Raw genomic sequence first — 57,671 nt, forward strand, 5'->3', positions numbered from 1 at the left:
AAGCAGCCGACGATGTACCGCATCGGCTGCACCATGACCGCCGGCTCCTCCGGCGGTGGCTGGGTCGCCGACGGCGCGGACGGCAAGCCGGCGCTGGTGTCCAACACCTCGATCGGCCCGTCCAACGCGACCTGGCTGGCGGGCCCGCATCTGGGCCCCGAGGCGAAGGGCGTCTACAGCGCGGTCAGCAAGAAGTTCGCGAGCCAGTGACCCGGCTGAGCCGGTAGCCGTCAGGCAGCCGTCCATCCCAGGGCGAGGGCCCGCCCCCGGAATTCCGGGGGCGGGCCCTCGTCGTGCGGGTGTCATAGCCGACGCGGTGACGCCGGTATGACTGGCTGACTAGCGCTGTCCGGCGGCCGTGGCCGGGATGAAGCGCCGCAGCTCCGCCGCGAGCTCCTCGTGCACGCGCGCCTTGAGCAGCGTGCCCTCGGGGGTGTGCTCCTCGGAGAGCACCTCGCCCTCGGCGTGGGTGCGCGCGACGAGCTTGCCGTGGGTGTACGGCAGCAGCACCTCGATCTCGACCTGGGGCCGGGGCAGCTCCTCGTCGATCACCGCGAGCAGCTCGTCGATGCCCAGCCCGCTCCGGGCCGACACCGCCATGGCGCGCCGCTCCATGCGCAGCAGCCGCTGCACAACGAGCGGATCGGCCATGTCCGCCTTGTTGATCACAACGATCTCGGGCACGTCGACCGCGCCCACATCCCGGATCACCTCGCGGACGGCGGCCAGCTGCTCCTCCGGCGTCGGATGCGAGCCGTCCACCACATGGAGGATCAGATCGGCGTCGCCGACCTCCTCCATCGTGGAGCGGAACGCCTCCACCAGGTGGTGCGGCAGATGCCGGACGAATCCGACGGTGTCCGCCAGCGTGTAGAGCCGCCCGCTGGGGGTCTCGGCCCGGCGCACGGTCGGGTCGAGGGTGGCGAACAGCGCGTTCTCCACCAGAACGCCCGCGCCGGTGAGCCGGTTGAGCAGCGAGGACTTGCCCGCGTTGGTGTATCCGGCGATGGCGACCGAGGGGACCTTGTGGCGCCGGCGCTCCTGCCGCTTGATGTCGCGGCCGGTCTTCATCTCGGCGATCTCGCGGCGCATCTTCGCCATCTTCTCGCGAATGCGGCGCCGGTCCGTCTCGATCTTGGTCTCACCGGGCCCACGGGTGGCCATACCGCCGCCCGAGGATCCGGAGCCACCGCCACCCATCTGGCGGGACAGCGACTGACCCCAGCCTCGCAGCCGCGGCAGCATGTACTGCATCTGGGCGAGCGAGACCTGCGCCTTGCCCTCTCGGGACTTGGCGTGCTGGGCGAAGATGTCGAGGATCAGGGCGGTCCGGTCGACCACCTTGACCTTGACGACGTCCTCGAGGTGGATCAGCTGCCCGGGGCTCAGCTCACCGTCGCAGACCACGGTGTCGGCACCGGACTCGACCACGATGTCACGCAGTTCCTCGGCCTTGCCGGAGCCGATGTAGGTGGCGGGATCCGGCTTGTTGCGCCGCTGGATCACACCGTCGAGCACCAGGGCGCCGGCGGTCTCGGCGAGCGCGGCGAGCTCCGCCAGGGAGTTCTCCGCGTCCCGCACCGTGCCGGAAGTCCATACGCCGACCAGCACCACGCGCTCCAGGCGCAGCTGCCGGTACTCGACCTCGGTGACGTCCTCGAGCTCGGTGGACAGCCCCCCCACACGCCGCAGCGCGGCACGGTCGGAGCGGTCGTACTGGTCGCCGTCACGCTCCTCGTCGATCTCGTGACTCCAGGCGACGTCCTCTTCCATCAGGGCGTCGGCCCGAAGGCTCTCGGCGAGGCGCTGCCGGTCCTGCGGAAGGGAAGAGGAGTGGGTCAAAGGAATCCTTACGTCGTGGAATACCGTCACTGTCGACAACGCGTGGCGGGCCCGCGGGATTCCCCCGCCGGGGCCGACCACGGACGCCGACCCCTTGATGGTCGCACGCGGCGGGCGGGTCGTCACCCGGGTTTCACGGCCCATGGCACCGCGTAACGTACCGCGTGCCGCCCCGCCCGCGCGCCGGGCAGCGCGGCGCCCTTCGTGGTCTCCTTCTCCGTCTGCTTCCAGTCGGGGTGTCCCGGCATCGGCGGCGTCTTCCTGCCGTACAGCCACGGACGGAGGAATCCGCTGAGATCGTGCCCCGCCACGGCGGAGGCCAGCCGGACGAAGTCGGCGGTCGAGGCCACTGCGTCGCGGTGGCGCAGCACCCATTGCCGCTCCAGCCGCTCGAAGGCGGCCCGGCCGATCCGCTGCCGCAGCGCGTACAGCACCAGCGCGCTGCCGTCGTAGACCACCGGGCGGAAGATGCCGATCGGCTGACCGGGGTCGGCGGCCTCGGGGGCCGCGGGCGGCCCTCCCTCGGCCCGCCAGGCGTCGGACTGCCCGTACGCCTTGCGCATCCGCCGCTCCAGGCTCGCCTTACCGCGCTCATCGGCGTACAGCGCCTCGTACCAGGTGGCGTGGCCCTCGTTGAGCCACAGATCGGACCAGCGGCGCGGGCTGACGCTGTCGCCGAACCACTGGTGGGCCAGCTCATGCACCATGATCGACTCGATGTACCACCGGGGCAGCTGATCGCTGGTGAACAGATCGCGCTCGAAGAGGGAGAGCGTCTGGGTCTCCAGCTCGAAGCCGGTGGTGGCGTGGGCGATCAGCACGCCGTAGGTCTCGAAGGGGTAGCGCCCGGCCTTCTTCTCCATCCAGGCCAGCTGCCCGGGGGTGCGCGCGAGCCACTTCTCCAGCCGTGCGCGGTCCGCCGCGGGGACGACGTCGCGCACCGGCAGCCCATGGGGCCCGGTGCGGCGCGGCACCGCGGAGCGGCCGATGGAGATCTGCGCCAGCTCGGTGGCCATGGGGTGGGCGAGGCGGTACGTCCAGGTGGTGCGCGCTCCCTTGCGGACGCGCTGTACGGGCAGTCCGCCCGCGACGACCGTAAGGCGCTTCGGAGCGGTGATCCGGAAGGTGAAGCGGGCCTTGTCGGCGGGGTGGTCGTTGCACGGGAAGACCCGGTGGGCGGCGTTGGCCTGGTTGGCCATGGCCAGCCCGTCGCTGGTGCGGACCCAGCCGCCGTTCGTGCCGCTCCGCGGATCGCTGGTGTGGCGGACGGTGACCCGGAAGGCGGCACCCCTACGGAGGGGGGCTCGCGGGGTGATGACCAGGTCCTCACCGGCCTTCGCGAACCGGGCCCGCGCTCCATCGACCCGCACCGAGTCCACGGCGCCCTGGGCGAAGTCGAGGTTGACGGTGCGCAGCGGGGCGGTCGCGCGCGCGTCGATGGTGGTGACGGCGTCGAGCGGCCGGTCCTGACGGTGGTAGGCGAACGCGATGTCGTACGCCGTGACGTCGTACCCGGGGTTCCCGAGCTGCGGGAAGAGGGGGTCGCCGATGCCCAGGGGACTCGGATGCGCGGGGGACACCGGTCCCGCGGCGGAGGAGGGGCCGACCGCGAGGAAGACCGCGGCCATCGCGGCGGCCACCGGCGCGGTCCTGCGGCGCCGGGTGCACGGCGGCCGGGGGCGGCGCCCCGAAGAAAGCGTCATGCCCTACGGCTACCAGCGCCCCGGCGCCCGCGCAGTCGCTCCCGGCCTTGATCCACCCGAAGGAGTTCAGACGGCCCGACCGTGGTCAGGAAAGGGCCGCTCAGGATCGCGCCCGCCCGTCAGTGCGCCGCGGCCATGCTGCGGCCCTCGCGCGTCACGTCGTAAACCCCGGGGACGTTCCGCATGGCCCGCATCAGCGTGGGCAGCCTGCCCGCGTCGGGCAGCTGGAGTGTGTAGGTGTGCCGGACCCGCTGCTCACGGGGCGGTTCGACGGCGGCCGCCACCACCTCCGCGCCCTCGGCGGCGATGGCCTCGGTGAGATCCGCGAGCAGGTGCGGCCTGCTGAACGCCTCCGCGAAGAGGGTCACGCGATAGTCGCCGCCCCCGTCCCCGTCGTCCTCGTCCGCCCAGCGCACTCCGACGGCCGTGCGCCCGGCCGAGATCATCCGCGCCACTCCGGGGCACCGCTCGCGGTGCACGGTGACGGCGCCGCCGCGGACCGCGAAGCCGGTGATCGCGTCGGGCGGCACCGGGGTACAGCAGCGGGCGAGCCGTACGGTCGCACCGGGCAGGTCGACGACGATGCCCGCCTCGGGGCGGCCCGCACCGGTCGACGCGGGGGCGACGGTCTGGCCGCCGTGCGAAGCCTGCGAGCCCCGCGTGGCCTGCGCGTCCCGCGTCTCCTGGCCGTCCTGGCCGTCCTGCCTGTCCTGCCCGTCGTGGTCGGTGAGCTCGGAGGCGGACTCCGGCGCCTCGGCGGGCTCCCGGAGCTCGTGCTGCGACGCCGGATGAGCGGCCAGCCAGCGGTTGATGGCGATGCGGGCGGCCGGGGTGCGGGCGTGGTCGAGCCACTCCGGCGAGGGGCCGTGGGAGGCGGTGTCCCGGGAGTCGCTCGCCATCAACAATTGCAGGGTGTCGCCGTCGCGCAGCACCGTGCTCAGGGTCGCGATCCGGCCGTTGACCCGGGCGCCGATACAGGAGTGCGCGTCGTCGCCGTACAGGGCGTACGCGGCGTCCACACAGCTCGCGCCCGCGGGCAGGCCGAGCGTCCCGCCGTCGGAGCGGAAGACGGTGATCTCCCGGTCCTGGGCGAGGTCATCGCGGAGCGAGGTCCAGAAGATGTCGGGGTCGGGGGTGGCGCTCTGCCAGTCGAGCAGCCGGGACAGCCAGCCGGGGCGGGTGGGGTCGGCCCGCTCGCCCTCGGGGGCGTCCACACCCTCCGTCGGGGCGTACGGATTGCCGAGGGCGATCACTCCGGCCTCGGCGACCCGGTGCATCTGGTGGGTACGGATGAGGACTTCGGTGACCTCGCCGTCGCGCCCGGCCACGGCCGTGTGCAGCGACTGGTAGAGGTTGAACTTGGGGACCGCGATGAAGTCCTTGAACTCCGAGATCACCGGGGTGAAGCAGGTGTGCAGTTCGCCGAGGACCGCGTAGCAGTCCGCGTCGTCGGCGACCAGGACGAGAAGGCGGCCGAGGTCGGTGCCGGTCAGCTCGCCGCGCTTGAGCCCGACCCGGTGGACGGAGACGAAGTGCCGTGGCCGGACCAGGACTTCGGCGGTGATGCCCGCCTCGTGCAGCACGCCCCGTACGTCCTCGGCGGCCTGGGCCAGCGGATCGGGGCGGCCGGCGTGGGCCTGGAGGAGCTCGCGGGTCCGCGCGTACTCCTCGGGGTGGAGGATGGCGAAGACCAGGTCCTCGAGCTCGGTCTTGAGCGCCTGCACCCCGAGCCGCTCGGCGAGCGGGATCAGCACATCGCGGGTGACCTTGGCGATGCGCGCCTGTTTCTCGGGGCGCATCACGCCGAGGGTGCGCATGTTGTGCAGCCGGTCGGCGAGTTTGATCGACATCACCCGGACGTCGTTGCCGGTGGCGACGAGCATCTTGCGGAAGGTCTCGGGCTCGGCCGCCGCACCGTAGTCGACCTTCTCCAACTTGGTGACACCGTCGACGAGAAAGCGGACCTCCTCGCCGAACTCCTCCCCCACCTGGTCGAGGGTCACCTCGGTGTCCTCGACGGTGTCGTGGAGCAGCGAGGCGGTCAACGTCGTGGTCTCGGCGCCCAGTTCGGCGAGGATCAGTGTGACGGCCAGCGGATGGGTGATGTACGGCTCACCGCTCTTGCGCATCTGGCCGCGGTGGGAGGACTCGGCCAGGACATACGCCTTGCGGAGCACATCCAGATCGGCTCCGGGGTGGTGGATGCGATGGACCTTGGCCACATGCTCGATCGCGTCCGGCAGCCGACCGCGGGAGGCGGACCCGAGCAGGGCGGCCCGGCTGAACCTGCGGAGATTGCGCAGGTCGATGCGGGGGAGGCCGCGCCTGCGACCGAACGGGGCCTGGTCGGTGGCCTCTGCGCTCATGGGCAACCTCCGGCGGCGTCGAGCGTCAACCGGCGTGGGTACTCCCCCGGGGCCGGTGCTTGATGCTATCGAGCCCATCACGCACGGCCGACCGGCTCTCGCCCAGAGTGAAACGGATCACCCATTCGAGGGAAGTGTCAGCCGAGGTCCGTGCCCAGCCAAGAGGGATCGATCTCCCCCTCGGCCACGATCACGGCAGGGCCGGTCATCTCCACCGTACCGTCCGGCCGTTCACTGATGACAAGCCGCCCTCCGGGAACGTCCACGGTGTACGTGACGGGGTGCCCGGTGACGGCCGGATCGGCCCCGTCACGGCGGGCGGCGGCGACCATCACGGCGCAGGCGCCGGTGCCGCAGGAGCGGGTCTCGCCGGAGCCGCGCTCATGCACCCGCATCGCGACATGGCGCGGGCCGCGGTCGACGACGAATTCGACGTTGGTGCCGTGCGGGTACACGGCGGCGGGGCGCACAGCGGGGGCCGTGAACAGATCACCGGCCTGGGCGAGGTCGTCGACGAAGGCGACCGCGTGCGGATTGCCCATGTTCACGTTGCGCGCGGACCAGCTGTGGTCACCGACCGTGACCGTTACTTCCCCTTCGGGACCGGGCTCGGGCAGCGCGGCCTCGCCCATCTCCACGGTGATCGGGCCGTCGGACCCGGCCGTGGCCTCGCCCGGCCGGGCGGCGTCACCGGCGTCCTTGGCGATATGGGCCCGGCGCACCCCGGCCCGGGTGGCGATGGCGAGATCGCCCGCCTCGACCAGCCCGGCGCGCTGAAGGTACCGGGCGAAGACGCGGACTCCGTTGCCGCACATCTCGGCGATGCTGCCGTCGCTGTTGCGGTAGTCCATGAACCATTCGGCCTGGTCGGCCATGGTCCGCGCCTCGGGGTGTGCCGAGGACCGCACGACCCGGATCAGGCCGTCACCGCCGATACCGGCGCGGCGGTCGCAGATCCGGGCGACGGTGGTCGCGGACAGCTCCAGACGGCCGTCCAGGTCGGGGACGATGACGAAGTCGTTCTCGGTGCCGTGCCCCTTCAGGAAGGCCAGCCGTGGTGCGGTGCTCATTCCTCGATCCTACGGGGCTCCGCCCGCACCGGCCCCCGGCGCCCGGCCCGCCTGGGGGAACCACTGGCCGGAGGGCCTGAGCAGGTCGGAGGAAGTCCGCTACGGTTCGGGCAGCGCCCCGAAGGGGCGCGGGGCCGTGTCGATGTGCGGCTCCGCCGCGCGGGCGCGACCAGCCACGACGGCGCCGCAGTCGACCGACGACGCATCGCGACACTTCCCGCGGAGCGCTCAGCGGAGCCGGGCCACGCGCCAGAAGGTGAGGGCGGCCAGCAGCGCCACGATCGCCACATAGAGCACGACGAAGCGCCAGTCCGGGCGGCGTCCGGAGCCTCTGGGGGGCAGGCCCGGCCAGGTGTAGCCCACCCGGCGGGCGGCCATCAGGCCCCAGCCCGCCGCACAGCTGCTCAGCAGCAGGCCGAGCATGGCCACGACCGCCCCTCCGTCGCCGAACTCGAAGGCGAGCGGGAAGGCGAACATCAGCGAGCCGAGGATGGCCAGGGCGACGATCGGCGCGATCTGCCAGATCCGCAGCCGGCGCGGCGGGCGCAGCTCCCTGAAGGACTCCCCGGAGACCGCGCCCGCGCCGGCCTCGCCCTCGGAGCCGTCCTCGAGGACCGGCGCGCCGGGTTCGTGGAGCCCTCCGGCCTCATCGGGGCCGTCCGGGCTCAGCGGCCGCGCGTCTCCGTGCGGCGATTGCTGCGATGCGTCGCGAGGGCCGGCCTCCATCGCCACACGCCCTCCCAACTCCAGACACCACGGCACGATCGGAGCTTGATGATGGCATGCCCGCCGGGGCCCGAATGACGAGCTGAGCTTCCCGATGCCATGACGTGATCAGGCTGTGACCGCCCGTTCAACCAACGCGAGCGCGCTCGCCAGGAGTTCCCCTCTGCGGTCGGCCGCTCCGCTGAGCCAGTGGACCCTGGGATCGCGGCGGAACCAGGAGTCCTGACGGCGTGCGAACCGCTTGGTGGCGCGCACGGTTTCGGCCCTCGCCTCCTCCTCGCCGCACTCTCCCGCGAGCGCGGCGAGCACTTGCTGATAGCCCAGCGCGCGGGAGGCGGTACGGCCGGAGCGCAGCCCGGCGTCCTCCAGCCGGCGGACCTCCTCGACCAGCCCGGCGTCCCACATCCGGTCCACCCGCAGGGCGATCCGCTCATCCAGCTCGGGCCGCTCGACGTCGACGCCGATCTGAAGCGTGTCGTAGACCGCCTCGTGCCCGGGCAGATTGGCGGTGAACGGGCGGCCCGTGATCTCGATGACCTCCAGCGCCCGGACCACCCTGCGGCCGTTGCTGGGCAGGATCGCGCGCGCCGCCTCGGGGTCGGCGTCGGCGAGCCGGGCGTGCAGGACCCCGGAGCCCCGCTCCTCCAGCTCGGCCTCGAGCCGGGCCCGGACGGCGGGGTCGGTGCCCGGGAACTCGAGGGCGTCGATGGCCCCGCGGATGTAGAGGCCGGAGCCGCCGACCAGGACGGGGGTGCGGCCCTCGGCGAGCAGGCGGTCCATCTCGGCGCGGGCCAGCCGCTGGTACTCGGCGACGCTCGCGGTCTGGGTGACGTCCCAGATGTCCAGCAGCCGGTGCGGCACCCCCTGCCGCTCGTCCTCCGTCAGCTTGGCGGTGCCGATGTCCATGCCCCGGTACAGCTGCATGGAGTCGGCGTTGACGACCTCGCCGTCGAGGTGTCTGGCGAGTGCGACGCCCAGATCGGACTTTCCGGCCGCAGTGGGGCCGACGACGGCGATGACTCGCGGCGGATGGCCTGCAGTATTCACCGGGCCAGTCTCGCAAATGCCCCGGGGCTCCTCGAATGAGCGACGTGACGGGGCACCGCCGGGTTCGTTGCCTGTTGCGAGGTTCCGAGGGCCGGTTCGGGGAATCGGCCGCCGCGCGCCGCGCAGTCGCCGCGCACCGCACAGGGGGAACTCCGGGCGCCAGGGGGCTTCGCCCACGCGAGTTTCGCCCACACGAGTAAGGTATGGAGTAGATATGGGCGTGTTTTCCAGGTTTCGTCGTGTGTCGAAGGAGGCGAGCCGTTCGTCCGAGGAGGCACCCTCCGTGCGGGACGCCCAGGCCACGGCCGACGCCATGACGGCGGAGACCGAGTCCGGGACCACCGATGGGGCTGAGACCGCGCGGAGCGGGAAGGAGAACCCGGCGGGTGAAGGCGCCGGGATCCCCAAGCAGCAGTCCGCGGCCGAGGCGGCCGACAGCGAGACCGGCGAGAGCGCCCGCGCATAGGCAACCGACGAGGGTAGGTGGCACATGGGCCTGATGGACAATCTCAAGGCCAAGGCCGGTCAGATGAAGGGCAAGGCCGGCAGCTTCGCGCAGCAGCACGAGGCCAGGATCGAGCGGGGCCTGGAGAAGGCGGCCAAGTCGGTCGACACCAGGACCAAGGGAAAGTACAGCGCCAAGATCGAGACTGGCACGGGCAAGGCGAAGGACGCTCTCAACCGCCTCTCGCAGATGGACGAGCGCAAGCCCAAGCACAAGGGCGACGCATAAGACCGGCCAAGCAGACAAGGCGCAGAAGACGGGGGCGGGCCATGCCGGGCCCGGACCGGCCGGCCCCGTCGGTACGCGGCCGTGGAGCGTGGGCTCCACGGCCGCGAGCGGCCTATGACGACCAGCTCGCCACGAAATACCCCACGCCGTACGGCGCTTCGTCATACCGCAACTCCCCCTTCAGGCGCGCCCCCTCACCCGCCCCCGCGAGCACCTGGAGCGGCGCGCGACCAGCCGCCTTGAGCTCGTACGCCAACTCCTCGTCGAGCGCGGCCAGCGCCCCGGTGTCGGCGGCCGCCAACGACCGCGCCACCTCGGCGTCGAACGCGGCCGCCCGCTCGTCGAGATAGCCCGGCGCCTTCAGCGTGCGGCATGCGGTGCCGTCGCCCATCACCAGCAGCGCGACCCGCTCCGCCCGCCCGGCGAGCTCCCTTCCGACTTGAATACACCGCTCGGCCGCGAGAGGTTCCCCCACACCCAGCCCCTCGACGGGCACCGCCGGGTCCCACCCCGCGTGCTCCAGCAGCCAGGCGCCGACCGCCAGCGACGTCGGCAGCGAGCGCGAGGACCCGCCGTCCGCGGCGCCCTCGCGGCCGGACTCCCCCGCCACCGGCGCGGCGAGCCGCACATCCACTTCCACACCGAAGCCGCGGAACGATCCGGGTGCGCCCTGCGCATGCGGCCCGCGCCCGGCGCGATCGGCGGGCCCCAGCACGATCAGGCGCTCCGGACCCGCCGCCGCGAGGGCGTGGATGACCTCGAAGCACTCCGCGCGCAGCCCGTCCAGCTCGGGGGCGGCTCCGGCGGCGACCTCGGGCACCAGCAGCGGCGGACACGGGCAGACGGCGGCGGCGATCAGCATGATCGTGAGCCTAGCCGTGCGCTCAGTCGCAGCCGCAGCCCGCGGTGGGCGCGGCCGGCTGCGGCGGCGGGGCGCCCACCGTCGGCAGGCCCAGCATCACACCCGCGGGCTTCTTCTCCTCGGGCGCGTTCCGCCGCTCCCAGGCGTCTCCGGCGCGGGTGCGCCGCACGCCCCGGGCCGGGCCCTCGGCCAGCAGATGGTGGGGGGCGGCGTAGGTGATGTCGACGGTGACGACATCACCGGGGCGCACTGGCTCCTCGGGCCGCGCGAAGTGCACCAGACGGTTGTCGGGGGCGCGGCCGGACAACCGCCGCGTGGCGTCGTCCTTACGGCCTTCACCCTCGGCGACCAGCACCTCCAGCATGCGCCCGACCTGCTTCTTGTTCTCCTCCCAGGAGATCTCCTCCTGGAGGGCGACCAGCCGCTCGTAGCGCTCCTGGACGACCGCCTTGGGCACCTGGCCGTCCATCTCGGCCGCGGGCGTCCCGGGCCGCTTGGAGTACTGGAAGGTGAACGCCTGGGCGAACCGCGCCTCGCGCACCACGTGCAGCGTCTGCTCGAAGTCCTCCTCGGTCTCCCCGGGGAAGCCGACGATGATGTCGGTCGAGATGGCGGCGTCCGGCATCGCGGCGCGCACCTTCTCGATGATGCCCAGGTAGCGCTCCTGCCGGTACGAACGGCGCATCGCCTTGAGCACGGTGTCCGAGCCGGACTGAAGCGGCATGTGCAGCTGCGGCATCACGTTCTCCGTCTCGGCCATGGCGGCGATGACGTCGTCGGTGAAGTCGCGCGGATGCGGCGAGGTGAACCGGACCCGCTCCAGGCCCTCGACCTTTCCGCAGGCGCGCAGCAGCTTGCTGAACGCCTCGCGGTCGCCGATGTCGGAGCCGTACGCGTTCACGTTCTGGCCGAGCAGGGTGATCTCGGTGACGCCCTCGGCGACCAGGGTCTCCACCTCGGCGAGGATGTCGCCGGGGCGGCGGTCCTTCTCCTTGCCGCGCAGCGCCGGGACGATGCAGAAGGTGCAGGTGTTGTTGCAGCCCACGGAGATGGAGACCCATGCGGCGTACGCGGACTCGCGCCGCGTCGGCAGCGTGGAGGGGAAGGCCTCCAGGGACTCGGCGATCTCGACCTGGGCCTCCTCCTGGACGCGGGCGCGCTCCAGCAGCACCGGCAGGCTGCCGATGTTGTGGGTGCCGAAGACCACGTCGACCCAGGGGGCCTTGTTGACGATGGTGTCGCGGTCCTTCTGGGCCAGACAGCCGCCGACGGCGATCTGCATGCCCGGCCGCCGGGCCTTGATCGGCGCGAGCCGGCCGAGGTTGCCGTACAGCCGGTTGTCGGCATTCTCCCGCACCGCGCAGGTGTTGAAGACGACGATGTCGGCCTCGCCCTCGCCGGTGCCCTCGGGCGCGCGGACATAGCCCGCCTGTTCCAGGAGGCCCGAGAGCCGCTCCGAGTCATGGACATTCATCTGGCACCCGTAGGTGCGGATCTCGTAGCTCTTGGGTGCTTGAACGTCCACTGCCGGGCTCCGGTCGCTGCTGATGGTCACCCAACAAGGGTAGGCGCTCACAGAAGCCCCTCTGCCGGGCGGTGGACCGGGCCACCGACCCGTCCCCCGGGGGTGGGCCGACGGCCGAGCACCGGCACACTGTGTTCCATGACACGGAACAGCGCACAGGGCAATATGCTCGACAAGGCGATGGCCGTGCTCGGCTGCTTCCGTCCCGACGGCGGGGCGTTCCGTCTCACGGAACTGTCGGCGCGGACCGGGCTGGCCAAGACCACCGTGTTCCGCCTCTGCGCCGATCTGGTCCGGCTCGGCCTGCTCGAACGTGACGCCGAGACCTACCGCCTCGGAGGCGCCCTCTTCGAACTGGGCTCACTCGTCCCCCGCCGGCGCGATCTGCGGGAGGCCGCGCTGCCGTTCCTTCAGGACCTCTTCGAGGCCACGCACGAGACCGTGCACCTCGGGGTGCGCGAGGGCCACGAGGTGGTCTACGTCGAGCGCATCCATGGCCACGACGCCCTTCGACTGCCGTCCCGCATCGGCGGCCGACTGCCCCTGACCTGCACCGGCGTCGGCAAGGCGCTGCTGGCGTTCTCGGGCTCCGAGCTGGTCGAGGAGATCCTGGCCGCGCCTCTGTCCGCCCTCACGCCCTACTCGATCACCGATCCGGACCGGCTGCGCACGGCCGTCGAGCAGGCCCAGGTCGCGGGTCTGGCCTACGAGGAGGAAGAGGCGGCCCCGGGAGTCAGCTGCATCGCGGCTCCCGTCTTCGACGGGCCGACCTCGGTGGCGGCGCTGTCGGTGGCCGTACCCCGCGGCCGCTTCCGGCCGGCGCAACTGGCACCGGCGGTCCGGACGGCGGCCCTGGGCCTGTCGCGGGCCCTGCGCTCCGGCAGATGAGCGGGCGGCGCCCGCGCAACGGGATCCGCGGCTCGCCCTCGCCCTTCCGTAGCGGCTCGCCCTCGCCCTTCCGTAGCGGCTCGCCCCCGCCCTTCCGTAGCGACTCGCCCCTCCCCTCCCGGCAGCGGGCCTGGCAGGATCCTCGCCATGGCCCTCACCCTTCCGCGCCTGGATCGGCGCCGCGCCCTGCAATCAGCCGCCGCGGGCCTCGTCGCCCTCGGGCTGCTGCTGTGGTGGCTGCTGGCGTCGGGCGGTGGCCCCTCGCCCAGCGGCCGGGTGACGTTCGCGACGGGGGTCTCCACCGGGGTCTACGACACCTATGGCCGGATGCTCGAGCAGGACCTCGCCCGGGACCTCCCCGATGTCGATGTGCGGCTGGAGCGGTCCAGGGGTTCCCCGGACAACGTCGAGCGACTGGCCCGGGGCAGGGCCACCTTCGCCATCGCCGCCACCGACGCCGTCGCCGCCTACCAGGGCGAGGGAGCGGGGCGGCTGCGGGCCTGCGCCCGGCTGTACGACGACTACATGCAGCTGGTCGTGCCGAGGGGCTCGTCCGTACAGTCGGCCCACGACCTGCGACATCTGCGGGTCGGGGTGGGCGGCGACGGCTCCGGCGTGCAGCTGATCACCCGGGCGCTGATCAAGGCCGCCGGGCTCGACTTCGACCGGGACATCCGGGCCGAGCGGGTCGGCATCGACGCCATGCCGAAGCTGCTGCGGCAGGGCAAGCTCGACGCCTTCTTCTGGTCGGGCGGGCTGCCGACATCCGCGGTGCGCACGCTTGCCCACGCCTACCCGATCCGGCTCGTCCAGCTCGGCGACCTCACCGGCCCGCTGCACCGGCAGGGCGGGGTGACGCGCTACTACCGGGCGGCCACCGTGCCCGCCGACGCGTACGAGGAGATACGCAGGCCGGAGCCGGTCAAGACGATCGCCGTGCCGAACCTCCTGGTCACCACGGACCGGGTGGCCCCCGATCTGGCGGAGGGTGTCACCCGCACGGTGATAGAGAACCGGGACCGCATCGGGGCGAAGGTGCACGCCGCCCAGAAGGTGGACCTGCGGACCGCCGTCTTCACCGACCCCCTCGCCCTCCACAAGGGCGCGGCCCGCTATTACCGTTCGGTCAAGCCGTAGTCCGGCACCGCCGCCGCCCCGGTCCGGCCAACGACCGGGGCCTGGTCCGGCAGGATCCTCACATGACAGTGAAGAACGGCAGGCGGTGGAACCACAACATCCACTACCACCCCCGCATCCTCCGCGCGGTCCCCGATGGCGCCCGGCGCGCCCTCGACGTCGGCTGCGGCGAGGGCATGCTCGCCCGCGAGCTCAGGCGGACCGTGCCGCACGTCACCGGGATCGACCTCGACGCGGGCAGCATCGATCAGGGACGTGCGTACGGGGACGACGTCGACTACGTCCTCGGCGACTTCCTGAGCCATCCCTTCGAGCCCGCCTCGTTCGACGTCGTCGCGTCGGTGGCCGCCCTGCACCATATGGACGCCGCCACCGGGCTGGCCCGCATGCGCGACCTGTTGCGGCCCGGCGGGGTCCTGGCCGTCGTCGGTCTCGCCCGGAACTCCATGCCCAGGGATCTGCCGCGCATCCTCGCCGCCATCGCCGTCGGTACCGTCCACCGCGCCAGGAAGGGCCACTGGCACCACCCGTCCCCCGTCGTATGGCCGCCGCCGGTCACCTACCCGGAGATGCGGGCACTGGCCGCCGAGCTCCTGCCCGGCTCGCGGTACCGCCGTCACGTCCTGTGGCGCTACAGCATCGTCTGGCGCAAGCCGCGGGACTGACCGGCGAGCGGCCTTACGGTCCGCACGGCCCGCCCCACGTCACGTCCTTACGGCCCGCGTCACGTCCTTACGGTCCCCGTCACGTCCTTACCCGCACCAGCCGCCTCACGTCCTCACGGTCCCGCGTCACGCCCGTACGGTCGCCACGGTCTCGCCGGGCCCCGTCCGCGGCACCGTAATGGTCACGCGCAGACCACAGGGCTCGTTGGGCGCGTAGTGGATCGTGCCCCCGCCCGCCGTCAGCAGCGCGCGGGTGATGGACAGGCCCAGACCCGAGCCCGAGACGTTCTGGTGGCGGCTGCTGCGCCAGAAGCGGTCGCCGATGCGGGCGAGTTCGTCCTCGGTGAGGCCCGGGCCGCCGTCGGCGACGACGATCGCCACGGTGTCGCCCTCCGTGCGCGCCGAGACCTCCACATGCGCCCCCTCGGGCGTGAACTTCAGGGCGTTGTCGACGACGGCGTCCAGCGCGCTGGACAGGGCCACCGGGTCGACCCAGCCGGTGATGGCCGCGGGGCCGGTGTAGGCGAGCCCGACCTCCTCCCGCTCGGCCACCGGAAGCCAAGCGTCCACTCGGTCGGTCGCCAGCTCCGCGATATCGGTGAGCCGCAGATCCGCGGCGGTGTGCTCGGCCAGGGCGAGGTCGAGCAGATCGTCCAGGACGCTGGCCAGGCGCTTGCCCTCCGCCCGCACCGAGGCGATCTCCTCATGGCCGTCCGGCATCTCCAGCGCCAGCAGCTCGATGCGCAGCAAGAGCGCGGAGAGCGGATTGCGCAGCTGGTGGGAGGCGTCGGCCACGAACGCCCGCTGCTGCTCCAGGACCTGCTCGACGTTGTCGGCCATCTCGTTGAACGAGCGGGCCAGCCGCCGCAGCTCCGGGGGCCCGGAGGCGGCCGCGACGCGTGACTGCATCCGCCCGGTGGCGATGTCATGGGTCGCGGTGTCCAGGACGCGCACGGGCCGCAGCACCCATCCGGTGAGCCGGAAGGCGGCGCCGACGGCCAGCAGCATCGCGGCGCATTCGCCCCCGCCGATGACCAGCCAGCCGTGCAGGATCCGCGACCGCATCTGGCCGGTGGGCGAGTCGGTGACGACGACGGCCACCACGTCCCCGTCGCGGACGACAGGGGACGCCACGGTGAGCCTGCCCCGCTGCCAGGGCCACACCTGGGGCGGATCGTGGCTGCGGCGCCCGGCGAGGGCCTCGTCGAACGCCTGGGCGCTCTCACCCGAGTCCGGCAGCCGCCAGCCGCCGGGCGCCTCGGCCATGGGCGGTGCGTCCCGGTCCCGGTAGAAGACCCCGGCCCGGATGCCGTACAGATCGTGGTAGCGCTTGAGCTCGGCGCGCAGGGTGCCCAGCCGCTCGTTCCCCTCGGCGCCGACCGCCCCCGTGGGCCCGGCGGTGACGAACTGGGCGAGCGCGGCGAAGCGCGCGGTGTCGTCGATCCGGTCGACGACCACGCGCTGCTGCTCCCGGGCGGCCAGACTCCCGGCGAGCGGGAAGCCGAGCGCGAGCAGCACGCCCGCCATGAGGACGATGAGGAGCGGGAGGAGCCGAGTGCGCACCGAGGGAGCCCCGGTCGCTCAGCCGGCCGGGGCGACGAGGCGATAGCCCACCCCGCGCACCGTCTCGATCAGGGCGGGCATCCGCAGCTTGGAGCGCAGGGACGCGATGTGGACCTCCAGGGTGCGCCCCGTCCCCTCCCAACTGGTGCGCCAGACCTCACTGATGATCTGCTCCCGGCGGAAGACGACACCGGGGCGCTGGGCGAGCAGGGCGAGCAGATCGAACTCCTTACGGGTGAGCGAAACGGTCGTCCCGTGGACGGAGACCTGGCGGGTGGGCAGCTCGATGGTCACCGGGCCGAGCCGCAGCGGCGGATGGGAGCCGTCCGGGCTCTCCTCGGGGCCATGCCCCGGGTCGTGGGCGGCGGTGCGGCGGCTGACGGCGTGGATCCGGGCGAGCAGCTCCATGGTGTCGTACGGCTTGACCACATAGTCGTCGGCACCGAGGTTGAGCCCGTGTATGCGGGAGCGCACATCGGCGCGCGCCGTCACCATGATCACGGGGATGGCGGTGCGCTTGCGGATCTTGCCGCACACCTCGAAGCCGTCCTGGTCGGGCAGGCCCAGGTCGAGGAGGACGACGCCGAAGGGGGCGCCGGAGTCCGGCAGCAGCGCCTGTAGCGCCTCCTCGCCGCTCCGGGCGTGGGCGACCTCGAAACCGTGCTTGGAGAGCATGGCGGACAGTGCCGCGGCGACATGGTTGTCGTCCTCGACGAGCAGCAGTCTCACCGGCCCCTCCGCCACCTTTCCGCATCAGGGGAGACGCGCCCCGTACGCGTCCCCGTCACCATGTCTTCGAATGCGGCCACGAACATGGCCACAGGGCATCCACCCCGATCGACGGGCAGCCGTCAAGACGCATTCGGTCACACACTGGTTTCCGTTACGCAGCCGGTACGGTGCGCGTCGTCCCGTTCACGCAGAGTGTCGCATCGCGGCCATATCGTTATCCTCAATTTCAGCTCAGATGTAATGACGCTGGTCGCGGGCGCTCATTAGTGTCCTCCCAACCGAGGAGGACGGAGCGAGACGCCGATGAGCGAAGTATCGGTGACCAAGGACGCCGCACCGGTGGCGAACGCGTTGGTTGCGCTGTCAGGAGTCAACAAGCACTTCGGCGCGCTGCATGTGCTCCAGGACATCGACCTGACCATCAGCCGCGGCGAAGTGGTCGTCGTCATCGGGCCGTCCGGGTCCGGGAAGTCGACGCTGTGCCGCACGGTCAACCGGCTGGAGACGATCGACTCCGGCTCCATCACGATCGACGGCAAGCCGCTGCCCCAGGAGGGCAGGGAGCTCGCCCGGCTGCGTGCCGACGTCGGCATGGTCTTCCAGTCCTTCAACCTCTTCGCGCACAAGACGGTGCTCGAGAACGTGATGCTGGGCCAGATCAAGGTCCGTAAGTCGGACAAGAAGGCCGCGGAGGAGAAGGCCCGCACGCTGCTCGACCGGGTCGGCGTCGGCGCCCAGGCGGACAAGTACCCCGCCCAGCTGTCCGGTGGCCAGCAGCAGCGCGTGGCGATAGCGCGCGCCCTGGCCATGGACCCGAAGGTGATGCTCTTCGACGAGCCGACCTCGGCGCTGGACCCGGAGATGATCAACGAGGTGCTGGAGGTCATGCAGCAGCTCGCCCGGGACGGCATGACGATGGTCGTCGTCACCCACGAGATGGGCTTCGCCCGCTCCGCGGCGAACCGGGTGGTCTTCATGGCCGACGGCCGGATCGTCGAAGAGGCCGAGCCGGAGCAGTTCTTCAACAACCCCCGCAGCGACCGGGCCAAGGACTTCCTGTCGAAGATCCTGCACCACTGAGCCGGCTGAGCCCGCCGGACCCGCACTTGGCCCGGCAGACCGCTCCACGTTCGCCACTGCGTATGTGAACCACGTACTGAACACAGAGGGATGGGCACCATGAGGATTCGTAAGACGGCCGCGGCGGCCACGGTGGTTCTCGCGCTGGCCGCGACGGCGACCGCCTGTGGCGGCGAGAAGGGCACCGCAGGGGACAAGCCGAAGGGCGGCGAGGTCTTCAGCGGCGAGTACACGGTCGCGAAGGATGTGAAGATCGACTCGCCGACCCTGAAGGCGGCGCAGAAGCGCGGCAAGATCGTCATCGGCGCCAAGGCCGACCAGCCCTTCCTCGGGTTCCAGGACACCGAGGGCAAGCGCTCCGGCTTCGACATCGAGATCGCCAAGATGGTCGCCGCCGACCTCGGCTTCTCCGCGGACAAGATCAGCTTCAAGACGGTGGACTCCAACGTCCGCGAGACCTCGATCTCCAAGGGCCAGGTCGACTACTACGTCGGCACCTACACCATCAACGACGAGCGCAAGAAGCAGGTCGGCTTCGCGGGCCCGTACCTCACAGCCGGTGCCGACCTGCTGGTCCGCAAGGAGGACAAGGGCAAGATCACCGGTCCGGACAGCATCAAGGGCAAGAAGGTCTGCTCGATCGTCGGCTCCACCCCGCTCCAGGAGATCAAGAAGCCGAAGTACGGCGCCAAGACCACCGAGCTGAGCAAGTACTCGCTCTGCGTCAAGCAGCTGCTCGACGGCCAGGTCGACGCGGTCACCACCGACGACGCCATCCTCAAGGGCTACGCCGCCCAGCGCCCGAGCAAGCTGTACGTGGTCGGCAAGCCGTTCACCAAGGAGCCGTACGGCGTCGGCATGAACAAGAACGACAAGGCGCTCCGCGACGCGATCACCGACTCGCTCGAGAAGCACATCAAGAACGGCGACTACAAGAAGGCGTACGAGGGCACGCTCGGCAAGTCCGGCTCCTCCTACGTCGCGCCGAAGACGCCCCTGCCGCGCTACTGAGCAGGGTTCCCCGACGGGCACGTTCGCTCGTCCGCCTGTTCACCCGTTCGCCTCGAAGCCGGTGCGCTCCGCACGCCGCTGACCTGACCGCTACCGCGGAGAATCGATGAACGTACTTCTCGATCATTTGCCCCAGTTCCGGGAGGGGTTCCTGGGAACCCTCTCCATCACGGCGGCCAGTGCGGCGCTGGCTCTCGTTCTGGGCGTCGTCATAGCCGGCTTCCGGGTGTCGCCCATACCGCCGCTGCGGGCGTTCGGGACGGCCTGGGTCACGCTGCTGCGCAACACCCCGCTGACCCTGCTGTTCCTGATCTCGTTCTTCGTGATCCCGCAGATCTTCTTCCCGGGGACGAGCCCCTTCGTCCTCGCCATGATGGCGCTGGGCTGCTACACGTCGTCCTTCGTCTGCGAGGCCGTGCGGTCCGGTATCAACACCGTGCCGCTCGGCCAGGCGGAGGCCGCCCGCAGCCTGGGGATGACCTTCTTCCAGACCCTCCGGCTGATCGTCCTCCCCCAGGCCACCCGGTCCGTGATTCCCCCCATGAGCAGCATCTTCATCGCGCTCACCAAGAACTCGGCCATCGCCGGGGCATTCAGCAACACCGAACTGTTCAATGTCTCGAAGCTGCTGAGTGACAAGGGCTTCGCGATCGGCTGGATCTTCCTGTGGATCGCGCTGTGCTACCTGGTCATCACGTTCGCCATCAGCGGTCTCTTCCGGCTGCTGGAGAACCGCCTGGAGGTGGCCCGATGAGCTCGAGCGTCCTGTACGACGCCCCCGGCCCCAAGGCCCGCGTCCGGAACCGCATCTTCTCCGTGGTCGGCGGCCTGGCCGTCCTCGGGCTGATCGTCTTCGCGGTGGTGCGGCTGAACGCCAAGGGTCAGTTCGCGCCCGAGATGTGGGACATCTTCAACTACGCGGGTGTGCGGAACAGCATCCGCGACGGTGTGATCACCACCCTGAAGGTGTTCGCGGTCGCGGCGGTCCTCTCCCTCGCCCTCGGTGTGCTGCTGGCCACCGGCCGGCTCTCGGACCACAAGCCCGTCCGCTGGTTCGCGACCGGCTTCATCGAACTGTTCCGGGCCGTCCCGCTGCTGATCACCATCTACGTGCTGTGGGTGCTCTTCCTGACCTACCGCTCGGACCTGGGGCTCAGCGGTGACAACACCGGCTTCTGGGCCCTGGTCATCGGCCTTACCGTCTACAACGGCTCGGTCCAGGCCGAGGTCCTGCGGGCGGGCATCAACTCGGTGCCCAGGGGCCAGCGCGAGGCCGCGTACGCCCTGGGCATGCGCAAGACCCAGGTCATGATGACGGTCCTGGTGCCGCAGGCCGTAAGGGCGATGCTGCCGACCATCATCAGCCAGCTGGTGGTGACCCTGAAGGACACCTCCCTCGGCTACGTCATCACCTACCAGGAGCTGCTGTTCCAGCTTCAGCAGCTGGCCGGCAACATCGTGGTCAACGACGAGAACCCGTACGTTCCGGTGATCATCGTCGGCGGTGTCATCTACATCGCGATGTGTCTGGCCCTCTCCGCCCTCGCCACCTGGATCGAGCGGCGCGGCCGGCGTGCCAAGACCGGCATCCGGGTCGCGGACGCCGGGCAGCCGCTCGCGGCCGCCGACGCGCTCGAGGTCGTCGACCAGTCCGCGACCTCGGCACCGGACGCGTCCGCGGGCAAGACGAACTGAGGGGACGTCCCCCCGGCAGGGCCGGGCGGATGCCGTCCGGGGAGGCCGGGCGGATGAGCGAGACCCTTACCAGGGCGGTGGCGCACGCGCCACCGCCCTTCGTCGCTTGACGCGGGCAGCGGCAGTGGGTTGCATGCTTTCTGTGATCGCTCACCGGGTTTCAACTGCCAATTTCCGTACGTCACGTACGACCCGCAGGGCCACAGGAACCGCACCGTGGACCCGGTGATCGTCGCCGGGGCGGGCCCGGTCGGCCTCACCCTGGCCCTCGCCCTCGCGCGCCTCGAGGTGCCCGTCATCCTGCTGGACGAGTCCACGGAAGCCGAGGAGGGCCGTCTGGCCCGCACCGTCGTGCTGCGCCCGGACGCCGCCGCCCTGCTGGAGCGGCTGGGCTGCCGGGTCACCGCCCGCACCCGGCCGTGGACCGGATGGCGCACGATGCGGCGGCGGCAGCTGGTGCGTCAGGTGCCCCTCACTCCCGGTGCCCTCTTCGGCGGTTCGCCCTCGCCCGAGCGCGGCACCGGCGGCTGGGACGGCGGCCTTACGGAGGCCATGGAGGCTCCCGAGGGTGACGGGCCCTCCCCGGAGGACGAGACGGCACCGGTGTCGGCGCCCTCACCGCTGCATCTGCCCCAGCACGAGCTCACCCGGGCGCTGCGGGGCTCGCTGGCCGCCGTGGGCGACGAGGACCTCGTCCGGATCGTCTCCGGAACCCGGATCGACGACCTGGAGCAGGACGACCACGGGGTCGGGGTGCGCACCCGGGGCGCCCAGGCCACCTGGTGGCGGGGCAGCTATCTGGTGGGCTGCGACGGGCCGCGATCCACCGTCCGCAAGCTCCTGGGCGTGCGCTTCCCGGGCCGTACGGCGGTGGAGCGGCACGCCGTCGCGGCGCTGCGCGCCGAACTCCCCTGGCCCGGCGAGGCCCTGCTGCACCGCTCCCCGCCCTGGCGCAGCATCGACGCCGAGGTCACCGCCCGGCCGCTGCCGCACGGCCTGTGGCGGATCGACTGGCTGCTGCCGCCCGGCCGCGATCTCGTCACCCCCGACGCTCTGATGGTGCGGGTGCGCGACACCCTCGCGGGGTGGTGCGGGGAATCCGAGCCCCCCTATGAGCTGCTGGACACCGGCGTGCACACCGTGCACCACCGGCTCGCGCTGCGCTGGCGCGTCGGGCGCGCCTTCCTGGCCGGGGACGCCGCCCATCTGCTGGGCGCGCTCGGCACCCAGGGGCTCGAGGAAGGGCTGCGGGACGTCGACAACCTCGCCTGGAAACTCTCCCTCGCCTGGCACCACGGGGCCTCGGACGCCCTGCTCGACAGCTATCAGGCGGAGCGGCGCGGAGCCGTCGGGGCCCGGCTGCGCGCGGCCGACCAGGCGCTGCCGCTGGTGCGGGCGGCCGGCGGCTGGCACGCGGTGCGGCGCACCGTGCGGCCCGGCGGGGCGCGCGGGCACGACGCGCTGCTCACCGACGGTCATCTCGGGCGGGGTCCGCTGGGCGCGCCGCCGGTCTACGACCGTTCGCCACTGGCCCCGGCCGCGCCGCCGGACGGCTCGGTCGCGGTGGGCACGGCGCTCGGGGCACCGGTCGCCGATGTGCCGGTGACCGCGCCGGACGGTTCGGTCGTACGGCTGCGGGAGCGGCTCGGGCGGGAGCTGCTGGTGGTGCTGGTCGCCCCCGGCACCGGGGTGTGGGACCGCCGCCACTGGATGCGCGCCGGGCTGATGCCGCGGCTGGCGGCGGCCGTCGCCGCGCTGCCCCTGCGCACCGAGCTGCTGGTCACCGAGGCGTACCCGGGAGCTCCGGCGCACACCGTGCTGCTGGTGCGGCCGGACGGCCATCTCGCCGCGGCACTGTCCGGGGTGCGGCCGAGCGCGCTGTACGCGTGCGCGGACGCGGCCCGGGGCGGAATCGCGGCCAGGGGCGCCCCGGCGGAGGCGAGCGCACGGCGATAGCTCGGGAAGCGCGGCGGTCGCGCGGGAGACGCGGCGGGTTTCGGCGGGGGTGCGCCCGGGTTCGCGCTCGGGCGCCTGGTCGCGTCTGCGGGCGCGGGCGGTCGCTCCGGGCACGGGCGGTCGTCTGCGGGCGTGCGTGGTCCTGTACGGGCGTGCGTGGTCCGTCTAGGGGCGCGCGTGGTCCGGGCGCGCATCCAGGTCCGAGGCCGGTGAGATTGACCTCCCTTTCCGGCACATGATTCACTTCGCAGCGTGACTGACACTTGCTTGCCTCGCTTCTGGCGGAGGGTCCATCTGGACCTGGTCCGCTACGCGGGCTGTGTCTGTCGTCCGTCCTGTTGATCCGCTTCCTTCCCGCGCGGCACGGCCGCGCCCCTTTCGCGATCATTCAGGACGGTTCTCTGTGCCCGACGTACGCACTTCCCCCTCCAGTCCCACGCACCTCTCCGCGGGCCTCGTCACGGACCCCGGTACGGACCCCGCATCCGGGCCCGTCGCCCCGCCCAGCGCCGCAGAACTGCTCGACTTCGCCCGCCGGACCGCCGCCGACGCCGAGCTCGTCGCCTCGCTGCCGCTCGATCCGGAGGGCCGCACCTGGCTGCGCCTCGACGGACCGGGCGGCAGCGAGGCCTGGCTGATCGGCTGGCCTCCGGGCACCGGCACCGGCTGGCACGACCACGGCGGCTCCCATGGCGCCTTCGTCTCGGCGGCCGGTGAGCTCAACGAGCAGTCACTCGCCGCGCGTCTGCCCACCGAGGGCTGGAAGACCCTGGAGCTGGCCGACGGTGTGGACCGCGAACGGCGGCTGCCCGCCGGGCAGGGCCGGGCCTTCGGACCGCATCATGTGCATGAGGTGATCAACCCGTCCGACACCGAGCATGCGGTGTCGGTGCACGCCTACTATCCGCCGCTGCCGCTCATGCGGCGCTACAGCCGTACCGGTCAGACGCTGCGGCTGGAGCAGGTCGAGCGGCCCGAGGAGTGGGGATGAACAGGATGGGCACGAGCAACAGAACCAACACGAGCAACAGGACCAACACGACCAAGCGGAGCGTGGACGAGCTGCTGGCCGAGGCCCGCGAGGAACTCGACCGGCTGGAGCCCCTCGATGCCGCGGCGGCGCAGGTGGAGGGCGCGCTGCTGGTGGACATCCGGTACGCGGCGCTGCGGGAGCGCGACGGCACCATCCCGGGGGCGCTGATCGTGGAGCGGAACGAGCTGGAGTGGCGCCTCGACCCGCAGTGCGACCACCGGCTGCCCGAGGCCACCCACCACGATCTACGGGTCGTCGTGGTGTGCAACGAGGGCTACGCGTCCAGCTTCGCCGCGGTCTCGCTGCGTCGGCTGGGACTGGCGCGGGCGACCGATCTGATCGGCGGCTTCCAAGCGTGGCGAGCGGCGGGCCTCCCGGTGAGCTGAGGGGCCGTCACCCGCCCTCACCGTCCCGAGACGGAGCCAGGGGGCCTCTCAAGAGCCACCGGGCCTCTCAGAGGTCGGGAAGGTGATGCTCCAGCAGCTCCGGGTCCTCGCCCTCCTCCTCCAACGCACGCCGCACCACCCGCAGCGCCAGCCCCTCCGAGTAGCCCTTGCGGGCCAGCATCCCGGCGAGACGGCGTATCCGCTTCTCCCGGTCCAGGCCACGGGTGGCCCTCAGCTTGCGCTCGACCAGTTCGCGCGCGGTCCGCTCCTCCTGATCGGCGTCGAGCTGCCCCACGGCGTCGTCGATCAGGGCGGAGTCCACGCCCTTGGTGCGCAGCTCCCGGGCGAGCGCCCGCCGGGCGAGCCCCCGGCCGTGGTGCCGGGACTCCACCCACGCCTCCGCGAACGCCGCGTCGTCGATGAGCCCGACGTCCTCGAACCGGGACAGCACCTCCTGTGCGGCGTCATCGGGGATGCCCCGGGTGCGCAGCGCGTCCGCAAGCTGCTTACGGGTGCGCGGGGTCCCGGTGAGCAGGCGCAGGCAGATCGCCCGCGCCTGCTCCTCCGGGCCCGGCGGCGGCCCCTGCTCGGCCCTCGACAAGGAGGGGGCGCCGCTGTCCGGACGGTCCGGGCGCTCCGGACGGCCTGGGCCGTCCGGCCATTCGGTCCGCCGTGTCATGGATCAGCTCTTGGCCGCGGCGGTCTTGGCCGCCTTCGCCCCGGACTTGGCCGCCGGGGCGGCTACGGCCTTCGCTGGCGCGGCGGTGGCCACGCCCGCGGCACCCGCCGCGTCCGCGGTGGGCTCCGCGGCGGCCGGGTCCTGGGGCTTCACCCCGATGCCGAGCTTTTCCTTGATCTTCTTCTCGATCTCATTGGCGAGATCGGGGTTGTCCTTCAGGAAGTTGCGGGCGTTCTCCTTGCCCTGGCCGAGCTGGTCGCCCTCGTAGGTGTACCAGGCACCGGACTTGCGGACGAAGCCGTGCTCAACGCCCATGTCGATCAGACCGCCCTCGCGGCTGATGCCCTGGCCGTAGAGGATGTCGAACTCGGCCTGCTTGAAGGGCGGCGCGACCTTGTTCTTGACCACCTTGCAGCGGGTGCGGTTACCGACCGCGTCGGTGCCGTCCTTGAGGGTCTCGATGCGACGGATGTCGATGCGGACCGAGGCGTAGAACTTCAGCGCCCGGCCACCGGTCGTCGTCTCCGGGGAGCCGAACATGACGCCGATCTTCTCGCGCAGCTGGTTGATGAAGATCGCGGTGGTCTTGGACTGGTTCAGCGCACTGGTGATCTTGCGGAGCGCCTGGCTCATCAGCCGGGCCTGGAGACCGACGTGGGAGTCGCCCATCTCACCCTCGATCTCCGCGCGCGGCACCAGGGCGGCGACGGAGTCGATGACGATGAGGTCGAGAGCGCCGGAGCGGACCAGCATGTCCACGATCTCGAGCGCCTGCTCGCCGTTGTCCGGCTGGGACAGGATCAGCGAGTCGGTGTCCACGCCGAGCTTCTGCGCGTAGTCCGGGTCGAGGGCATGCTCCGCGTCCACGAAGGCGACCGTGCCACCCGCCCGCTGGGCGTTGGCCACCGCGTGCAGGGTCAGGGTCGTCTTACCCGAGGACTCCGGGCCGTAGACCTCCACCACGCGGCCGCGCGGCAGGCCGCCCACGCCGAGGGCGACGTCGAGCGCGGTCGACCCGGTGGAGATGACCTCAATGGGGTCGTTCGGCCGGTCGCCCATGCGCATCACGGCGCCCTTGCCGAATTGCCGTTCAATCTGTGCGAGCGCGGCGTCGAGGGCCTTCTCGCGGTCGGTTCCTGCCATGGGTCCCACCCGGTTTGCTTGAGTCGATCGCTTCACGTCCAAGACGCTAGCGCCTGCCACTGACAAGCGGCCCTGACGTCCTCGGCCTGTGGATAACTGCCGGAGCCCTCCATGAGAATGGATGTTCGATTTTTGTGTCAACCACGCCGCGCCAGCGCGGCGCGCATCCGCGCGAGGGCCGAGAATCCGCGCCGCCGCGTGCGCCCGTGCACCCGCAGATCGTCGGTCACGTCATAGCGCTTGATGTACGCGCCGAGGAACGCCTGAAGCGTCGCGGTCGCCGGAATCGCGATCAGCGCGCCCACCGCGCCCAGCAGTGCGGTGCCCGCAATCACCGATCCGAAAGACACGGCCGGGTGGATGTCCACCGTCCTGGCGGTGATCCTCGGCTGGAGCAGATAGTTCTCGAACTGCTGGTAGATCACGACGAAGATCAGGACCCACAGCGCGTACCAGGGCTCGATGGTGAACGCGATCAGCATCGGCAGGGCCCCGGCCAGGTAGGTGCCGATGGTCGGGATGAACTGCGAGATCAGCCCCACCCAGACGGCGAGCGCCGGGGCGTAGGGCACGCCCAGGGCCTCCAGCAGGATGTAGTGGGCGACACCGGAGATCAGGGCCATCAGCCCGCGGGAGTAGATGTAGCCGCCGGTCTTGGCGACCGCGATCTCCCAGGCGCGCAACACCTCGACCTGCCGGGTCGGCGGCAGCACCGAGCACAGGGCGCGGCGCAGCCGGGGTCCGTCGGCGGCGAAGTAGAAGGCGAACAGGGTCACCGTCAGCGTCTTGAACAACCCGCCGAGCACCTGAGTGGAGATGTCCAGCACATTGTCGGCGCTGTTCTTGACGTAGCTCTGGAGCCAGTCGGAGTGCAGCAGGCTGTCCTGAATCTCCAGACGCGAGAGATGCGTATGGAACGTGTCGTTGATCCAGCTGACCACGTCATCGAGGTACTTCGGGAAGTCCTGGACCATGGTGATGATCTGGTCGGCGAGCATCGAGCCGAGCAGGGTGAAGAAGCCTGCGGTGCCGACGAGGATGGCGAGAAAGACCAGCCCGGTGGCCAGCCCGCGGCGCATGCCGCGGGCGGCCATCCGGTCCACGGCCGGTTCGATCGCGAGCGCCAGGAAGAACGCGATCAGGATGTTCAGCAGCAGCCCGGTCAGCTGGTCGAAGGCCCAGGTCGCAAGGCGGTAACAGGCCACCAGCGCGAGGGCGAGGACCATGGCGCGTGGCAGCCAGCGCGGCATGCGCGCGGCGGATTGCGGGGATTCCGAGGAGGCCCGAGCGGCGCTCGGGTTGTCGTCGGCGTCGGAGGAGAGGGTCTCTTCGGTCGGGGCCACGGAGCAAGTGTGGCGTACACCGGTCGAAGAAATCCGGCCACCCCGGGAAGCTGATGCGTCCGGAGTGCCCGGGGAACTGCTCAGCGCCTGCTCTCGGGGATCTCCATCGCGGCGCAGACCCCGCGCCAGACGTCCTTGGCCTCCCAGCCGTCCCTCAGCGCCTCGTGCACCGTCCGGCCGCCGAGTTGCGACATCACATGATCGCGCGCGAAGGAGTCGGCGTACGCCTCGCCGAAGTGGTTCGCCATTCGCTGCCAGAAGTCCGTCAACCGCATGTGACCAGTATCGCGCTCCCGGGGTGCACCAGTGCGTGAGCCCCCTACGGACCGTGTCTCGCGGCCTACGGTCTGTCCCATGGATCGATCCGCAAGCCTCCCCTCCTCGCCGTCGTCGCCCCCCTTGCCCACGCCGGGGCCCGCCGAGCCGGCCCGGCCGGCCGGGTCCTCCGCGCTCGCCCGCGCCGAGCGGTTCGTCTGGCTGTCCGCCCGCGTGCTGGAGCAGCGCAGATTCGCGTATCACTTCCTGGACGGCGGCGCCGAGGCGGTCGAGACCGCGCTGACCGCGTACCTGGGGACCGACGGGGGCTACGGCCATGCGCTGGATCCGGATCTGCGCGGCCCGGTGAGCCAGCCGCCGCATGCCGTGCACGCCTTACGGGTGCTCGACGGGATCGGCCGGTGCGGCGGGCAGCGGGTGGAGCGCCTGTGCCGCTATCTGACGTCCGTGTCCACCCCGGACGGCGCGCTGCCCGTCTGCCACCCCTCCCCGCACGGCTATCCGGCGGCCCCCTGGGTCCCGTCGGCGGATGATCCGCGCGGTGATCTGCTGACCACCGGGCCGGTGGTGGGGCTGCTGCACCGCAACGAGGTGTGGCACGCATGGCTCTTCCGGGCCACGGACTTCTGCTGGGCGGCGGTCGCCGCCCTCGCGGAGGGCGGCGCGGCGATGCGTCCGTACGAGGTCGCCGCGGCCGTCGCCTTCCTCGACGGGGCACCGGACCGGGCCCGCGCCGAGGCGGCGGCCGAGCGGCTCGGCCGCCGGGTGCGGGAGGAGCGGCTGATCGTGCCGTCCCCGGTCCCCGAGCCCGCCGAGGACCGCCCCCTGCCGCCGGGGCCCGGTGAGCCCCTCCAGGTGCACGACATCGCTCGTACGCCCGGCTCCCCGGCGCGCCGGTGGTTCACCGACGCCGAGGTGGAGCGGTCCCTGGACGCGCTCGTGGCCGCCCAGCAGGAGGACGGCGGCTGGCCGCCGCACCGGCGTGCCTGGACGCCGGGGGCCACGCTGGAGTGGCGTTCGGTGGCGACCATCGAGGCGCTGCTGACGCTGCGGGCCTACGGACGGCGGATCTGAGCGCGGGCGTCCGGGGCGGTCACAGGGCCCGGACACCGGCCGTGACGGCGACGGCCACGGCGACCACCACCAGGAAGGGGGCGCGGAGTACCAGCGCGAGCGCCGCCGCCCCCAGCCCGGCCGCCCTCGCGTCCAGGAGGAGGTGCCGGCCGTCGCTGAAGGTCTGTTGGGCGGTGAGCGCGGCCAGCAGGGCCACGGGCAACAGCGCGGCCAGACGCCTGACCAGCGGGCGCTCCAGGACCCCGGCGGGCACCGAGAGGCCCAGCAGCTTGACCAGGTAGCAGCCCGCAGCGGTGACGCCGATGGCGATCCAGGTGGTCATCGGCGCTCACCCGGCTCCGCGTCGCGCGCCATGCGCCCGTGCACCGTAAGGACGACGGGAGCGGCGAGCGCCGCCACCAGGACCGGGACCCCGGCGGGCAGCACCGGCTGGCACAGGAGCACCAGTAGGACGCCGAGACCGGCCACGGCCCGTTCGACGGTGCCGCTGAGCATGGGGGCCAGCAGGGCGAGGAAGACGGCGGGCCCGGCGGCGTCCAGGCCCCAGGCGTCGGTGTCGCCGAGCGCGGACGCCCCCAGGGCGCCGATCAGCGTGGTGAGGTTCCACAGGGCGTACAGCGTCAGCCCGGTGACGGTGAAGCCGAGGCGTGCGGTGCGCCGGTCGGGCTGGGCCAGGGCGACGGCCGAGGTCTCGTCGATGACCCATTGGGCCGCCAGGGGGCGCACCGCGCGCGGCAGCCCGAGGAGCCCGGACAGCCGCAGCCCGTAGAAGGCGTTGCGCACCCCGAGGAAGAACGCCCCGGCGGCGGCGGTGAACGGATTGCCGCCCGCCGCCAGCGCGCCCACGAGGGCGAACTGCGACGCCCCGGTGAAGACCAGCAGGCTGAGCGCGCAGGTCTGGAGCAGGCCGAGCCCGGCGCCCGCCGAGGTCACCCCGAAGGCGAAGCCGGAGAGCCCCACCGCCACACCGACGCCCAGGGCGTCACGGACGACGGCCGAGTCCGCCGGAGGCGCGGCGGGATCGGTTGGTATCTCTATCTGTTCTGACACAGCGCGCACATTAAGAGAGCGCTTCGACTCCGGTCTTGTACGTTCTTGCGCGCTCGCGCCGGTAGGCGCCCGGTGGCACCCCCACGATCCGGGTGAAGTGACGGTTCAGATGGGACTGGTCGGTGAAGCCGACGGCGACGGCCACCTCGGCGGGCGCGCTCCCGGCGTCCAGCAGCCGACGGGCCCGGCGGACCCGCGCGTCGGTGAGCCAGGTGTGCGGCGGCATCCCGTAGACCGCGCGGAAGGCGCGCAGGAGGGCGAAGGGACCGGTGCCCAGCTCGGCCGCAAGCCGTTCCAGGGACGGCGGCTCGGCCATCCGCTCCTCGAGGATCGCGCGGGCGCGCGCCGCGGTACGCGCACCCGCGGTGCGCGCCGTGCGCTCGGGGAGCGGGCCGCCGTGGTCGCGCAGCAGCCGGGCGAGCGCGATGCGCAGCAGACTGTCGGCGGCGAGCGCGTTGCCCTCCTCGGCGGCCCGGTGCACCGCGGTGACCAGCCGCGCTCCCTGGGGATCGTCGACGGTGGGGATCCGGAACCCGGCCGTGCCCCGGAGCGTGGTCGTCTCGGCGGCGATACCGGCGACCAGGTCCGTGGCCGGGTACAGCACGCTGTACGCCCACCCCTCGGGCGCCCCGGCCTGTCCGGTGTGCGGCACCTCGGGGTTGATGAGCGCGAGCCCGCCGGGCCCGGTGCGCTCGATGGCGCCGCGGTGGTGGAACTCCTCGACGCCCTCGGTGATCGCGGCGATCACGAAGCTCTCGTGGGTGTGCCAGACGAAGGTCTTGTGGATGTAGCGGGCGCGCAGCAGATCGACGCCCGGAAGCTGGGGGTACCGCCAGTGCCGCGCGCTCTCCCGGTTCGCCATGGCACCATTGTGCGCCCCGCCCGGGCCCCCTCTGACCTGCGGCTCCGTCCATTGTCAGAGGTGCGGTGCACGATGGAGGGCATGGCAGGCTCGGCGCTCGACGGTTTCTCCCCGGCCACCCGCGGATGGTTCACGGGTGCCTTCACCGCGCCCACGCCCGCGCAGGAGGGCGCGTGGCGGGCGATCGGCGCGGGCTCGGACGTCCTGGTCGTCGCCCCCACCGGCTCGGGCAAGACCCTGGCCGCCTTCCTGGCGGCCCTGGACAGGCTGGCCGGTGAGCCGCCGCCCGCCGAGGCGAAGAAGCGCTGCCGGGTGCTCTATGTCTCCCCGCTGAAGGCCCTGGCGGTGGACGTCGAGCGCAATCTGCGCAGCCCGCTGACCGGTATCCGCCAGGAGGCGGTCCGGCTGGGCATGCCCGAGCCGGAGATCCGGGTGGGCACCCGCTCGGGCGACACCCCGGCCGCCGAGCGCCGCGCCCTGGCCACCCGCCCGCCGGACATCCTCATCACCACCCCCGAGTCCCTGTTCCTGATGCTCACCTCCGCCACCCGGGAGGCGCTGCGCGGGGTGGAGACCGTGATCCTGGACGAGGTCCACGCCGTCGCGGGCACCAAGCGGGGGGCCCATCTCGCGCTGTCCCTGGAGCGCCTCGACGAGCTGCTCGAGCGCCCTGCCCGGCGCATCGGCCTGTCCGCGACCGTGCGGCCGGTGGACGAGGTGGCGCGGTTCCTGTCGCCTCGGCGCAAGGCGGAGATCGTCCAGCCGCCCTCGGGCAAGGAGTTCGACCTGTCGGTGGTCGTGCCGGTGGAGGATCTGGGCGAGCTGGGCGGCGCCCCCGCCCAGGAGGGCGAGGCGGGCGAGCGGCCGTCGATCTGGCCCCATGTGGAGGAGCGGATCACCGACCTGGTCCAGGCCCATCGCTCCACCATCGTCTTCGCCAACTCCCGCCGGCTGGCCGAGCGGCTGTGCAACCGGCTGAACGAGATCGCCTACGAGCGGGCCACCGGTGAGGCCCTGCCCGAGGACCACTCCCCCGCCGAGGTGATGGCCGAGGCCGGTGCGGCCCGGGGCGCGCCCGCGCTGCTGGCCCGCGCGCACCACGGCTCGGTGTCCAAGGAGCAGCGGGCGCTGGTCGAGGAGGACCTCAAGGCGGGTCGGCTGCCCGCCGTCGTCGCCACCTCCAGCCTCGAGCTCGGCATCGACATGGGCTCCGTCGACCTGGTCGTCCAGGTCGAGTCGCCGCCCTCGGTGGCCTCCGGTCTCCAGCGGGTGGGCCGGGCGGGCCACCAGGTGGGCGCGGTCTCGACCGGCGTCGTCTTCCCGAAGTACCGCGGCGATCTGGTGCAGGCCGCGGTGGTCACCGAGCGGATGCGCGAGGGGGCCATCGAGTCGCTGCGGGTGCCCGCCAACCCGCTGGACGTGCTCGCCCAGCAGCTGATCGCCATGACCGCCATGGACACCTGGGACGTGGACGAGCTGCTCGCCCTGGTCCGCCGCGCCGCGCCGTTCGCCTCGCTCCCGGAGTCGGCGTACACCTCGGTTCTCGACATGCTCGCGGGCCGCTACCCCTCCGACGCCTTCGCGGAGCTGCGGCCGCGCCTGGTGTGGGACCGCGTCGCCCATACGGTCACCGGCCGCCCGGGGGCGCAGCGGCTCGCGGTGACCTCCGGCGGCACCATCCCCGACCGCGGGCTCTTCGGCGTCTTCCTGGCGGGCGCCGACCCCAAGAAGGGCGGCGGCAGGGTCGGGGAACTCGATGAGGAGATGGTCTACGAGTCGCGGGTGGGCGATGTGTTCACCCTGGGCACCACCTCATGGCGGATCGAGGACATCACCCGCGACCGGGTCCTGGTCTCCCCCGCCCCCGGCGTCCCCGGCCGGCTGCCCTTCTGGAAGGGCGACCAGCTCGGCCGCCCCTTGGAGCTGGGCCGCGCCCTGGGCGCGTTCCTGCGCGAGGTGGGCGCGCTCCAGCCGGAGGACGCCCGGCTGCGGCTGCTGGCCGCCGGTCTGGACGCCTGGGCCGCCGAGAACGTCATCGGGTATCTGGACGAGCAGCGCCGTGCCTGCGGCCATGTGCCGGACGACCGCACGATCGTGGTGGAGCGGTTCCGCGACGAGCTGGGCGACTGGCGCGTGGTGGTCCACTCCCCCTTCGGCGCGCAGGTCCACGCCCCCTGGGCGCTCGCCCTGGGCTCCCGCCTCTCCGAGCGGTACGGCATCGACGCCCAGGTCATGCACGCCGACGACGGCATCGTGCTGCGGCTGCCCGACGCCGATCTCATGGGCCTCGACCTCCTCGACGCGGACCCGACGCGCCAGGGCGTGGAGTACGACACCGAGCAGTCCCCGGTGGGCGCGGCCGATGTCGCGTTCGACAAGGGCGAGATCAACCAGATCGTCACCGACCAGGTCGGCGGCTCGGCGCTGTTCGCCTCCCGGTTCCGCGAATGCGCCGCCCGCGCCCTGCTGCTGCCCCGCCGCGACCCCGGCAAGCGCACCCCGCTGTGGCAGCAGCGCCAGCGCGCCGCGCAGCTCCTCCAGGTGGCGAGCGAGTTCGGATCCTTCCCGATCGTCCTCGAAGCGGTCCGCGAATGCCTCCAGGACGTCTTCGACGTCCCCGGCCTCACCGAGCTGATGGGCGACATCGAGGCCCGCCGGGTCCGGCTGGTGGAGGTGACCACCCCGGAGCCGTCCCCCTTCGCCCGCTCGCTGCTCTTCGGCTATGTGGCGCAGTTCCTCTACGAGGGCGACTCCCCGCTCGCCGAGCGCCGCGCCGCCGCCCTCTCCCTGGACTCGCGGCTGCTGGCCGAGCTCCTGGGCCAGGCCGAGCTGCGCGAGCTGCTCGACGCCGAGGTCCTGGCCGAGCTGGAGCAGGAGCTCCAGTGGCTCACCGAGGACCGCCGGATCAAGGACGCCGAGGGCGTGGCCGACGCCCTGCGGGTGCTCGGCCCGCTCACCGCCGCCGAGCTGGCCGAGCGCGGTGCCGAGCCCGGGTGGGCCGAGGACCTGGCCGGGGCCCGGCGCGCCATCCGGGTCCGGATCGCGGGTGAGGACCACTGGGCCGCGGTGGAGGACGCGGGGCGGCTGCGGGACGCGCTCGGCACGGCTCTGCCGGTCGGCGTCCCCGAGGCGTTCACCGAGCCGGTCAAGGACCCCCTCGGCGATCTTCTGGCTCGCTACGCCCGCACCCACGGCCCGTTCACCTCGGCCCAGGCGGCCGCCCGCTTCGGCCTGGGCGCGGCCGTCACCGAGGGCGCCCTGCACGGACTGGCCGCGGGCGGCCGCGTCGTCCAGGGCGAGTTCCACCCGTCGGGGCTGGGCCAGGAATGGTGCGACGCCGCCGTGCTGCGCCGCCTGCGGCGCCGCTCCCTGGCCGCGCTGCGCCATGAGCTGGAGCCCGTGCCGCCCTCGGCGCTCGCCGCCTTCCTCCCGCAGTGGCAGCATCTGGGCACCCACAGCCTGCGTGGTATCGACGGGCTGGTGCGCGCGGTCGAGCAGCTCCAAGGCGCGCCGGTCCCGGCCTCCGCCCTGGAGAAGCTGGTCCTGCCGTCCCGGGTGAGCGACTACACCCCCACGATGCTCGACGAGCTCAGCGCCTCCGGGGAGGTCGTCTGGGCCGGAGCGGGAGCGCTGCCGGGCAAGGACGGCTGGGTCACCCTGCACCTGGCCGACACCGCCCCGCTGCTGCTGCACACCCCGCACCCCCTCGAGGCGGGCCCGCTCCACCAGGCCGTCCTCGACTCCCTGGCCGGGGGGTACGGGCTGTTCTTCCGCCAGATCGCCGAGCAGGCCCGCGCCGCCGGGCACGAGTTCCTGGATCCCGAGCTCGCCGAGGCCCTGTGGGACCTGGTCTGGGCGGGCCGGGTCACCGGTGACACCCTCGCCCCGCTGCGCTCCCTGCTGGGCTCGGGCCGTACGGCGGGCTCCACGGCCCACCGCGCCAAGCGCACGGTCCCCCGGGGGCGCTATGGCGGCCTTACGGGCCGCACCGGCCGACCGGCGGCGTCGCGCAACGGCCCGCCCACCGTCGCCGGACGCTGGTCCCTGTTGCCGGAGCGCGAGCCCGAGCCCACCCACCGCGCCCACGCCCTGGCGCGCACCCTGCTCGACCGGCACGGCGTGGTCACCCGCGGGGCGGTCGCCGCCGAGGGGGTCGAGGGCGGCTTCTCCGCCGCCTACCGGGTGCTGTCCGCGTTCGAGGAGTCCGGCCAGGCGCGCCGCGGCTATGTGATCGAGGGGCTGGGCGCCGCCCAGTTCGCGATGGACGGCGCGGTGGACCGGCTGCGCGCGGTCAGCACGGCCCGCGACCGCGCTGCGGCACCCGCCTTCGACGGACCGCGCGGGCAGTCCCGGCGTGCCTTCGTGCTCGCCTCGGCCGACCCCGCCAACGCCTATGGCGCCGCTCTCCCCTGGCCCGATCCGCCCGCCGACGCGAGCCACCGGCCCGGCCGTAAGGCGGGAGCGATGGTGGTGCTCGTCGACGGGGAGCTGACGCTCTACATGGAACGCGGCGGCAAGACCCTGCTCGCCTGGCCCTCGGGCGAGGCCGAGGCCGCGTCCCCCGAGGACGACGCCCGGCTGTGGACGGCGGTGGAGGCGCTGGCCGAGTCCGCCCGCGCGGGGGCGCTCGGCTCCGTCACCGTCGAGCGCGTCAACGGCGCCCAGGCGCTCTCGTCCCCGATCGGCAAGCTCCTGGAATCGGCGGGCTTCCACCCGACTCCACGGGGCCTCCGCCTGCGCCCTTGATCAACCGCCGTCCCTCTGGTCACCAACCACCGGCCGCACCCCTGAACAACGGCCTCCGCCCGCGCCCCTGATCACCAGGCGCTCCCACCCGCCCGCGGCCACCGGCATCATGGATGGCATGCCCGAAGGAGACACCGTCTGGCAGACCGCTCAGCGTCTGCACCAGGCCCTCGCGGGTTCCCCGCTCACCCGCAGCGACCTGCGCGTTCCCCGTCTGGCGACCGCCGACCTCACCGGCCGCCAGGTGCTCGAGGTGGTCCCGCGCGGCAAGCATCTGCTGACCCGTGTCGAGGGCGGACTGACCCTCCACTCCCATCTGCGGATGGACGGTTCCTGGCAGGTGTACGGGCCGGACGAGCGCTGGCGCGGCGGCCCGCACCACCAGATCCGGGCCGTCCTCGCCAACACCGCCCACACCGCCGTCGGCTACCGCCTGCCCGTCCTGGAACTGCTCCGCACCGGCGACGAGGACCGGGTCGTCGGCCATCTCGGCCCCGATCTCCTCGGCCCCGACTGGGACCCGGACGAGGCGCTGCGCCGACTGCTCGCCGATCCCTCCCGGCCCCTGGGCGAAGCGCTGCTCGACCAGCGGAACCTCGCCGGGATCGGCAATGTCTACAAGTCCGAGCTGTGCTTCCTGCTGCGCGTATCGCCCTGGCTGCCGATCGGCGAGGTGCCCTCCCCCGAGCGCCTGGTGGCCCAGGCCAAGAAGCTCCTGGAGGCCAACAGGAACCGGCGTGCCCGGGTCACCACGGCCGAGTCGCGCCGCGACCGCAGGCTATGGGTGTACGGGCGCCCGGGGCGGCCCTGTCTGCGCTGCGGTACTCCGGTGCGCGCCGCCGACCAGGGGAGCGCGGGTCAGGAGCGCTCGACCTTCTGGTGCCCGAGCTGCCAGGCGGGGCCGCGGGGGCCGGGTCCGTCCTGACGCGGAGGGCCTCCCCGGCGGCGAGTGCCGCCCCTTCTGGGTGAGGGCCCGCAGTGCACCGGCAGCAGGCTCAGCCCCCAGCCGCCGACCGCTAACGCCCCCTCCACCGGCCCGGTCTCCCCCGGCTGCACCGCCAGCCGCAGTACGGACCACCACCAGACGCCGCCCAGAGCGAGCGCGAGCACCCATCGGACCGGCCTGAGACCCTGGGTGTCGGCCCCTCCGACGGCTGCCATGACTGTCTCCTTCGGCGACGCTGAGCGCTCCGCGGGAAGTGGCGCGAGGTGCGGTCCTTCCTCCGCGGCTACGTCGTGGCTGGTCGCGCCCACGCGGCGGAGCCGCATATCGGCACAGCCCCGCGCCCCTTCGGGGCGCCGAACCGCACCGGACTTCAGTGAGGCCGCTTGGACGCCTGTTCGCACACGGCGGGAGGGCGCACAGGAGGCACGTCGGCGCGTGTCGGACACTCGTGCTCCCCCAGTTTGCCCAGCCGGTCGATACGGCGCACCCAGAGCGGGCCAAGGGGCCGGAACGAGGCAGCCTCAGCCCATCCGGCCTGGCCCGACGTCCGCCTCTCAGCCGCACCGGCCGCGTTCTAGCCCCGATGGCCGCCGTTCTCGGCCTGGAACATCCAGTGGTGCTTCTCCAGGTCACGAGTGAGCTCGATCAGAATGTCCTGGGTCACCGGGTCCGGCTCGTCGGTCGCCCTGATGCGCTCCCGCATCCGCCCGATCACCGCTCCGAGGGCGTCCACGAGCGTCCGGACGGCCTCCGCGTCATCGATCCAGCCGTCCTTGACCGTGTCGACACCGCTGGTCGCGGCGACCGTCTGGGCCCGTCCGTCCGGCGGCACTCCGAGCGCAGAGGCCCGCTCCGCCACCGTGTCGGCATACTCCCTGGTCGACGCCACGACATCGTCGAGCTGCAGATGAACCGTGCGGAATCGCGGGCCCACGACGGTCCAGTGGATCTGCTTGCCCACCAAGTGGAGGTCGACGAGATCGACGAGGGCGCCTTGCAGCGCGTCGGCGACGATCTTGAGGTGCTCCTCCGGCAGCGGGCTCTTCACCACAGACATCCACTTCCTCCTGTTCGACCGTTTGGCCCCTCTTGATTGCCTCTCTTCCTCTGGGGTGACCCGAATCCGGCCGGACAAACATCGAGGCCCCGACCGGCATCGCTACCGGTCGGGGCCTCGGAGAGCTGGCTTCGCGGGCGGTCTCAGGCCGCCACCACGTCCACGGCTTCCTTGGGCGTCTTGATGGTCACCCGCTCCTCCGGGACGCCCGTCACGGACGTCACGGACACGGGGTTGAGCACGGGCCGCATGGGCGCCGGCACCTTCTCGGTGGTGGACGCGGCCGACTCGGCCAGTTCGGCGAGCGACAGCTCGTCGCTGACCTCGCGCATGACCTGCGACATCCGTACCTCCAGGGCGTCGCAGATGGCCGACAGCAGCTCGGACGAGGCTTCCTTCTGACCGCGCTCGACCTCTGACAGATAGCCGAGCGACACCCGGGCGGAGGAGGAAACCTCGCGCAGAGTACGGCCCTGGCGCTGGCGCTGCCGGCGCAGCACGTCACCCAGCAGGCGACGGAGCAGAATCATCGCTGGCTCCCTCCTCGGACCTCGGATCCGGATCCTTCACGCCCCACCGTACCGCCTCCGGCTGTGCCCGTGCGGGGAGCGATGTCGTGTTCACTCAGGGCTGCAAACATCAAATCTCGTCGTGTTGTTCCGTATCCTTTGCCCCCGCCGTCGCGATCAATTCGCTGAACAGCAGCTTGACGGCGGCATGAACGGTCTGGCCGCGGATTCCGGCGCGGTCTCCTTCGAGCCGCAGCGCCGCCGCGGCCACCGCGTCCGAGGGCCCCGCGACGGCCACGTGAACGGTGCCCACGGGCTGGCCGTCCTGGGGTGTGGGACCCGCCACACCGGTGGTGGCCACGCCCCAGTCCGCGCCCAGCGCACGCCGTACGCCCCGGGCCATCTGCCGGGCCACCTCGGCGTCGACCGCGCCGCGCTCGGCCAGCAGGGCCTCGTCCACGCCCAGCACCTCGTGCTTGAGGTCGGTGGCGTACGCCGTCACCGAGCCCCGGAAGGAGCGGGAGGCGCCGTCCACCGAGGTCAGCTCGGCGGCCACCAGACCGCCGGTGAGCGACTCAGCGGCGGCCAGGGTCTGCCCGCGCCGCTCCAGCAGCGCCAGCACATCGGCCGCCGTCCCGCCGTCGCTCACCGCGTGGCCTCCTCCGTCGCCCGGCCCGCCCGGCGCAGCACGATCGCCTGCCGGACGTAGTCGAGGCCGGTGACCACGGTCAGGACGACGGCCACGGCCATCACCCAGAACCGCAGCGAGGCCAGCGGCCCGGTCAGCGCCAGGATGTACATCCCGACGGCGGTGCCCTGCGCGAGCGTCTTCATTTTTCCGCCCCGGCTGGCCGGGATGACCCCGATCCGGATCACCCAGAACCGCATCACTGTGATTCCGATCTCACGGAAGAGGATCACTCCCGTCACCCACCAGGGGAGGTCGGACAGGGCTGACAGACAGATCAGCGCCGCACCCATGATCGCCTTGTCCGCGATCGGATCGGCGATCTTCCCGAAGTCGGTGACCAGGTTGTACCGGCGGGCCAGCTGACCGTCGAAGAGATCGGTGATCATGGCGATGGCGAACGCCGCCCATGCGAACGAACGCCACGCCGGGTCGTACCCGCCATTGTGCAGCATCAACAACACAAACCCCGGCACCAGCAGCAGCCGCACCATGGTCAGGATGTTGGCGATGTTCCACAAACCGGCCGGGCTGACCGTGGCGGCGGCCGGTCGGCGGTGACCTCCCGCGGCGGAGGCCGGGACACCCGTCATCTGTCCGCCTCTCCGGTGGACGCGCCGCCGCCCTGCCGCTCCAGCGGCTCAAGCGGCTCCGCGACGAGGTCCACTCCCTCCGTCGCGATCACCTTCGCTTCGACCATACGGCCCACCTCGGGCTCCCCGTCGGTGCGCAGCAGCGTCTGGCCATCGGTTTCCGGCGCCTGGTGGGCGCCGCGGCCCAGGACCGCCCCGGTGTCGTCGATCTCCTCCACCAGGACCTCCACGACCTCGCCGAGCCGCTCCTCCGCCCGCTGGGCGGTCAGCTCCTCCGCGAGCCGCGAGACGCGCTCCAGGCGCTCCGCGACCACCTCCGGGTCGACCTTGTTCTCGTAACCGGCGGCCTCGGTGCCGTCCTCGTCCGAGTACCCGAAGACGCCGATCGCGTCCAGCCGCGCCGCATTGAGGAAACGCTCGAGCTCGGCCAGGTCCTCCTCGGTCTCGCCGGGGAAGCCGACGATGAAGTTGGACCGGGCGCCGGCCTGAGGCGCCTTGCCTCTGATGGTCTCCAGCAGCTCCAGGAACCGGTCGGTGTCGCCGAAGCGGCGCATGGCACGCAGCACCCCGGGCGCCGAGTGCTGGAAGGACAGATCGAAGTACGGCGCGACCTTCTCGGTCGAGGTGAGCACGTCGATCAGCCCGGGACGCATCTCGGCGGGCTGGAGATAGCTGACCCGGATCCGCTCGATGCCGTCCACCGCGGCCAGCTCCGGCAGCAGCGTCTCCAGCAGCCGGATGTCCCCGAGGTCCTTGCCGTACGAGGTGTTGTTCTCCGAGACCAGCATGATCTCCTTCACCCCCTGCTCGGCCAGCCAGCGGGTCTCGCCCAGCACATCGGAGGGGCGGCGGGAGATGAAGGAGCCGCGGAAGGACGGGATGGCGCAGAACGAGCACCGCCGGTCGCAGCCCGAGGCCAGCTTCACCGAGGCGACCGGGCTGCTGTCCAGTCTGCGCCGCAGCGGGGCCCGCGGCCCGGAGGCCGGGGCCACCCCTTCGGGCAGGTCCTCGGGCGCGGTGTCCTGGGCGTGGCCGGGGAGCGCCACCGAGGTGGCGTCCTGCCGCTCGGCGGGGCTGATCGGCAGCAGCTTGCGGCGGTCGCGCGGGGTGTGGGAGGCGTGGATGCCGCCGGAGAGGATGGTCTGGAGGCGGTCGGAGATGTCGCCGTAGTCGTCGAAGCCGAGCACCCCGTCGGCCTCGGGCAGAGCCTCGGCGAGCTCCTTGCCGTACCGCTCGGCCATGCAGCCGACGGCCACCACCGCCTGGGTCCGGCCGTGGTCCTTCAGATCGTTCGCCTCCAGCAGGGCGTCGACCGAGTCCTTCTTGGCGGCTTCGACGAAGCCACAGGTGTTGACGACGGCGACGTCCGCGTCGGCGGCTTCCTCGACGAGCTCCCAGCCGTCCGCCGCCAAGCGGCCTGCGAGCTCCTCCGAGTCCACCTCGTTACGGGCGCAGCCAAGAGTGACAAGGGCGACGGTGCGGCGTTCGGGCATGCGCTCAGACTACTTTGTCCCCACGACAGCCCCCGCTGCCAGGGCTGCCGATCTTCGCGCGGGTCAGCCCGCCTCGGGGTCTCCCTTGGTGTAGCTGAGCCGCTGGACGGCCCCGCTGGTGCCCACGTTCTTCACTTCCTTGCCGTTCACGAACAGCTTGATCGCCCCGGCGTTGCCCAGCACCAGGTCGATGCGCCTGCTGTCGCTGAAGGTCTTGGAGTCGCCCTCGCGCAGCACGCCCTCCTGGATCAGCCGGCCGTTGTGGTCCTGGGCGGAGATCCAGCTCTGGCCGCCCTCGGCGGTCAGCTTGACGGTGACCTTGTCCGCCGGGACGCCCGCGATGGCGCTGTCGGACGGGTCGGGCTTGTGCGGGGTGGCGGGCTTGGAGGGGGCGGCGGTGTTGGTGGGCGCGGAGGCGCTGGGCTTGGGCGAGGCGGGGTCCTCGGCGACGCTCGAGCCGTCGCCGTCGCCGCCCCGGAACAGGGTGAAGCCCACGAATCCGACGACGGCGACGATCGCCGCGACCATGGCGGCCGTCCAGTTGGGCCGCCGGGGCTCGGGGCGGATCCGCTCGGCCTCGAACAGCGGCGCCGGCGCGGTCGGCGCGGGCCGGCCGCCGTGCTCGGCGTCGAACTGCGCGATCAGTGACTCCGGATCGAGGCCCACGGCGCGCGCGAGCACCCGGATGTGCCCCCGGGCGTAGACATCGCCGCCGCAGCGCGAGAAATCGTCCTGCTCGATGCCCCGCACGATGGGGGTGCGCACCCTGGTCGAGGAACTGACCTCGTCGACGGTCAGCCCCGCGGCGATACGGGCCTGCTGGAGGGCGCGACCGATGGAAGGCCGGTCGTCTTCGGGGGAGTTGCCGTCTTCGGGAAGGTTGCCGATGGACACGGGGGCGCCTTTCGAGCGTGAGCCACCTGCTGGGGGTTCAGTCTAGGGGTGGGGCGAAAGGGTCGGGCAAGCGGGAGGACGGAGTTTGTCCGCCATCGGGATTGCCGTTCGATCACGATTTTGGGGTCTCACTCCGCCACCTCCCTCAACTTGACGTTTCGGTAGGGGAAACGGTTGCCCGCCAAACCCTTATGGGTGAGCCTTACCGCGGATCACGTCGAGCACGCCATCCAATTCATCCGGCTTGACGAGCACATCGCGCGCCTTGGATCCCTCGCTCGGGCCGACGATGTTCCGGGACTCCATGAGATCCATCAGCCGCCCCGCCTTGGCGAAACCCACCCGCAGCTTGCGCTGGAGCATCGACGTCGAGCCGAACTGGGTGGAAACCACCAGCTCAGCGGCCTGGCAGAGCAGATCGAGATCATCGCCGATCTCCTCGTCGATCTCCTTCTTCTTCGACGTCCCGACCGTCACGTCGTCGCGGAAGACCGGTGCCATCTGCTCCTTGCAGTGGGCGACGATCGCCTCGACCTCGGACTCGGTGACATAGGCGCCCTGCATCCGGGTGGGCTTGTTCGCGCCCATCGGCAGGAAGAGGCCGTCGCCCTTGCCGATCAGCTTCTCGGCGCCGGGCTGGTCCAGGATGACGCGGCTGTCGGCCAGCGAGGAGGTGGCGAAGGCGAGTCGTGAGGGCACATTGGCCTTGATCAGACCGGTGACGACGTCCACGGAGGGCCGCTGGGTGGCCAGCACCAAGTGGATTCCGGCCGCGCGCGCCAGCTGGGTGATCCGCACGATCGAGTCCTCGACATCGCGCGGTGCGACCATCATCAAATCGGCCAGCTCGTCGACGATCACCAGCAGATACGGATAGGGCTTGAGCTCCCGCTCGCTGCCCTCGGGCTCCTTCACCTTCCCCTTGCGGACGGCCGCGTTGAAGTCGTCGATATGGCGGAAGCCGAAGGCCGCGAGGTCGTCGTAGCGAAGATCCATCTCCCGCACGACCCATTGGAGCGCCTCGGCGGCGCGCTTGGGGTTGGTGATGATCGGTGTGATCAGATGCGGAATGCCCTCGTAGGCGGTCAGCTCCACCCGCTTGGGGTCGACCAGCACCATCCGCACATCGTCCGGCGTGGCCCGGACCATGATCGATGTGATCAGGCAGTTGATGCAGGACGACTTGCCGGAACCGGTCGCGCCCGCCACCAGCACATGCGGCATGGTGGCCAGGTTGGCCGCCACATAGCCGCCCTCGACGTCCTTGCCCAGCCCGACGAGCATCGGATGGTCGTCGCCGACGGAATTCGCCGAGCGCAGCACATCGCCCAGGTTGACCATCTCGCGGTCGCTGTTGGGGATTTCGATGCCGACGGCCGACTTGCCGGGGATCGGGCTGATGATACGGACATCGGGGCTGGCGACCGCGTAGGCGATGTTCTTGGTGAGCGCGGTGATCCGCTCGACCTTGACGGCCGGGCCCAGTTCCACCTCGTAGCGGGTGACCGTCGGGCCGCGGGTGAAGCCGGTGACGGCGGCGTCCACCTTGAACTCCGTGAACACCTTCGTCAGCGAGTCCACGACCGCGTCGTTGGCCGCGCTGCGGGTCTTGCCGGGGCCGCCGCGCTCCAGCAGGTCGAGCGAGGGCAGCGAGTAGGTGATGTCGCCGGAGAGCTGGAGCTGCTCGGCGCGCGGCGGCAGCGGCGCGCCGGACTCGACCGCGGCCCGGGTGAGATCGGGGACCTGCTGCGGATCCGCCTCGTCGGCTCCGTCCGTACGGCCCTTCCCGGCCGCCGCCTTGCCCTTGGCGCCGCCCTTACCGGACTCCTTGTCGGCGTCGCGCGCGCCCGGCACCCCGCCGCTCGCGGCTCCGTCCTCGCGCTCGCCCGAAAGCCCGTTGCTGAGCCCGGCGACGAGCGGCGAGGGCTGCACACCGTGCAGCACGGCACCGTCCAGCGAGGCGGCCGCGGCGGCCGCCACGTCCACCGCGTCCAAGGGCCGGTCGAGCGGCGGTTGGGTGGCCGACGAGCGGCGCGAGCGCCGGCGCTTGCGCAGCGCCTCCTCCTCGGCCCGCTCCGGGCCTCCGGCACCGTCCGGGTCCTCTTTGGCGAGCGGGGCCCTGCGAGGCCGCCTGCCGGGCGTCTCGCGCCATTCGTCGGCGTACTCCGCCGCGTCGTACCCGGCCTCCGACGCGTACGCGTCCTCGTCGTCCCGCACCAGGCCCAGCCGGACGCCCAGCTGCCGCAGCCGCTGCGGAATGGCGGCGACCGGCGTCGCGGTGACCACCAGCAGCCCGAAGACGGTCAGCAGCACCAGCAGCGGTACCGCCAGCACGTCCCCCATCAGGTAGATCAGCGGCCGGGAGACGGCCCAGCCGATCAGACCGCCCGCGTCCTGCATCGCCGCGGTGCCCTGGCCGCGCCCCGGGGCGCCGCAGGCGATGTGCACCTGCCCCAGGACGCCGATGACGAGCGCCGAGAGCCCGATGACGATCCGCCCGTTGGCCTCCGGCCGCTCCGGGTGGAGGATCAGCCGGACGGCGATGGTGCCCAGCAGTATCGGCACCACCAGGTCGAGCCGGCCGAAGGCGCCGGTGATCAGCATCTCGACCAGCCTGCCGACCGGCCCGTCCAGATTGGACCAGGTGCCCGCCGCGACGATCAGGGCGAGGGCGAACAGCAGCAGGGCGCTGCCGTCCTTGCGATGGGCCGGGTCGAGTCCCTTGGCGCCGCGTCCTATGCCGCGGAACATCGCCGCGAGACCGCGCGCCATGCCCATCCACACGGCGCGCGCGATACGGAACACGCCGCTGGTGGGGTTCGGGGCGGGTGCGGGAGCCGCCTTCGCCGCCGCCTTCTTCGACGCGGCCTTCTTCGCGGGCGCGGCGGACTTCTTGGCGGGTGCCTTCTTCGCGGGCGCCTTCTTGGCGGCCGCCTTCTTCGCCGCGCCTCCGGACTGCCCGGCGCGCTTCTTCGAGGTGCCCGCCGTGCTCTGGGAACCCTTGCCGGACGTACGAGAGGCCATGGAGGCGAGATTACCCGCGTCCGCCGTACGGAGCACGCATGGCGGGGGTATCAGGCACCACTGACGTCACACCGGTGCCGCTGCGCCGACGGGGCGGTGAGACGGCCGTGACGGCGCGTCAAAGTGCAGGTGACCGGTCGGCGATGACCGACCGACGGTGACGGCGGGGCGGGCGGATCAGTTCTGCGAGGGGACCTGGCCGGCGCCGCTGCCCGCGCCCGGCTCCAGCGCGTCCAGCGCCCGCCGCAGACCGGTCAGCTTGCGCTCCAGATGGGCCGCGGTGGCCACGGCGGCGGCGTCGGCCGACTCGTCCAGCTGCTTGGACAGCGCCTCGGCCTGCTCCTCGACGGCGGCGAGCCGCGCGGACAGCTCGGCGAGCAGCCCCGCCGACTCCTTGGCCTCCCCGGCGGCGGGCTGGCCGCCCTCCAACTGGAGCCGCAGCAGCGACGCCTGCTCCCGCAGCTGGCAGTTCTTCATGTAGAGATCCACGAAGACCGAGACCTTGGCTCTGAGCACCCACGGGTCGAAGGGTTTGGAGATGTAGTCCACCGCGCCGGCCGCGTAGCCCCGGAAGGTGTGGTGCGGGCCGTGGTTGATCGCCGTGAGGAAAATGATCGGGATGTCGCGGGTCCGCTCCCGCCGCTTGATGTGCGCCGCGGTCTCGAATCCGTCCATGCCCGGCATCTGGACGTCCAGCAGAATCACCGCGAAGTCGTCCGTCAGCAGCGCCTTGAGCGCTTCCTCCCCTGACGATGCCCGCACCAGGGTCTGATCGAGCGCGGAGAGAATGGCCTCCAGCGCCAGCAGATTCTCCGGCCGGTCATCGACCAGGAGGATCTTGGCCTTCTGCACCATGCCCCGTCCTCCTCGTCCCGGCTTGGGGTCTCCCCAGCTCGCAGAGCTGGGGAAAGCACCGGGCGCCGCCCCAGGGGACGGCTCCCTTGCGCCGCCCGTCCTTGTGCCGGTCATGGTAGCCGCACCCCGCTGTTCGCCACACCCTGTCACCGCGATGTCACTGTGCACGTAGCAGAAACGCGGTGGGAGACCAGAAGGTTCCCCGAATACCGCGTTCCCACACGTGTTCGGCGACACTCAGTCAACACCACGGTTGTCCCGCGCGTGCCTCGGGTCACTCAACCGACATCCACTGCTCCATCACCGTAAGGAGATGATCGGTGTCGACCGGCTTGGTGACGTAGTCCGACGCGCCCGCTTCGATGCTCTTCTCCCGGTCGCCCTTCATCGCCTTCGCGGTGAGGGCGATGATCGGCAGCCCGGCGAACTGCGGCATCCTGCGGATCGCGGCCGTCGTGGCGTATCCGTCCATCTCCGGCATCATGATGTCCATCAGGACCAGTACGACATCGTCGTGCTGCTCCAGGACCTCGATGCCCTCCCGGCCGTTCTCCGCGTACAGCACCTGGAGCCCGTGCTGCTCCAGCACGCTGGTCAGCGCGAAGACATTACGGATGTCGTCGTCGACGATCAACACCTTTTCGCCGTGGAAGCCGCCCGCCGGCTCCGGGGCCACCAGATCCTGGCCGCCCAGCAGCCACGGCTCGGGGGCCTGCGCCTGCCGTCCCTGGCGGCGGCCCGCCGACGGGGTGCCCGACTCCGTCTCCGGCTGCGGCGGGGCCTGCTCCACGTCGGTCCGCGGCGCCTCCTGCTCGGCGCGCTGACGCCGCCAGAAGAGCCCGGAGCCGCCACGGCCGCGCGCCGCCTGGGAGCCCTCGGAGGCGTCCTGTGCGGCCTCCTCCCGGTCCGCCGCGGCACCGTTCTCCGTGGTCTGCTCCACGGCGCCGGGGAACGCCTCGAGCGCCAGCGGGGCCGAGCTGCTCGGGGCGAGCTGCGGGTACCCGTGGGGCGGCAGCTCGCTGGGGTGCAGCGGCAGGTAGAGCGTGAACGTCGAGCCGCGGCCCGGCTCGCTGGCCGCGTGGATCTCGCCGCCCAGCAGCCGGGCGATCTCCCGGCTGATGGACAGACCCAGTCCGGTGCCGCCGTACTTACGGCTGGTGGTTCCGTCGGCCTGCTTGAACGCCTCGAAGATCACCCGCATCTTGCTCGCCGCGATGCCGATACCGGTGTCGGTCACCGAGAACGCGATCATGTCGGCGTCCGCGTCGCGCAGCGCACCGTGCTCCAGCAGCTGCTCCCGGATGCCGTGCGGCACATCCGCGCCCGCCGGCCGGATGACCAGCTCCACGGCGCCGCTGTCGGTGAACTTCACCGCGTTGGACAGCAGATTGCGCAGCACCTGGAGCAGCCGCTGCTCGTCGGTGTGCAGCGTCGCCGGGAGCTCCGGCGACACCCTTACGGAGAAGTCCAGGCCCTTCTCCGCGGTCAGCGGCCGGAAGGTGGCCTCCACATAGTCGACGAGCTGCACCAGGGCGATACGGGTCGGGCTGACGTCCATCTTGCCCGCCTCGACCTTCGACAGGTCCAGGATGTCGTTGATCAGCTGGAGCAGGTCCGAGCCCGCGCCGTGGATGGTCTCGGCGAACTCCACCTGCTTCGGCGAGAGGTTGCCGTCGGCGTTGTCGGCGAGCAACTTGGCCAGGATCAGCAGCGAGTTGAGCGGCGTGCGCAGCTCGTGCGACATGTTCGCCAGGAACTCGCTCTTGTAGCGCATCGAGACCGCGAGCTGCTCGGCGCGCTCCTCGAGCACCTGCCGGGCTTCCTCGATCTCGGTGTTCTTGACCTCGATGTCGCGGTTCTGGCGGGCCAGCCGGTCGGACTTCTCCTCCAGCTCCGCGTTGGACGCCTGGAGGGCCTTCTGCCGGTTCTCCAGCTCGGCCGACCGCTCGCGCAGCTGCTCGGTCAGCTCCTGCGACTGCTTCAGCAGCACCTCGGTCTTGGTGTTGACGCTGATGGTGTTGACGCTGGTGCCGATCATCTCGGCGATCTGGTTGAGGAAGTCCTTCTGGATCTGGGCGAACGGCTGGAACGACGCCAGCTCGATCACACCCAGCAGCTGCCCCTCGAAGAGCACCGGCAACACGATCACATGGGCCGGAGCCGCCTCACCGAGCCCCGAGGCGATCTTGAGATAGCCCGGTGGCACGTTCTCCACCAGGATCGGGCGCTTCTCCTCGGCGACCGTGCCGATCAGCGTCTCACCGGGCTTGAAGCGGTTGGGCATCGAGCCCTGGGTGTAGCCGTAGGAACCGACCAGCAGCAGCTCGTAGCCGTCGTCGGAGGTGCTGTCCGCGACCACATCGGTGCCCTCGCCGGGCGGTACGGCCAGGAAGAACGCACCGTGCTGGGCGGAGACCACCGGGGTCAGCTCGCTCATGATCAGCCGGGCGACGTCCTCCAGGTCGCGGCGGCCCTGCATCAGACCGGAGATCCGGGCCAGGTTGCCCTTGAGCCAGTCCTGCTCCTTGTTGGCGAGGGTGGTCTCGCGCAGGTTGGCGATCATGGTGTTGATGTGGTCCTGGAGGACCTGGATCTCGCCTGAGGCGTCCACGTCGATCTTGAGGTTGAGATCGCCACGGGTCACCGCGGTGGCCACCTCGGCGATGGCGCGCACCTGACGGGTCAGGTTCCCGGCCATCTCGTTCACCGACTCGGTCAGGTCCTTCCAGGTGCCGGCCACGTCCCGCACCCGCGCCTGGCCGCCCAGCTGGCCCTCGGTGCCCACCTCACGGGCCACCCGGGTCACCTGGTCGGCGAACGACGAGAGCTGGTCCACCATCGTGTTGATGGTCGTCTTCAGCTCGAGGATCTCGCCGCGCGCCTCGATGTCGATCTTCTTGGTCAGATCACCCTGGGCGATGGCCGTGGTGACCATCGCGATGTTGCGCACCTGGCCGGTCAGGTTGGACGCCATCGAGTTCACGGACTCGGTGAGGTCCTTCCACGTCCCCGAGACGCCGGGCACCCGGGCCTGGCCGCCCAGGATGCCGTCCGTGCCCACCTCACGGGCCACGCGGGTGACCTCGTCGGCGAACGACGACAGCGTCGTCACCATCGTGTTGACGGTGTCGGCCAGCGCCGCGACCTCACCGCGCGCCTCGACCGTCACCTTCTTCGTCAGATCGCCGTTGGCGACCGCGGCCGAGACCTGCGAGATGTTCCGCACCTGGATGGTCAGGTTGTTGGCCATCAGGTTGACGTTGTTGCTCAGGTCCTTCCAGATACCGGTCACGCCCGGAACCCGCGCCTGACCGCCCAACTGCCCCTCGGTGCCCACCTCACGGGCCACCCGGGTGACCTGCTCGGCGAACGACGACAGCTGGTCCACCATGGTGTTCACCGTGGTGACCAGCTCGAGGATCTCGCCCTTGGCATCGACGGTGATCTTCTTCGACAGATCGCCCTTGGCGACCGCCGTCGTCACCTCCGCGATCGAACGCACCTGGGACGTCAGGTTGTTGGCCATGCTGTTGACGGACTGGGTGAGGTCCTTCCACGTCCCGGAGACGCCCTGCACCTCGGCCTGGCCGCCCAACTGGCCCTCGGTGCCCACCTCGCGGGCGACCCTGGTGACCTCCTCCGCGAAGGACGACAGCTGGTCGACCATCGTGTTCAGAGTGTTCTTCAGCTCCAGGATCTCGCCGCGCGCATCGACGTCGATCTTCTGGGACAGGTCACCGCGCGCGACCGCCGTGGCCACCTGCGCGATATTGCGCACCTGGGCGGTCAGGTTGCCCGCCATGCCGTTCACCGAGTCGGTCAGATCGCGCCAGACGCCCGCCACACCGGGCACCTGCGCCTGACCGCCCAGCCGGCCGTCCGTACCCACCTCGCGGGCGACCCTGGTCACCTGCTCGGCGAAGTCGGAGAGCTGGTCGACCATCGTGTTGATGGTGTTCTTCAGCTCCAGGATCTCGCCGCGCGCGTCGACCTCGATCTTCTGCGACAGATCGCCGCGCGCGACCGCGGTCGTCACCTGGGCGATACCGCGCACCTGCGCCGTCAGGTTTCCGGCCATGGAGTTCACGGAGTCGGTCAGGTCCGCCCAGACGCCGCTGACCCCGTCCACCCGGGCCTGACCGCCCAGCCGGCCCTCGGTGCCCACGTCCCGCGCCATCCTGGTGACCTGGTCGGCGAACGAGGACAGCTGGTCCACCATGGTGTTCACGGTGTTCTTCAGCTTGAGCATCTCGCCGGAGACGTCGACGGTGACCTTCTGCGACAGATCGCCGTTCGCCACCGCGGTGGTCACCTGGGCGATGTTGCGCACCTGTCCGGTGAGGTTCCGGAACGCGGTGTTCACCGAATCGGTGAGATCCTTCCACGTCCCCGCCGCACCCGGCACCTGCGCCTGACCGCCCAGCTCGCCCTCGACGCCGATCTCCCGGGCGACCCGCGTCACCTCGGCGCCGAACGACTGCAACTGGTCCACCATCGTGTTGACGGTGTTCTTCAGCTCCAGCATCTCTCCGGCCACATCGACCGTGACCTTCTGCGACAGATCACCGTTCGCCACCGCCGTCGTCACCTGGGCGATGTCCCGCACCTGCGCGGTGAGGTTCCGGAACGCGGTGTTCACCGAATCGGTGAGATCCTTCCACGTCCCCGCCGCACCCGGCACCTGCGCCTGACCGCCCAGCAGCCCCTCGGCGCCGACCTCGCTGGCCACCCGCGTGACCTCGTCAGCGAAGGTGCGCAGCGTCTCGGTCATGGTGTTGATCGTGTCGGCCAGCTGCGCGACCTCGCCACGTGCGCTCACCGTCACCTTCTGCGACAGATCACCGTTGGCGACCGCCGTGGTGACCTGGGCGATCCCGCGCACCTGCGCGGTCAGGTTCCCGGCCATGAGGTTGACGGAGTCGGTGAGGTCCTTCCAGACGCCCGCGACGCCCGGCACCTTCGCCTGACCGCCGAGCTCACCCTCGGTGCCCACCTCACGGGCGACCCTGGTCACCTCGGAGGCGAAGGAGGAGAGCTGGTCCACCATCGTGTTGACGGTTTCCTTCAGCTCGAGCATCTCCCCGGACACATGAACCGTGACCTTCCGGGACAGATCACCCTTGGCCACCGCCGTGGTGACGAGAGCAATGTCACGCACCTGAGCGGTGAGCCGGGAGGCCATCGTATTGACGGACTCCGTGAGATCCTTCCACGAACCCGACATTCCGCGCACCCGGGCCTGACCGCCCAGCTTGCCCTCGGTGCCGACCTCGCTCGCGACCCGAGTCACCTCGTCGGTGAACGCCGAGAGCTGATCCACCAGGCCGTTGACCGTGCGGCCGACCTTCAGGAACTCACCCCGCAGGGGATGCGCCGACCCGTCGGAGCCCTGGGCCCGCAGGTCCATGCGCTGCTCCAGGTCGCCCTCGGCGACCGCCGACAGCACCCGGCCCACCTCGGACACCGGCCGTACGAGATCGTCCACCAGGGCGTTGGACGCGTCAATGGCCGCGGCCCACTGCCCCTCACAGGCGCCGGTCTCCAGCCGCTCGGTGAGCTTGCCCTCACGGCCGACCACCCGTCGCACCCGGGTCAGCTCGCCCGTGAGCTGTAGGTTGCGGTCCGCCACCTCGTTGAAGACCGCGGCGATCTCGGACATCACGCCCTCGCCCGAGACCGTGAGCCGCTTGCGGAAGTTCCCGTCCCGCATGGCCGTCATCGCGGTCAGCAGCCGGTTCAGGGCCGCCGTCTCCACTTCAGTCGTCCCATTGCTCCGGGACCGTCCGCCTTTCGCGCGCGTATTCGTGCCCCGCGCCGCTGCGCCAGACTCCACCGTGTCCCTCCCGCAGGGTTGACCGTCCTCGTCGGGTTCTTCTTCCAGCTTCCCCAGTGTTTCACCATGCCCCAACCAGGCCATAACAGTTCGGCAGCATCCCACACCGCCGAGGGCACCTCTGGGTGGAATCGAGACCGACCGGCATTCGCGACGGCATCGGTGGTAAGTAACCTGGCAACCGGCCAGGGCATCGGAGGGGCGCTGCGACATGGGTGAGCAGTTCGCCGAGACACTTATGAGGAGACCTGTGATCACCGCGCGGGCAGCCGCCACCTTCGAGCCGGTGGGACGCTCGGTCGCCGCCGCCCGCACCTTTGTCCGGGACACCCTCCAGGGGTGGGGCCTCACCGACATCGTGGACGACGCCGTCGTCCTGACCAGCGAACTTGTCACCAACGCGGTGGTGCACGCCGGTACCACCGCCGATGTGGTCTGCATCCGCGCCGACACCGGCGTGCGCGTCGAGGTCGCCGACCGCTACCCCGAGCGCGAGGTCCCGCTCCAGAGCAACGGCGGCCACCACTTCGGGCACCCCGACCGCGAGGGCGGCCGCGGTCTGCTGCTGTGCGCCGCGCTCGCCGCCCGCTGGGGCGTCGAGTACACCGCGACCCACAAGCAGGTATGGTTCCAGCTCGACTTCCCCGACCGCCCGGCCGGCACCCGGGCCGCCGGGCCCGCCCTGCCCTCCAGCGCCCTGCCCATCGCCGACTCCCGGGTCCGGGTCGGCGTCGTCCAGGTCGACAGCGGCGGACTGATCAGCGCCTGGAACGACGACGCTCAGGAGCTGTTCGGTTACCAACCGGAGCAGATCATCGGCAAGCCGCTGACCGACCTCGCGGCCTGGCCGCACACCCCCGGCACCGGCACCGGCGTCGCCGAGGCGCTCCTGCTCTCCCGCTGGGAGGGCTCCTACGGCATCCGCGGCGCCGACGGCCGGGTCTCCCCCGTCTACGCCTCCCACCTGCGCATCCGCGACGCCGAGGGCGAGCCGTCCACCGTCTGTCTGCTGGTGCGCGACCGCGAGCGCGCCGTGCTCCAGAGCCCGATGCGCGGTGCGAACGTGGACACCGCCGAAACCGCCGAGCGGGGCCCGGCCGCCGACGCCTTCGAGGTCTTCATCGGCTCCCCGGCCCCCGACGACCTCGACGGACTGCTCCAGCGCACCGTCGAGCGGGCCCGCGACATGCTCGACGGCGACGCCGCCTACCTCCTGCTCGCCACCGACGACGAGACCGAGCTGGAGGTCCGCGCCTCCACCGGGCTGCCCTCCGCCCGCCAGCGCTTCGCCCGCGTCCCCGTCGAAGCCGGCACCGGGCGCTATGGCTCGGCCCGGATGCCCGCCGTCCACGAGGACCTGTCCGCGGTGCCCGGCGCCGTTCCCCTGCTGGTGAACACGGGGATGCGCTCCGTGGTCACCGTCCCGCTGAAGGTCGAGGGCCGGCTCACCGGCTCGCTCGGCGTCGCCGCCGAGTCCCCCGCCCGCTACAGCAACGAAGAGGCCCTGCGGCTGCAATTCGCCGCCGACCGCATCGCCCTCGCCGTCGAGCGCGCCCGCCTCACCGAGCTGGAGCGGCTGCGCCGCGGCTCCCTGTCCTTCCTCGTCGAGGCGTCCGACCTCCTCGCGGGCACGCTGGACCGCGACCAGACACTGGCGCTCATGGCGCAGATGACGGTGCCCACGCTGGCCAGTTGGTGCGCCGTCTATACGGTCGCCGACCAGGCGTCCGAGCCCGAGCTGTCGTACGTTCTGCATGAGGACGAGGACCGCATCGACGGGCTCAAGGCCCTGCTGATGAAGATCGACCCACCGGAGCAGGTCCCCACCGGCGGCGCCCGCAGCTGGTCCGGCCCCTACGACGCGGCCCACGCCGCCGCCCTGCGCACCTCGCTGCGCAGCCTGAGCCTCGGCGACTCCGCCCGCCCCTCCTCCGGCCCCGGCGCCTCGCTCGCGACCGCCTCCGCGGTCGGCGGGGAGACGGTCGTGCTGCCCCTGGTGGCCCGCAACCGGGTCATCGGCATGCTCATCCTCGGCAAGCCCACCGACGAGCACTTCCGCCAGGAGAACCTGGAGCTGGCCGAGGACCTGTCCCGCCGGGCCGCGCTCGCGCTGGACAACGCTCGGCTCTACTCGGAGCGCACGGCGATCAGCCAGTCCCTCCAGCGCAGTCTGCTGCCGCCCGAGCAGCCCGAGGTCCCCGGAGTGGAGGTCGAGGTCATCTACCGCGCGGCAGGCGAGGGCAACGAGGTCGGCGGCGACTTCTACGACCTCTTCCCGATCCGCGACGGGGCGTACGGCTTCGCCATCGGCGACGTCTGCGGCACCGGACCCGAGGCCGCCGCGGTCACCGGACTCGCCCGGCACGCCCTGCGGCTGCTCGCCCGCGAGGGCTTCGGCGGCCCGGCGGTCCTGGAGCGGCTCAACGCGGCGATCCTCGACGAGGGCGCCCGCAGCCGCTTCCTGACCCTCCTCTACGGCGAGTTGTGGCCGCAGCACGACGGCAGCGCGGTGCTGAAGGTCGTCTGCGCCGGACATCCGCTGCCGCTCCGGCTGCGCCAGGACGGCAGCGTGGAGGCGGCGGCCGAGCCCCAGCCGCTGCTCGGCGTCATGGAGGACCTCGAGCTGTACGAGCAGACGGTGACGCTCGACCCGGGCGATGTGCTGCTGTGCGTCACCGACGGCGTGACGGAGCGGCGCGAGGGCACCAGGATGCTCGGCGACGACGGCCTTATCGACGTCCTCACGACCTGCACCGGCCTTACGGCGGGCGCGGTGGCCGCCCGGGTGCTGCGGGCGGTCGAACGCTTCGCGGCGGAGCCGCCGTCCGACGACATGGCGATCCTGGCGATGCGCGTCCCCGAGCCCGAGCCCGCCGACGCCTGAGGCGGCCGGGCGGGCCGGGGCCCGCCCGGCGCTGCCCGAACATGACGAAGGCCCCCGCCAAGTGGCGGGGGCCTTCGCAGGAGAGCCCCAATACGGAATCGAACCGTAGACCTTCTCCTTACCATGGAGACGCTCTGCCGACTGAGCTATTGGGGCGCGTCGACGAGATCGATCATACCCGAACTCGGGTGCGCTCCCGACCACCCGCCCCGTGGCTCAGGCGGCTGACTGAAGCAGCCCGCCCAGCGCGTTGCAGGCCGAGACCACACGCTGCAACTCCCGCCGCGACATGGTCGGATCGACGGGCAGCGCCAGGCACTCATCGGCCGCGCGCTCGGTCTCCGCGAGCCACAGATCGCGCCGGAAGCGCGCGGTGCGGTGCGCGGGAGTCTGTACGGGCACATGGCATACGACGCCGCGAGAACGCAGCGTACGGGCGAAGGCGTCCCGGTCCGGCCGGCCATTGCCGGGGACCCGGACGACGTATTGCTGGTAGGTGTGTTCCACACCGGGCGCGACAGGCGGCGTGAGGACGCCACGCAGCTTTCCGTCCAGATAAGCCGCGTTGGCCTGCCGCCGCAGTATCTCCCCGGCGGGCTCGCAGGCAGCCCCGTATCCGATCACCAGCACGCCGTGCCGCTGGCCGAGCTCGGTGAGGGCCGCCATGTCGGCGGGATGTCCGAAGGTGTGAATGGCCACGATGGCCGCGGTCCTGGGCGTCAGCGCCTCGGCCACCGCGGCCGGGTCTATGCAGTAGGTATGGGCGTCGATGTCCACGAACACCGGCCTGGCGCCGGCCAGCAGCACCGCTTCCGCGGCCTCGGGAGTGCCGTAGGACGGCACGATGACCTCGTCGCCCGGTCGCACACGCGCCCGGGTCAACTCATGCAGCAGCTCATCCGTAGGAGTCCCCATGAGCGGCATCGTGCCCAGACAACATGAACACCGAGTGGCTCGCAACACAACATGAGAAGAGCCCTGCCGGTGACCGAAGTCCCGACAGGGCTCTCTGCAAGATTTGTCCGGCGGCGTCCTACTCTCCCACAGGGTCCCCCCTGCAGTACCATCGGCGCTGAAAGGCTTAGCTTCCGGGTTCGGAATGTAACCGGGCGTTTCCCTAACGCTATAACCACCGAAACACTATGAAGTTGAACCGGACCCAGCCCACACAAAGGGGGCGGTCGGACGGTTCATTGCTTCAGAACCAACACAGTGGACGCGAGCACCTGAGGACAAGCCCTCGGCCTATTAGTACCAGTCAACTCCACCGGTCACCCGGCTTCCATATCTGGCCTATCAACCCAGTCGTCTACTGGGAGCCTTAACCCATCAAGTGGGTGGGAGCCCTCATCTCGAAGCAGGCTTCCCGCTTAGATGCTTTCAGCGGTTATCCCTCCCGAACGTAGCCAACCAGCCATGCCCTTGGCAGAACAACTGGCACACCAGAGGTTCGTCCGTCCCGGTCCTCTCGTACTAGGGACAGCCCTTCTCAAGACTCCTACGCGCACAGCGGATAGGGACCGAACTGTCTCACGACGTTCTAAACCCAGCTCGCGTACCGCTTTAATGGGCGAACAGCCCAACCCTTGGGACCGACTCCAGCCCCAGGATGCGACGAGCCGACATCGAGGTGCCAAACCATCCCGTCGATATGGACTCTTGGGGAAGATCAGCCTGTTATCCCCGGGGTACCTTTTATCCGTTGAGCGACGGCGCTTCCACAAGCCACCGCCGGATCACTAGTCCCGACTTTCGTCCCTGCTCGACCCGTCGGTCTCACAGTCAAGCTCCCTTGTGCACTTACACTCAACACCTGATTGCCAACCAGGCTGAGGGAACCTTTGGGCGCCTCCGTTACCCTTTAGGAGGCAACCGCCCCAGTTAAACTACCCACCAGACACTGTCCCTGATCCGGATCACGGACCCAGGTTAGACATCCAGCACGACCAGAGTGGTATTTCAACAACGACTCCCCCTGAACTGGCGTCCAGAGTTCACAGTCTCCCACCTATCCTACACAAGCCGAACCGAACACCAATATCAAGCTGTAGTAAAGGTCCCGGGGTCTTTCCGTCCTGCTGCGCGAAACGAGCATCTTTACTCGTAATGCAATTTCACCGGGCCTATGGTTGAGACAGTCGAGAAGTCGTTACGCCATTCGTGCAGGTCGGAACTTACCCGACAAGGAATTTCGCTACCTTAGGATGGTTATAGTTACCACCGCCGTTTACTGGCGCTTAAGTTCTCAGCTTCGCGGGATCGAAATCCCACTAACCGGTCCCCTTAACGTTCCAGCACCGGGCAGGCGTCAGTCCGTATACATCGCCTTACGGCTTCGCACGGACCTGTGTTTTTAGTAAACAGTCGCTTCTCGCTGGTCTCTGCGGCCACCACCAGCTCACACCGCAAGGGTGATCACCAGCAATGGCCCCCCTTCTCCCGAAGTTACGGGGGCATTTTGCCGAGTTCCTTAACCATAGTTCACCCGAACGCCTCGGTATTCTCTACCTGACCACCTGAGTCGGTTTAGGGTACGGGCCGCCATGAAACTCGCTAGAGGCTTTTCTCGACAGCATAGGATCATCCACTTCACCACAATCGGCTCGGCATCAGGTCTCACCCTTAAATGAGGGACGGATTTACCTACCCCTCGGGCTACACCCTTACCCCGGGACAACCACCGCCCGGGCTGGACTACCTTCCTGCGTCACCCCATCACTTACCTACTACCACCTTGGACCGGCGGCTCCACCACTCCCCTCAACTCCGAAGAGATCAGGGCGGCTTCACGGCCTTAGCATCAGAGGATTCGATACTGGGCGTTTCAAAGCGGGTACCGGAATATCAACCGGTTGTCCATCGACTACGCCTGTCGGCCTCGCCTTAGGTCCCGACTTACCCTGGGCAGATCAGCTTGACCCAGGAACCCTTAGTCAATCGGCGCACACGTTTCTCACGTGTGTATCGCTACTCATGCCTGCATTCTCACTCGTGAACCATCCACAACTCGCTTACACGGCTGCTTCACCCGGCACACGACGCTCCCCTACCCATCACAGCCCCCGTTAGAGGTATATGCTGCAATGACACGACTTCGGCGGTACGCTTGAGCCCCGCTACATTGTCGGCGCGGAATCACTTGACCAGTGAGCTATTACGCACTCTTTCAAGGATGGCTGCTTCTAAGCCAACCTCCTGGTTGTCTCTGCGACTCCACATCCTTTCCCACTTAGCGTACGCTTAGGGGCCTTAGTCGATGCTCTGGGCTGTTTCCCTCTCGACCATGGAGCTTATCCCCCACAGTCTCACTGCCGCGCTCTCACTTACCGGCATTCGGAGTTTGGCTAAGGTCAGTAACCCGGTAGGGCCCATCGCCTATCCAGTGCTCTACCTCCGGCAAGAAACACACGACGCTGCACCTAAATGCATTTCGGGGAGAACCAGCTATCACGGAGTTTGATTGGCCTTTCACCCCTAACCACAGGTCATCCCCCAGGTTTTCAACCCTGGTGGGTTCGGTCCTCCACGAAGTCTTACCTCCGCTTCAACCTGCCCATGGCTAGATCACTCCGCTTCGGGTCTTGAGCGCGCTACTCTATCGCCCTATTCGGACTCGCTTTCGCTACGGCTTCCCCACACGGGTTAACCTCGCAACACACCGCAAACTCGCAGGCTCATTCTTCAAAAGGCACGCAGTCACGA

The 57,671-nt window shown here is 71.0% G+C and carries 46 protein-coding genes, 1 tRNA gene and 2 rRNA genes (2 of these 49 cut by a window edge); 18 read left to right on the forward strand and 31 right to left on the reverse strand.

Going from position 1 to position 57,671, the window contains the following annotated elements:
* Window positions 1-210: the end of a trypsin-like serine peptidase gene (locus KHP12_RS17050; RefSeq protein ID WP_210609990.1), read on the forward strand. Its footprint begins 966 nt before the window's first position; only the last 210 of its 1,176 coding nucleotides appear in the window; the start codon falls outside the window, past its left edge; it ends in the stop codon at window positions 208-210.
* Between the two features lie 129 nt (window positions 211-339).
* Here KHP12_RS17050 and hflX read toward each other — a convergent pair whose 3' ends face one another.
* The 6 genes from hflX to miaA form a co-directional block, all read right to left on the reverse strand.
* Window positions 340-1,842 carry a GTPase HflX gene (gene hflX, locus KHP12_RS17055; RefSeq protein ID WP_037958208.1) on the reverse strand — a complete coding sequence of 501 codons (1,503 nt, stop codon included), beginning with the start codon at window positions 1,840-1,842 and terminating at the stop codon, window positions 340-342.
* A gap of 122 nt (window positions 1,843-1,964) precedes the next feature.
* Window positions 1,965-3,545, reverse strand: a complete 1,581-nt coding sequence (locus tag KHP12_RS17060) for a M1 family metallopeptidase (protein ID WP_372455202.1) — start codon at window positions 3,543-3,545, stop codon at window positions 1,965-1,967.
* Window positions 3,546-3,664: 119 nt separating this feature from the next.
* Complete coding sequence (locus KHP12_RS17065) at window positions 3,665-5,911, reverse strand: RelA/SpoT family protein (protein WP_086880843.1); 2,247 nt, start codon at window positions 5,909-5,911, stop codon at window positions 3,665-3,667.
* A gap of 137 nt (window positions 5,912-6,048) precedes the next feature.
* Complete coding sequence (dapF, locus tag KHP12_RS17070; RefSeq protein ID WP_086880842.1) at window positions 6,049-6,981, reverse strand: diaminopimelate epimerase; 933 nt, start codon at window positions 6,979-6,981, stop codon at window positions 6,049-6,051.
* Between the two features lie 228 nt (window positions 6,982-7,209).
* Window positions 7,210-7,707 (reverse strand): hypothetical protein, encoded by a 498-nt coding sequence (locus KHP12_RS17075; protein ID WP_037958202.1) that lies wholly within the window; start codon window positions 7,705-7,707, stop codon window positions 7,210-7,212.
* A gap of 108 nt (window positions 7,708-7,815) precedes the next feature.
* Window positions 7,816-8,754: a tRNA (adenosine(37)-N6)-dimethylallyltransferase MiaA gene (gene miaA, locus KHP12_RS17080; protein ID WP_086880841.1), complete on the reverse strand. Its 939-nt coding sequence runs from the start codon at window positions 8,752-8,754 to the stop codon at window positions 7,816-7,818.
* Window positions 8,755-8,995: 241 nt separating this feature from the next.
* Between miaA and KHP12_RS17085 the strand changes: the two genes are divergently transcribed.
* Window positions 8,996-9,220 carry a gliding motility protein gene (locus tag KHP12_RS17085; RefSeq protein ID WP_308016812.1) on the forward strand — a complete coding sequence of 75 codons (225 nt, stop codon included), beginning with the start codon at window positions 8,996-8,998 and terminating at the stop codon, window positions 9,218-9,220.
* Window positions 9,221-9,244: 24 nt separating this feature from the next.
* Window positions 9,245-9,487 (forward strand): antitoxin, encoded by a 243-nt coding sequence (locus KHP12_RS17090; protein WP_037958196.1) that lies wholly within the window; start codon window positions 9,245-9,247, stop codon window positions 9,485-9,487.
* 112 nt (window positions 9,488-9,599) lie between these two features.
* Here KHP12_RS17090 and KHP12_RS17095 read toward each other — a convergent pair whose 3' ends face one another.
* Together KHP12_RS17095 and miaB are read right to left on the reverse strand one after the other, a co-directional pair.
* Entirely contained in the window at window positions 9,600-10,349 is a 750-nt protein-coding gene (locus KHP12_RS17095) for a class III extradiol dioxygenase subunit B-like domain-containing protein (RefSeq protein ID WP_086880839.1), read from the reverse strand.
* A 22-nt stretch (window positions 10,350-10,371) separates the two neighbouring features.
* Window positions 10,372-11,904 (reverse strand): tRNA (N6-isopentenyl adenosine(37)-C2)-methylthiotransferase MiaB, encoded by a 1,533-nt coding sequence (gene miaB / locus KHP12_RS17100; protein ID WP_086880838.1) that lies wholly within the window; start codon window positions 11,902-11,904, stop codon window positions 10,372-10,374.
* 135 nt (window positions 11,905-12,039) lie between these two features.
* Here miaB and KHP12_RS17105 point away from each other — a divergent pair, with 135 nt between their 5' ends.
* The 3 genes from KHP12_RS17105 to KHP12_RS17115 all read left to right on the forward strand — a co-directional run bounded on the left by KHP12_RS17105 (window position 12,040) and on the right by KHP12_RS17115 (window position 14,564).
* On the forward strand, window positions 12,040-12,762 hold the full coding sequence (locus KHP12_RS17105; protein ID WP_086880837.1) for an IclR family transcriptional regulator: 723 nt from the start codon (window positions 12,040-12,042) through the stop codon (window positions 12,760-12,762).
* A 147-nt stretch (window positions 12,763-12,909) separates the two neighbouring features.
* The gene (locus KHP12_RS17110; RefSeq protein ID WP_211833135.1) at window positions 12,910-13,899 is read left to right on the forward strand and encodes a TAXI family TRAP transporter solute-binding subunit; all 990 of its coding nucleotides are present in this window, start codon (window positions 12,910-12,912) and stop codon (window positions 13,897-13,899) included.
* Between the two features lie 62 nt (window positions 13,900-13,961).
* Entirely contained in the window at window positions 13,962-14,564 is a 603-nt protein-coding gene (locus KHP12_RS17115; protein ID WP_037958184.1) for a class I SAM-dependent methyltransferase, read from the forward strand.
* A 126-nt stretch (window positions 14,565-14,690) separates the two neighbouring features.
* Here KHP12_RS17115 and KHP12_RS17120 read toward each other — a convergent pair whose 3' ends face one another.
* Together KHP12_RS17120 and KHP12_RS17125 are read right to left on the reverse strand one after the other, a co-directional pair.
* Window positions 14,691-16,127, reverse strand: a complete 1,437-nt coding sequence (locus KHP12_RS17120; protein WP_086880834.1) for an ATP-binding protein — start codon at window positions 16,125-16,127, stop codon at window positions 14,691-14,693.
* A gap of 18 nt (window positions 16,128-16,145) precedes the next feature.
* Entirely contained in the window at window positions 16,146-16,856 is a 711-nt protein-coding gene (locus tag KHP12_RS17125) for a response regulator transcription factor (protein WP_037958178.1), read from the reverse strand.
* Window positions 16,857-17,162: 306 nt separating this feature from the next.
* Here KHP12_RS17125 and KHP12_RS17130 point away from each other — a divergent pair, with 306 nt between their 5' ends.
* The 8 genes from KHP12_RS17130 (at window position 17,163) to KHP12_RS17160 (ending at window position 24,020) form a co-directional block, all read left to right on the forward strand.
* Window positions 17,163-17,939 carry an amino acid ABC transporter ATP-binding protein gene (locus KHP12_RS17130; protein WP_020868015.1) on the forward strand — a complete coding sequence of 259 codons (777 nt, stop codon included), beginning with the start codon at window positions 17,163-17,165 and terminating at the stop codon, window positions 17,937-17,939.
* Between the two features lie 99 nt (window positions 17,940-18,038).
* Window positions 18,039-18,950, forward strand: coding sequence for a glutamate ABC transporter substrate-binding protein (locus KHP12_RS17135; protein WP_037958249.1), 912 nt, complete (start codon window positions 18,039-18,041; stop codon window positions 18,948-18,950).
* Between the two features lie 106 nt (window positions 18,951-19,056).
* On the forward strand, window positions 19,057-19,704 hold the full coding sequence (locus KHP12_RS17140) for an amino acid ABC transporter permease (protein WP_020868017.1): 648 nt from the start codon (window positions 19,057-19,059) through the stop codon (window positions 19,702-19,704).
* Window positions 19,701-20,645: an amino acid ABC transporter permease gene (locus KHP12_RS17145; RefSeq protein WP_037958174.1), complete on the forward strand. Its 945-nt coding sequence runs from the start codon at window positions 19,701-19,703 to the stop codon at window positions 20,643-20,645. The genes KHP12_RS17140 and KHP12_RS17145 overlap by 4 nt, the downstream gene beginning before the upstream one ends.
* Before the next feature lie 216 nt (window positions 20,646-20,861).
* A complete protein-coding gene (locus tag KHP12_RS17150; RefSeq protein WP_211833136.1) occupies window positions 20,862-22,601 on the forward strand; it encodes an FAD-dependent monooxygenase in 1,740 nt (579 codons plus the stop codon).
* Window positions 22,602-22,853: 252 nt separating this feature from the next.
* A complete protein-coding gene (locus KHP12_RS53405) occupies window positions 22,854-22,943 on the forward strand; it encodes a putative leader peptide (RefSeq protein WP_309471148.1) in 90 nt (29 codons plus the stop codon).
* 61 nt (window positions 22,944-23,004) lie between these two features.
* Entirely contained in the window at window positions 23,005-23,592 is a 588-nt protein-coding gene (locus tag KHP12_RS17155; protein ID WP_086880832.1) for a cupin domain-containing protein, read from the forward strand.
* Between the two features lie 5 nt (window positions 23,593-23,597).
* Entirely contained in the window at window positions 23,598-24,020 is a 423-nt protein-coding gene (locus KHP12_RS17160) for a rhodanese-like domain-containing protein (protein WP_086880844.1), read from the forward strand.
* A 67-nt stretch (window positions 24,021-24,087) separates the two neighbouring features.
* Here the strand turns inward: KHP12_RS17160 and recX are convergent, their stop codons facing one another.
* From recX to KHP12_RS17180, 4 genes are all read right to left on the reverse strand, one after another.
* Entirely contained in the window at window positions 24,088-24,699 is a 612-nt protein-coding gene (gene recX / locus KHP12_RS17165; RefSeq protein WP_037958163.1) for a recombination regulator RecX, read from the reverse strand.
* Window positions 24,700-24,702: 3 nt separating this feature from the next.
* Window positions 24,703-25,842 (reverse strand): recombinase RecA, encoded by a 1,140-nt coding sequence (gene recA, locus KHP12_RS17170; RefSeq protein ID WP_086880831.1) that lies wholly within the window; start codon window positions 25,840-25,842, stop codon window positions 24,703-24,705.
* 137 nt (window positions 25,843-25,979) lie between these two features.
* The gene (locus KHP12_RS17175; protein ID WP_086880830.1) at window positions 25,980-27,185 is read right to left on the reverse strand and encodes an AI-2E family transporter; all 1,206 of its coding nucleotides are present in this window, start codon (window positions 27,183-27,185) and stop codon (window positions 25,980-25,982) included.
* A gap of 80 nt (window positions 27,186-27,265) precedes the next feature.
* Window positions 27,266-27,460, reverse strand: coding sequence for a DUF3046 domain-containing protein (locus tag KHP12_RS17180; protein ID WP_020868025.1), 195 nt, complete (start codon window positions 27,458-27,460; stop codon window positions 27,266-27,268).
* 79 nt (window positions 27,461-27,539) lie between these two features.
* Here KHP12_RS17180 and KHP12_RS17185 point away from each other — a divergent pair, with 79 nt between their 5' ends.
* Window positions 27,540-28,535, forward strand: coding sequence for a hypothetical protein (locus tag KHP12_RS17185; RefSeq protein WP_210609989.1), 996 nt, complete (start codon window positions 27,540-27,542; stop codon window positions 28,533-28,535).
* Window positions 28,536-28,554: 19 nt separating this feature from the next.
* Here the strand turns inward: KHP12_RS17185 and KHP12_RS17190 are convergent, their stop codons facing one another.
* The 3 genes from KHP12_RS17190 to KHP12_RS17200 are packed head-to-tail and all read right to left on the reverse strand — an operon-like array spanning window position 28,555 to window position 30,447.
* Complete coding sequence (locus KHP12_RS17190) at window positions 28,555-28,857, reverse strand: AzlD domain-containing protein (protein WP_020868027.1); 303 nt, start codon at window positions 28,855-28,857, stop codon at window positions 28,555-28,557.
* Window positions 28,854-29,594 carry an AzlC family ABC transporter permease gene (locus KHP12_RS17195; RefSeq protein ID WP_210609987.1) on the reverse strand — a complete coding sequence of 247 codons (741 nt, stop codon included), beginning with the start codon at window positions 29,592-29,594 and terminating at the stop codon, window positions 28,854-28,856. Before KHP12_RS17195 ends, KHP12_RS17190 begins: the two co-directional genes overlap by 4 nt.
* A gap of 1 nt (window position 29,595) precedes the next feature.
* Window positions 29,596-30,447: an AraC family transcriptional regulator gene (locus KHP12_RS17200; RefSeq protein ID WP_210609985.1), complete on the reverse strand. Its 852-nt coding sequence runs from the start codon at window positions 30,445-30,447 to the stop codon at window positions 29,596-29,598.
* An 81-nt stretch (window positions 30,448-30,528) separates the two neighbouring features.
* On the opposite strand from KHP12_RS17200, the gene KHP12_RS17205 reads away from it, so the two are divergent.
* Both KHP12_RS17205 and KHP12_RS17210 read left to right on the forward strand, forming a co-directional pair.
* Entirely contained in the window at window positions 30,529-35,193 is a 4,665-nt protein-coding gene (locus KHP12_RS17205; protein ID WP_211833137.1) for an ATP-dependent helicase, read from the forward strand.
* A 118-nt stretch (window positions 35,194-35,311) separates the two neighbouring features.
* A complete protein-coding gene (locus KHP12_RS17210; RefSeq protein ID WP_086883565.1) occupies window positions 35,312-36,118 on the forward strand; it encodes an Fpg/Nei family DNA glycosylase in 807 nt (268 codons plus the stop codon).
* Here the strand turns inward: KHP12_RS17210 and KHP12_RS17215 are convergent.
* From KHP12_RS17215 to KHP12_RS17260, 10 genes are all read right to left on the reverse strand, one after another.
* Window positions 36,052-36,354 carry a hypothetical protein gene (locus tag KHP12_RS17215; protein WP_211833138.1) on the reverse strand — a complete coding sequence of 101 codons (303 nt, stop codon included), beginning with the start codon at window positions 36,352-36,354 and terminating at the stop codon, window positions 36,052-36,054. The two genes, KHP12_RS17210 and KHP12_RS17215, sit on opposite strands and share 67 nt — an antisense overlap.
* A 359-nt stretch (window positions 36,355-36,713) precedes the next feature.
* Window positions 36,714-37,196 (reverse strand): Dps family protein, encoded by a 483-nt coding sequence (locus tag KHP12_RS17220; RefSeq protein WP_086883563.1) that lies wholly within the window; start codon window positions 37,194-37,196, stop codon window positions 36,714-36,716.
* Between the two features lie 143 nt (window positions 37,197-37,339).
* Complete coding sequence (locus KHP12_RS17225; protein ID WP_020868033.1) at window positions 37,340-37,726, reverse strand: helix-turn-helix domain-containing protein; 387 nt, start codon at window positions 37,724-37,726, stop codon at window positions 37,340-37,342.
* 109 nt (window positions 37,727-37,835) lie between these two features.
* A complete protein-coding gene (locus tag KHP12_RS17230; protein ID WP_037958145.1) occupies window positions 37,836-38,354 on the reverse strand; it encodes a CinA family protein in 519 nt (172 codons plus the stop codon).
* Window positions 38,351-38,986, reverse strand: a complete 636-nt coding sequence (pgsA, locus tag KHP12_RS17235; RefSeq protein WP_211833139.1) for a CDP-diacylglycerol--glycerol-3-phosphate 3-phosphatidyltransferase — start codon at window positions 38,984-38,986, stop codon at window positions 38,351-38,353. Before pgsA ends, KHP12_RS17230 begins: the two co-directional genes overlap by 4 nt.
* Window positions 38,983-40,479 carry a 30S ribosomal protein S12 methylthiotransferase RimO gene (rimO, locus tag KHP12_RS17240; protein WP_086883561.1) on the reverse strand — a complete coding sequence of 499 codons (1,497 nt, stop codon included), beginning with the start codon at window positions 40,477-40,479 and terminating at the stop codon, window positions 38,983-38,985. The genes pgsA and rimO overlap by 4 nt, the downstream gene beginning before the upstream one ends.
* A gap of 63 nt (window positions 40,480-40,542) precedes the next feature.
* Window positions 40,543-41,373 (reverse strand): helix-turn-helix domain-containing protein, encoded by an 831-nt coding sequence (locus KHP12_RS17245; protein ID WP_211833140.1) that lies wholly within the window; start codon window positions 41,371-41,373, stop codon window positions 40,543-40,545.
* Window positions 41,374-41,562: 189 nt separating this feature from the next.
* A complete protein-coding gene (locus KHP12_RS17250) occupies window positions 41,563-44,397 on the reverse strand; it encodes a DNA translocase FtsK (RefSeq protein WP_211833141.1) in 2,835 nt (944 codons plus the stop codon).
* A 177-nt stretch (window positions 44,398-44,574) separates the two neighbouring features.
* On the reverse strand, window positions 44,575-45,252 hold the full coding sequence (locus KHP12_RS17255; protein WP_020868040.1) for a response regulator: 678 nt from the start codon (window positions 45,250-45,252) through the stop codon (window positions 44,575-44,577).
* A gap of 274 nt (window positions 45,253-45,526) precedes the next feature.
* Entirely contained in the window at window positions 45,527-51,085 is a 5,559-nt protein-coding gene (locus KHP12_RS17260; RefSeq protein WP_086883560.1) for a HAMP domain-containing protein, read from the reverse strand.
* A gap of 250 nt (window positions 51,086-51,335) precedes the next feature.
* Between KHP12_RS17260 and KHP12_RS17265 the strand changes: the two genes are divergently transcribed.
* The gene (locus tag KHP12_RS17265) at window positions 51,336-53,969 is read left to right on the forward strand and encodes a SpoIIE family protein phosphatase (protein WP_086883559.1); all 2,634 of its coding nucleotides are present in this window, start codon (window positions 51,336-51,338) and stop codon (window positions 53,967-53,969) included.
* A gap of 83 nt (window positions 53,970-54,052) precedes the next feature.
* On the opposite strand, the gene KHP12_RS17270 is transcribed toward KHP12_RS17265, so the two are convergent.
* From KHP12_RS17270 to KHP12_RS17285, 4 genes are all read right to left on the reverse strand, one after another.
* Window positions 54,053-54,125, reverse strand: a tRNA-Thr gene (locus KHP12_RS17270).
* 60 nt (window positions 54,126-54,185) lie between these two features.
* On the reverse strand, window positions 54,186-54,884 hold the full coding sequence (locus tag KHP12_RS17275) for a DegT/DnrJ/EryC1/StrS family aminotransferase (RefSeq protein WP_086883558.1): 699 nt from the start codon (window positions 54,882-54,884) through the stop codon (window positions 54,186-54,188).
* 105 nt (window positions 54,885-54,989) lie between these two features.
* A 5S ribosomal RNA gene (gene rrf, locus KHP12_RS17280) occupies window positions 54,990-55,106 on the reverse strand.
* A gap of 91 nt (window positions 55,107-55,197) precedes the next feature.
* Window positions 55,198-57,671 (reverse strand): 23S ribosomal RNA (locus KHP12_RS17285) (it continues 650 nt past the right edge of the window).

Origin of the sequence: Streptomyces asiaticus (genome assembly GCF_018138715.1) — a bacterium.
Classification (GTDB): Bacteria; Actinomycetota; Actinomycetes; order Streptomycetales; family Streptomycetaceae; genus Streptomyces; species Streptomyces asiaticus.

Coding starts and splice junctions, on each gene's coding strand:
- KHP12_RS17200 (WP_210609985.1), bottom strand. CDS start 30,447: ATGGCGAACCGGGAGAGCGCGCGGCACTGGCGGTACCCCCAGCTTCCG.
- KHP12_RS17095 (WP_086880839.1), bottom strand. CDS start 10,349: ATGCTGATCGCCGCCGCCGTCTGCCCGTGTCCGCCGCTGCTGGTGCCC.
- KHP12_RS17135 (WP_037958249.1), top strand. CDS start 18,039: ATGAGGATTCGTAAGACGGCCGCGGCGGCCACGGTGGTTCTCGCGCTG.
- KHP12_RS17185 (WP_210609989.1), top strand. CDS start 27,540: ATGGATCGATCCGCAAGCCTCCCCTCCTCGCCGTCGTCGCCCCCCTTG.
- KHP12_RS17205 (WP_211833137.1), top strand. CDS start 30,529: ATGGCAGGCTCGGCGCTCGACGGTTTCTCCCCGGCCACCCGCGGATGG.
- rimO (WP_086883561.1), bottom strand. CDS start 40,479: ATGCCCGAACGCCGCACCGTCGCCCTTGTCACTCTTGGCTGCGCCCGT.
- KHP12_RS17145 (WP_037958174.1), top strand. CDS start 19,701: ATGAGCTCGAGCGTCCTGTACGACGCCCCCGGCCCCAAGGCCCGCGTC.
- KHP12_RS17140 (WP_020868017.1), top strand. CDS start 19,057: ATGAACGTACTTCTCGATCATTTGCCCCAGTTCCGGGAGGGGTTCCTG.
- KHP12_RS17060 (WP_372455202.1), bottom strand. CDS start 3,545: ATGACGCTTTCTTCGGGGCGCCGCCCCCGGCCGCCGTGCACCCGGCGC.
- KHP12_RS17075 (WP_037958202.1), bottom strand. CDS start 7,707: ATGGAGGCCGGCCCTCGCGACGCATCGCAGCAATCGCCGCACGGAGAC.
- dapF (WP_086880842.1), bottom strand. CDS start 6,981: ATGAGCACCGCACCACGGCTGGCCTTCCTGAAGGGGCACGGCACCGAG.
- KHP12_RS17130 (WP_020868015.1), top strand. CDS start 17,163: ATGAGCGAAGTATCGGTGACCAAGGACGCCGCACCGGTGGCGAACGCG.
- KHP12_RS17210 (WP_086883565.1), top strand. CDS start 35,312: ATGCCCGAAGGAGACACCGTCTGGCAGACCGCTCAGCGTCTGCACCAG.
- KHP12_RS17220 (WP_086883563.1), bottom strand. CDS start 37,196: ATGTCTGTGGTGAAGAGCCCGCTGCCGGAGGAGCACCTCAAGATCGTC.
- KHP12_RS17065 (WP_086880843.1), bottom strand. CDS start 5,911: ATGAGCGCAGAGGCCACCGACCAGGCCCCGTTCGGTCGCAGGCGCGGC.
- KHP12_RS17180 (WP_020868025.1), bottom strand. CDS start 27,460: ATGCGGTTGACGGACTTCTGGCAGCGAATGGCGAACCACTTCGGCGAG.
- KHP12_RS17110 (WP_211833135.1), top strand. CDS start 12,910: ATGGCCCTCACCCTTCCGCGCCTGGATCGGCGCCGCGCCCTGCAATCA.
- KHP12_RS17275 (WP_086883558.1), bottom strand. CDS start 54,884: ATGGGGACTCCTACGGATGAGCTGCTGCATGAGTTGACCCGGGCGCGT.
- KHP12_RS17215 (WP_211833138.1), bottom strand. CDS start 36,354: ATGGCAGCCGTCGGAGGGGCCGACACCCAGGGTCTCAGGCCGGTCCGA.
- KHP12_RS17190 (WP_020868027.1), bottom strand. CDS start 28,857: ATGACCACCTGGATCGCCATCGGCGTCACCGCTGCGGGCTGCTACCTG.
- recA (WP_086880831.1), bottom strand. CDS start 25,842: ATGGCAGGAACCGACCGCGAGAAGGCCCTCGACGCCGCGCTCGCACAG.
- recX (WP_037958163.1), bottom strand. CDS start 24,699: ATGACACGGCGGACCGAATGGCCGGACGGCCCAGGCCGTCCGGAGCGC.
- KHP12_RS17090 (WP_037958196.1), top strand. CDS start 9,245: ATGGGCCTGATGGACAATCTCAAGGCCAAGGCCGGTCAGATGAAGGGC.
- KHP12_RS17255 (WP_020868040.1), bottom strand. CDS start 45,252: ATGGTGCAGAAGGCCAAGATCCTCCTGGTCGATGACCGGCCGGAGAAT.
- KHP12_RS17225 (WP_020868033.1), bottom strand. CDS start 37,726: ATGATTCTGCTCCGTCGCCTGCTGGGTGACGTGCTGCGCCGGCAGCGC.
- KHP12_RS17115 (WP_037958184.1), top strand. CDS start 13,962: ATGACAGTGAAGAACGGCAGGCGGTGGAACCACAACATCCACTACCAC.
- pgsA (WP_211833139.1), bottom strand. CDS start 38,986: ATGACGGGTGTCCCGGCCTCCGCCGCGGGAGGTCACCGCCGACCGGCC.
- KHP12_RS17105 (WP_086880837.1), top strand. CDS start 12,040: ATGCTCGACAAGGCGATGGCCGTGCTCGGCTGCTTCCGTCCCGACGGC.
- KHP12_RS17250 (WP_211833141.1), bottom strand. CDS start 44,397: ATGGCCTCTCGTACGTCCGGCAAGGGTTCCCAGAGCACGGCGGGCACC.
- KHP12_RS17160 (WP_086880844.1), top strand. CDS start 23,598: ATGGGCACGAGCAACAGAACCAACACGAGCAACAGGACCAACACGACC.